The organism is Pseudomonas sp. P129 (assembly GCF_020312195.1).
Taxonomy (GTDB): domain Bacteria; phylum Pseudomonadota; class Gammaproteobacteria; order Pseudomonadales; family Pseudomonadaceae; genus Aquipseudomonas; species Aquipseudomonas fragariae.
Genome location: NZ_JAGPYS010000005.1, coordinates 230,686 through 288,356, shown reverse-complemented (window position 1 = coordinate 288,356; position 57,671 = coordinate 230,686). Strand labels below are relative to the sequence as shown.

47 protein-coding genes, 2 tRNA genes and 1 pseudogene (2 of these 50 only partly in view) are annotated in these 57,671 nt (G+C 59.6%); 13 read left to right on the top strand and 37 right to left on the bottom strand.

What is annotated here, in order from left to right; genetic code table 11:
• From KBY02_RS15035 to KBY02_RS14990, 10 genes are all read right to left on the bottom strand, one after another.
• Positions 1 to 373, bottom strand: the 5' portion of a protein-coding gene (locus KBY02_RS15035) for a WavE lipopolysaccharide synthesis family protein (RefSeq protein WP_225650591.1). The gene continues 671 nt to the left of window position 1, outside the view; the window shows 373 of its 1,044 coding nt (coding positions 1-373); its start codon is at positions 371 to 373; the stop codon falls past the left edge of the window.
• A 54-nt stretch (positions 374 to 427) separates the two neighbouring features.
• A complete protein-coding gene (locus KBY02_RS15030) occupies positions 428 to 1,033 on the bottom strand; it encodes a hypothetical protein (protein ID WP_032657102.1) in 606 nt (201 codons plus the stop codon).
• Positions 1,030 to 2,805 carry a hypothetical protein gene (locus KBY02_RS15025; RefSeq protein ID WP_011266516.1) on the bottom strand — a complete coding sequence of 592 codons (1,776 nt, stop codon included), beginning with the start codon at positions 2,803 to 2,805 and terminating at the stop codon, positions 1,030 to 1,032. The genes KBY02_RS15030 and KBY02_RS15025 overlap by 4 nt, the downstream gene beginning before the upstream one ends.
• Before the next feature lie 2 nt (positions 2,806 to 2,807).
• Positions 2,808 to 3,128: a hypothetical protein gene (locus tag KBY02_RS15020; RefSeq protein ID WP_024638275.1), complete on the bottom strand. Its 321-nt coding sequence runs from the start codon at positions 3,126 to 3,128 to the stop codon at positions 2,808 to 2,810.
• Positions 3,125 to 3,856 (bottom strand): glycosyltransferase family 2 protein, encoded by a 732-nt coding sequence (locus KBY02_RS15015; protein WP_024638276.1) that lies wholly within the window; start codon positions 3,854 to 3,856, stop codon positions 3,125 to 3,127. The genes KBY02_RS15020 and KBY02_RS15015 overlap by 4 nt, the downstream gene beginning before the upstream one ends.
• A complete protein-coding gene (locus KBY02_RS15010; RefSeq protein ID WP_024638277.1) occupies positions 3,853 to 4,491 on the bottom strand; it encodes an HAD family hydrolase in 639 nt (212 codons plus the stop codon). The genes KBY02_RS15015 and KBY02_RS15010 overlap by 4 nt, the downstream gene beginning before the upstream one ends.
• A 7-nt stretch (positions 4,492 to 4,498) precedes the next feature.
• Positions 4,499 to 5,113 carry a hypothetical protein gene (locus KBY02_RS15005; RefSeq protein WP_004407884.1) on the bottom strand — a complete coding sequence of 205 codons (615 nt, stop codon included), beginning with the start codon at positions 5,111 to 5,113 and terminating at the stop codon, positions 4,499 to 4,501.
• 1 nt (position 5,114) lies between these two features.
• Positions 5,115 to 5,876 carry a glycosyltransferase family 2 protein gene (locus KBY02_RS15000; protein WP_225650590.1) on the bottom strand — a complete coding sequence of 254 codons (762 nt, stop codon included), beginning with the start codon at positions 5,874 to 5,876 and terminating at the stop codon, positions 5,115 to 5,117.
• A gap of 66 nt (positions 5,877 to 5,942) precedes the next feature.
• The gene (locus tag KBY02_RS14995) at positions 5,943 to 6,647 is read right to left on the bottom strand and encodes an ABC transporter ATP-binding protein (RefSeq protein ID WP_096135205.1); all 705 of its coding nucleotides are present in this window, start codon (positions 6,645 to 6,647) and stop codon (positions 5,943 to 5,945) included.
• Positions 6,644 to 7,420 (bottom strand): ABC transporter permease, encoded by a 777-nt coding sequence (locus KBY02_RS14990; protein ID WP_024640887.1) that lies wholly within the window; start codon positions 7,418 to 7,420, stop codon positions 6,644 to 6,646. The genes KBY02_RS14995 and KBY02_RS14990 overlap by 4 nt, the downstream gene beginning before the upstream one ends.
• 315 nt (positions 7,421 to 7,735) lie before the next feature.
• Here KBY02_RS14990 and yghU point away from each other — a divergent pair, with 315 nt between their 5' ends.
• The 7 genes and pseudogenes from yghU (at position 7,736) to KBY02_RS14955 (ending at position 14,776) form a co-directional block, all read left to right on the top strand.
• Complete coding sequence (gene yghU / locus KBY02_RS14985; RefSeq protein ID WP_060405963.1) at positions 7,736 to 8,578, top strand: glutathione-dependent disulfide-bond oxidoreductase; 843 nt, start codon at positions 7,736 to 7,738, stop codon at positions 8,576 to 8,578.
• Positions 8,553 to 8,921, top strand: a pseudogene (locus KBY02_RS14980) (DUF1016 N-terminal domain-containing protein); the annotation flags it as partial. The gene yghU and the pseudogene KBY02_RS14980, both read left to right, overlap by 26 nt.
• A gap of 115 nt (positions 8,922 to 9,036) precedes the next feature.
• Positions 9,037 to 10,203 (top strand): cystathionine beta-lyase, encoded by a 1,167-nt coding sequence (gene metC, locus KBY02_RS14975; protein WP_004407878.1) that lies wholly within the window; start codon positions 9,037 to 9,039, stop codon positions 10,201 to 10,203.
• A 102-nt stretch (positions 10,204 to 10,305) separates the two neighbouring features.
• Positions 10,306 to 10,551 (top strand): exodeoxyribonuclease VII small subunit, encoded by a 246-nt coding sequence (locus KBY02_RS14970; RefSeq protein ID WP_002551852.1) that lies wholly within the window; start codon positions 10,306 to 10,308, stop codon positions 10,549 to 10,551.
• A complete protein-coding gene (locus tag KBY02_RS14965; protein ID WP_024640883.1) occupies positions 10,548 to 11,435 on the top strand; it encodes a polyprenyl synthetase family protein in 888 nt (295 codons plus the stop codon). Before KBY02_RS14970 ends, KBY02_RS14965 begins: the two co-directional genes overlap by 4 nt.
• Positions 11,436 to 11,596: 161 nt before the next feature.
• Positions 11,597 to 13,489, top strand: a complete 1,893-nt coding sequence (dxs, locus tag KBY02_RS14960) for a 1-deoxy-D-xylulose-5-phosphate synthase (RefSeq protein ID WP_024638285.1) — start codon at positions 11,597 to 11,599, stop codon at positions 13,487 to 13,489.
• 72 nt (positions 13,490 to 13,561) lie between these two features.
• Positions 13,562 to 14,776, top strand: coding sequence for an AGE family epimerase/isomerase (locus KBY02_RS14955; RefSeq protein WP_024638286.1), 1,215 nt, complete (start codon positions 13,562 to 13,564; stop codon positions 14,774 to 14,776).
• 31 nt (positions 14,777 to 14,807) lie between these two features.
• On the opposite strand, the gene KBY02_RS14950 is transcribed toward KBY02_RS14955, so the two are convergent.
• The 6 genes from KBY02_RS14950 to KBY02_RS14925 form a co-directional block, all read right to left on the bottom strand.
• A complete protein-coding gene (locus tag KBY02_RS14950) occupies positions 14,808 to 15,575 on the bottom strand; it encodes an SDR family oxidoreductase (protein ID WP_058398826.1) in 768 nt (255 codons plus the stop codon).
• Between the two features lie 720 nt (positions 15,576 to 16,295).
• The gene (locus KBY02_RS14945) at positions 16,296 to 17,012 is read right to left on the bottom strand and encodes an ABC transporter ATP-binding protein (protein WP_004407872.1); all 717 of its coding nucleotides are present in this window, start codon (positions 17,010 to 17,012) and stop codon (positions 16,296 to 16,298) included.
• Positions 17,009 to 17,884: an ABC transporter ATP-binding protein gene (locus KBY02_RS14940; protein WP_003431920.1), complete on the bottom strand. Its 876-nt coding sequence runs from the start codon at positions 17,882 to 17,884 to the stop codon at positions 17,009 to 17,011. Before KBY02_RS14940 ends, KBY02_RS14945 begins: the two co-directional genes overlap by 4 nt.
• Complete coding sequence (livM, locus tag KBY02_RS14935) at positions 17,881 to 19,194, bottom strand: high-affinity branched-chain amino acid ABC transporter permease LivM (RefSeq protein WP_225650589.1); 1,314 nt, start codon at positions 19,192 to 19,194, stop codon at positions 17,881 to 17,883. Before livM ends, KBY02_RS14940 begins: the two co-directional genes overlap by 4 nt.
• A 2-nt stretch (positions 19,195 to 19,196) precedes the next feature.
• Positions 19,197 to 20,111 carry an ABC transporter permease subunit gene (locus tag KBY02_RS14930; RefSeq protein ID WP_011266504.1) on the bottom strand — a complete coding sequence of 305 codons (915 nt, stop codon included), beginning with the start codon at positions 20,109 to 20,111 and terminating at the stop codon, positions 19,197 to 19,199.
• Positions 20,112 to 20,272: 161 nt separating this feature from the next.
• Complete coding sequence (locus KBY02_RS14925; protein WP_058398825.1) at positions 20,273 to 21,409, bottom strand: branched-chain amino acid ABC transporter substrate-binding protein; 1,137 nt, start codon at positions 21,407 to 21,409, stop codon at positions 20,273 to 20,275.
• Between the two features lie 499 nt (positions 21,410 to 21,908).
• Here KBY02_RS14925 and KBY02_RS14920 point away from each other — a divergent pair, with 499 nt between their 5' ends.
• From KBY02_RS14920 to nadE, 3 genes are all read left to right on the top strand, one after another.
• A complete protein-coding gene (locus tag KBY02_RS14920; protein ID WP_024641542.1) occupies positions 21,909 to 22,814 on the top strand; it encodes a LysR substrate-binding domain-containing protein in 906 nt (301 codons plus the stop codon).
• 99 nt (positions 22,815 to 22,913) lie between these two features.
• Positions 22,914 to 24,137: a nicotinate phosphoribosyltransferase gene (gene pncB / locus KBY02_RS14915; RefSeq protein ID WP_010427809.1), complete on the top strand. Its 1,224-nt coding sequence runs from the start codon at positions 22,914 to 22,916 to the stop codon at positions 24,135 to 24,137.
• A gap of 26 nt (positions 24,138 to 24,163) precedes the next feature.
• Positions 24,164 to 24,991 (top strand): ammonia-dependent NAD(+) synthetase, encoded by an 828-nt coding sequence (gene nadE, locus KBY02_RS14910; protein WP_225650588.1) that lies wholly within the window; start codon positions 24,164 to 24,166, stop codon positions 24,989 to 24,991.
• A 198-nt stretch (positions 24,992 to 25,189) separates the two neighbouring features.
• Here nadE and azu read toward each other — a convergent pair whose 3' ends face one another.
• The 5 genes from azu to KBY02_RS14885 all read right to left on the bottom strand — a co-directional run bounded on the left by azu (position 25,190) and on the right by KBY02_RS14885 (position 35,362).
• Entirely contained in the window at positions 25,190 to 25,636 is a 447-nt protein-coding gene (gene azu / locus KBY02_RS14905) for an azurin (protein ID WP_057457384.1), read from the bottom strand.
• Positions 25,637 to 25,788: 152 nt separating this feature from the next.
• Positions 25,789 to 26,682: a transglutaminase family protein gene (locus KBY02_RS14900; protein ID WP_096126984.1), complete on the bottom strand. Its 894-nt coding sequence runs from the start codon at positions 26,680 to 26,682 to the stop codon at positions 25,789 to 25,791.
• Entirely contained in the window at positions 26,682 to 29,177 is a 2,496-nt protein-coding gene (locus tag KBY02_RS14895) for a circularly permuted type 2 ATP-grasp protein (RefSeq protein ID WP_096104486.1), read from the bottom strand. Before KBY02_RS14895 ends, KBY02_RS14900 begins: the two co-directional genes overlap by 1 nt.
• An 89-nt stretch (positions 29,178 to 29,266) precedes the next feature.
• On the bottom strand, positions 29,267 to 32,545 hold the full coding sequence (locus KBY02_RS14890; protein ID WP_096135201.1) for a DUF2126 domain-containing protein: 3,279 nt from the start codon (positions 32,543 to 32,545) through the stop codon (positions 29,267 to 29,269).
• Between the two features lie 507 nt (positions 32,546 to 33,052).
• The gene (locus KBY02_RS14885; RefSeq protein ID WP_024638297.1) at positions 33,053 to 35,362 is read right to left on the bottom strand and encodes a YgiQ family radical SAM protein; all 2,310 of its coding nucleotides are present in this window, start codon (positions 35,360 to 35,362) and stop codon (positions 33,053 to 33,055) included.
• A 191-nt stretch (positions 35,363 to 35,553) separates the two neighbouring features.
• Here KBY02_RS14885 and KBY02_RS14880 point away from each other — a divergent pair, with 191 nt between their 5' ends.
• On the top strand, positions 35,554 to 38,424 hold the full coding sequence (locus KBY02_RS14880) for an RHS repeat-associated core domain-containing protein (RefSeq protein ID WP_096104488.1): 2,871 nt from the start codon (positions 35,554 to 35,556) through the stop codon (positions 38,422 to 38,424).
• A gap of 59 nt (positions 38,425 to 38,483) precedes the next feature.
• Here the strand turns inward: KBY02_RS14880 and dnaB are convergent, their stop codons facing one another.
• The 7 genes from dnaB to rnr all read right to left on the bottom strand — a co-directional run bounded on the left by dnaB (position 38,484) and on the right by rnr (position 45,773).
• Positions 38,484 to 39,878 (bottom strand): replicative DNA helicase, encoded by a 1,395-nt coding sequence (dnaB, locus tag KBY02_RS14875; protein ID WP_003317209.1) that lies wholly within the window; start codon positions 39,876 to 39,878, stop codon positions 38,484 to 38,486.
• A gap of 123 nt (positions 39,879 to 40,001) precedes the next feature.
• Positions 40,002 to 40,448 carry a 50S ribosomal protein L9 gene (gene rplI / locus KBY02_RS14870; protein WP_003317208.1) on the bottom strand — a complete coding sequence of 149 codons (447 nt, stop codon included), beginning with the start codon at positions 40,446 to 40,448 and terminating at the stop codon, positions 40,002 to 40,004.
• Positions 40,449 to 40,467: 19 nt separating this feature from the next.
• Entirely contained in the window at positions 40,468 to 41,364 is an 897-nt protein-coding gene (locus tag KBY02_RS14865; protein WP_004407837.1) for a hypothetical protein, read from the bottom strand.
• Positions 41,365 to 41,403: 39 nt separating this feature from the next.
• Entirely contained in the window at positions 41,404 to 41,634 is a 231-nt protein-coding gene (gene rpsR / locus KBY02_RS14860) for a 30S ribosomal protein S18 (RefSeq protein ID WP_002551829.1), read from the bottom strand.
• A 28-nt stretch (positions 41,635 to 41,662) separates the two neighbouring features.
• Positions 41,663 to 42,088: a 30S ribosomal protein S6 gene (rpsF, locus tag KBY02_RS14855; protein WP_002551828.1), complete on the bottom strand. Its 426-nt coding sequence runs from the start codon at positions 42,086 to 42,088 to the stop codon at positions 41,663 to 41,665.
• A gap of 299 nt (positions 42,089 to 42,387) precedes the next feature.
• On the bottom strand, positions 42,388 to 43,143 hold the full coding sequence (gene rlmB / locus KBY02_RS14850) for a 23S rRNA (guanosine(2251)-2'-O)-methyltransferase RlmB (protein WP_003414481.1): 756 nt from the start codon (positions 43,141 to 43,143) through the stop codon (positions 42,388 to 42,390).
• Positions 43,140 to 45,773: a ribonuclease R gene (gene rnr, locus KBY02_RS14845; RefSeq protein ID WP_225650587.1), complete on the bottom strand. Its 2,634-nt coding sequence runs from the start codon at positions 45,771 to 45,773 to the stop codon at positions 43,140 to 43,142. Before rnr ends, rlmB begins: the two co-directional genes overlap by 4 nt.
• Positions 45,774 to 45,997: 224 nt before the next feature.
• Between rnr and KBY02_RS14840 the strand changes: the two genes are divergently transcribed.
• Together KBY02_RS14840 and KBY02_RS14835 are read left to right on the top strand one after the other, a co-directional pair.
• Positions 45,998 to 46,084: transfer RNA gene (locus KBY02_RS14840), tRNA-Leu, on the top strand.
• 160 nt (positions 46,085 to 46,244) lie between these two features.
• Positions 46,245 to 46,331, top strand: a tRNA-Leu gene (locus tag KBY02_RS14835).
• Positions 46,332 to 46,437: 106 nt separating this feature from the next.
• Here the strand turns inward: KBY02_RS14835 and KBY02_RS14830 are convergent.
• The 9 genes from KBY02_RS14830 to mutL all read right to left on the bottom strand — a co-directional run.
• Entirely contained in the window at positions 46,438 to 48,372 is a 1,935-nt protein-coding gene (locus tag KBY02_RS14830; RefSeq protein WP_058822301.1) for a methyl-accepting chemotaxis protein, read from the bottom strand.
• A gap of 171 nt (positions 48,373 to 48,543) precedes the next feature.
• Positions 48,544 to 49,836, bottom strand: coding sequence for an adenylosuccinate synthase (locus KBY02_RS14825; protein WP_003366319.1), 1,293 nt, complete (start codon positions 49,834 to 49,836; stop codon positions 48,544 to 48,546).
• Positions 49,837 to 49,890: 54 nt separating this feature from the next.
• A complete protein-coding gene (locus tag KBY02_RS14820; protein WP_103754809.1) occupies positions 49,891 to 51,078 on the bottom strand; it encodes an ATP phosphoribosyltransferase regulatory subunit in 1,188 nt (395 codons plus the stop codon).
• Between the two features lie 270 nt (positions 51,079 to 51,348).
• Entirely contained in the window at positions 51,349 to 52,218 is an 870-nt protein-coding gene (hflC, locus tag KBY02_RS14815; protein WP_003366315.1) for a protease modulator HflC, read from the bottom strand.
• Positions 52,218 to 53,420 (bottom strand): FtsH protease activity modulator HflK, encoded by a 1,203-nt coding sequence (gene hflK, locus KBY02_RS14810; protein ID WP_011266497.1) that lies wholly within the window; start codon positions 53,418 to 53,420, stop codon positions 52,218 to 52,220. The genes hflC and hflK overlap by 1 nt, the downstream gene beginning before the upstream one ends.
• A 96-nt stretch (positions 53,421 to 53,516) precedes the next feature.
• Entirely contained in the window at positions 53,517 to 54,818 is a 1,302-nt protein-coding gene (gene hflX / locus KBY02_RS14805) for a ribosome rescue GTPase HflX (protein WP_002551820.1), read from the bottom strand.
• A 12-nt stretch (positions 54,819 to 54,830) separates the two neighbouring features.
• The gene (gene hfq / locus KBY02_RS14800; protein WP_002551819.1) at positions 54,831 to 55,091 is read right to left on the bottom strand and encodes an RNA chaperone Hfq; all 261 of its coding nucleotides are present in this window, start codon (positions 55,089 to 55,091) and stop codon (positions 54,831 to 54,833) included.
• A gap of 93 nt (positions 55,092 to 55,184) precedes the next feature.
• Positions 55,185 to 56,156 (bottom strand): tRNA (adenosine(37)-N6)-dimethylallyltransferase MiaA, encoded by a 972-nt coding sequence (gene miaA / locus KBY02_RS14795; RefSeq protein ID WP_011266496.1) that lies wholly within the window; start codon positions 56,154 to 56,156, stop codon positions 55,185 to 55,187.
• A protein-coding gene (gene mutL / locus KBY02_RS14790) for a DNA mismatch repair endonuclease MutL (RefSeq protein WP_011266495.1) crosses the window boundary here: on the bottom strand, positions 56,157 to 57,671 show its 3' portion. It continues 432 nt past the right edge of the window; 1,515 of the gene's 1,947 nt are visible here — the last part of the coding sequence; the start codon falls outside the window, past its right edge; the stop codon is at positions 56,157 to 56,159.

Below are 57,671 nucleotides of genomic sequence, written 5' to 3'. Positions count from 1 at the left end.
TATCATCAGACTGGCCTATGACGGCCAGTGCAGCGCTGGTCAGGTTGTGATCGGCGCGCATTTTCATGACATAGGGTCTTGAAGCGCTCTGAATACCGCATAACGTCGATCGCAGCATGCGATTGATGTTGATCTGATTTCCGGCGTCATCGACGAAGGCACCCGGATCATCCGACATGACGATCTGGTCCGCCTTCACACCGGACGTATCTTCATGACGCCAGGTCGAAACGATGATTTCGGCCTGTGGCAGGTGCGTCCGGATCGACGCGATGCAGGCGAAGATGTTTCGTTTGGAACTCAGGTTGCGATACAGGGGGCCCTGAATAACCACGCTGATTTTTCTGGAATCGACGGCCACAAGATGAGGCATGTGTTTAACCTTGTAATGAGAAGCGCCTGCTACCGACGGCTAGCGGCAGATCGGTCAATGGGATCTTGCAACACGCCGAAAGACGCGCAGAGCAACACGCCGTATTCGACGCAGAATGCCTGCCAGCAATGGAAGACTTATCAGTACTCGCTCAAGACGAGTGACCATCAATAACCTTCTAATCTGAACGGAACGGGCTGAGGCGGTTGTGCTTGCCGGCAAATTGTTGAACGACGCATTGAGGGTTCGCGAATAAATGCCCAGATGCATGGAGGGCACCATGATCACGAGGTTTCGCTTTCGCAGCCTGGCGCTCAGATAGTTGTAACGAGCAATTTTCTGGATGAAGTCCATGCAGGTAGCCGAGTCATGCTGGCCAAAATCAATCAGCACCCAGTCGCTTTCGACTTTATCCATGTGCTGGGCAATTCTGTTCGCCACAATGCCGCTCAGACCATTGTCGTGAAGAAAATCCTCTAGGCTGAACAGGGCGTGTTCCGTCGGTAGATCGCTGACGGGCAGTTCGCTCAGGTTGTAGCGGTCATCAATCACAAGCACGGGAACGGTCTTTCTGTGCTCGTGCTGAATGTGCGCCAGCTGACAGATCAACTGATGACTGGAGGGGCTGGGGCTCAGATGAGAAACGACGAATACCTTCACTTCGCCCCCTGGATGTAGGACTTGAAAGGTGTGGAGTTGTAGACCGCCCTCACGGCAGCCCACAGGCTTTCAAAATAGAAGATTTTCCCGTTATTTCTGTACACACGAATCGCAGAAATCAGAATGCCGGGGAGCGAAAGAAGATTGTGGTGAAAGTAGTCATCCTGCTGGCGGACGAACCAGGTCTGCGTACTGCGTTGACGCAACATATTGCGCACCTCACAGCTTTGCGTGATCAGTGTCTGTTTGGCCAGCACAGGGTCTGTGAGGAAGCGATTGACCAGAAACTCCTGACGGGTTTCTGTCAATTGGTCGAACAGCATGAGCCTCTCGAAGTCGGCGAGAAATTCTCTGACTGCGTCGATATCATTTCTGAAGCTGGACTGCTGGGCCACGCGATCGATCAGTTCGACCCAGGCTCGAACAGAGATGCGATCAAGACCGGTAGGAATGACAACCGCCGATGGATTGGCCAGGTATTTGTCCCCGAACTGTTGCAGTCTGGCCAATGCGGCCTCGGCAGACAGATTGAAAAGAGGTTTCTTTTGAAGCAGGGACACATAGCAAGGCCCGGACACCTCAAGGCGCCCGTTAGCCGATTCGACTGAGCCCTTGCCACCCAGCAGCGCCCGGGAGGTCACCGACTGAGTGATACCAAAGGGATTGATACGGTTTGGAATACCTGCCCGGGATGCGCGTAGTGCATGCTCGATGTCTTCGTATTCCACCCAGTGCAGGGACTCGTCCAGCGGGCAGGCATTCCAGACATCCTTGCGACAAATGTAGAGGCTGCCTGTCGGGTAGCTGGCGTCGCTGTTGTAGCGCATCGGGCTGGCGAAACAGAACCCGGTCCGGTCGACGTCCGGGAATATTGACGGCGCAATGGACTGAGCATTACCGCTGGTGCGGTGCAGCCCCAGCAGACCCTGAGCGACCTCGTCCATGGCCATGCCGTAATCCGAGTAGCGACGCGGGTGCATGCTGATTCGGTTATCGAAGAACATGCTTTGCAAGGTCATCAATGGATAGCGCGGACCAAAGCGGCGGACAACTTCCCCGAAATGTTTTGGCAAAAAAACGCGATCATGCAGGATCACCAGATTGCTGTGTCTGGCCTCCAGCGCGAGACGGTTTTTCTTCTTGCAGATCTGCACAGGCGGGGCAGTGATGTCCTCACCCACGATGCGGACTTTGTCGAAATAGGCGAAGTTACTTCCCGGCGTGCCGCACAGCAGTATCTCCTTGTGCGGGATGTCAATTTCCAGAATGCGCTTCACGACGGCATTGAGAACGGTGGCGTCGCCTGGACCGACAGGGATGCCGAAGGTCCAGCTGTCGAGATCGTCGTTAGATTCCGCAGTCAGCCTGGATACTTTCTTGTAAGTGACCGAGTTGGCCGAACGCGCAATGACCTTGAGCGATCCCGCGAAGTAATCACGATCCAGATAACACTCGATAGGCGTGTCTTCGATGACCGTTATTTTTTCGCCAACATTCAGAAAGTGCGCACCGTCCCACAGCAGCAGGGGTGCCAGCGGTGAATCACTCTGGACACCATAAAAACAGTAGCTACCCGACCCATACAGACACAACGGACGCTGTGCGGCATGCAGTTTCCTGATCACCCGCTCAGGCTTGCGAAACGGATGCGCGCGGAACGAGATGAAGCTGGAACACTCATGGGGCAGCAGTAGCCCTACCGGGAGGCTGCGCAGACTGCCAGCCGCTATGTAACCGAGGCTTGGGTGATGCTGCAGATGGGTCGTTTTCATGGTCAGACGACGTACTTGTCAGCAAGCGCACCCGGCACCTTCACGACAACGGTGGTCGCATCGGTGAGCGCTTCGAACGCCGTGATGTCGCCCGGTTCCAGAACGATGATGTCGCCGGCATGCCAGACCTGATCGCGCATGTTGACCGACCCGGCAATGAGCAAGGTTATTTCGGTGGCGACCTTGTGGTAATGAGCCGCTTCCTTTTCACCTGCCTTGTAGGTCTTGACCCCGACCTCACAGGACTCGGTACTGAAAACTGCAGGTTCGAATCCGCCCACGAACCAGCCTTTGACCATGTCTTCCAGTCTGGCCGTTTTCATCGCATTTCTCCTGCTTCGAAAGCGTGGAGCTGACTGTCGGTTTTCAGTGGCCGGTACTGATTGGGTTCGATCCGGTAGGCGCCGATCCTCTTCTGCAACAGCACCAGCTCATTGAGGGCGGGAGCTATGTAGAAATTGTCGTTGACCCTGGCGTCCTTGCGAATCATCTCCTTGGCCGCCGATACGAACAGCGAGCCGGACTTGAACCAGTACACACCTGCAATGGCGTTTGAGCTGATCGGATTTTTTTCGGCAGCTTCTATAACCCGGCAGTCGCTATCCAGGCGCGCGAATGAATAACGAGGGTGCAGAGAATTGAAGATGACCACTCCGGCATCCTCATGGCTTTGCCGAAACGTGCGCACTACATCCTGCAGCTCGATATCCAGGAAGTCGCTGACACTGAGAATCAGCAATTCGTCATCGTTGTCGATTTCTTCGCTCGCCAGAAGCGCCGTGCACGCCGCGCCCCGGGTGACGTTGTGAACCGCTAGAACACTGGCCGACGGGTGCATCTGCGGGAGCATGCTGCGAAGGTGCAGCCGGGCGATATCGTGGTTCGAGAATGTGCAGATCATCCTGCGCGGCTGAAGTACCGCACAGTTGTCTATCAGTGTATGAATCAGTGGCTTGCCGTTGTATTCGCACAGGTAGTGCGGGTACTCGCCCTCATCGTGCAGCGCCTCTGACTGCCTGCCGGTCAGAAGGATGATATTCAACGCGCTCACAGGACAGCCGCCTTGTCGAAGTTGATCTGTTCGACTTTGCCAAGAATGTTATTGAGGTTTACGTCGCAGGTTTCAGCCACGACCAGAACATGTGCGCCTGAGTCTCTGGCGGCCTTGATGCCATTCTCGTTGTCCTCGACGATGAGGCATTCTTCAGGCCGAAGACCCAGTTGGCTGATGGCCTTGGTATAAATGTCCGGCGCTGGCTTGGCATGCCTGACGTCTTCATTGGAGAGGCGCAGATCGAGGTATTGGTCGAGATCTGCCCTGTTCATCATGACCTCCACGGTGTTGCGGATGGAGTTGGACGCCACTGCCAGCTTGTAACCCAGCGTTTTCAGTGACGACAACGCGTACTGATGCACAAAGGTCGGTTTGCACTGGGCGTAAACGATCTCCATGGTGTACTGCTGCTTCATCTCGTTGATGAAGGCGTGCAAGGCAACCGGCAGGTCGCGTTCGACACTCAGCATGTCGAGTTTGCGCGAGGTGGGCAGACCGTCGTAGGCGGTGAGGTGTTCGTGGCGACTGATGTTGTAACCGAACAGGCTGAGCGCTTTGTTCAGTGCGTCGTAATGCCATTCTTTGGCGTCGATAAGGACACCGTCCATATCGAAAATCACTGCCTTGATCATGATTGCCTCACGTGAAGAAAGTGGCTGCGTCTGCGGGAAGATCAGTGCACAGCGTCAAACGGTCCTGCGACCTGAACTCGAGCAATTGCTGCCACAGGGCGTCATGACCACGCCCGTGCAATTCGGGTGACACCACACAAATTCGCTTGCCCAGGGAAAGAAGATCGCCAATGACCTGGTTGGAGAACCACTCACCCTCAAAACCGTCAAGCCAGACGCCGGCTGCCTGTTCGAGCCAGGCTGGCGACGGCTCAACATCGCTGAGACGGGTGTAAGTGGTGAGGTTGGCGTTGAGGTAACTGCGCATGTCCGGCACCGCCATATCGAAGGTGAACCAGTTGGTATGGCCGTAACGGGCGAAGGTTGCAGCGAGAGCCTGTGCCAGGCCATCCGCCTTGACGTTGATGGCCAGAGGCAGGTTGCGGCCCGCCATGATGTCGAGCAGGCCATCCAGCGTCAGCTCGCCGCCCGCGGGCATGTCGTGGGAAATGACCAGTTGGCCCGCCACATCACGGACATCGGTTTCGGTGCCGAAGCCAAGGTCGAATGATCGATGAAAAGCTTCGGGCAGATTGCGCTCCGGCTTTTGCAGCCAATAGCCGCGATGGCTGATGATCTGCATCTCAGGCCTCTTTTCCCGAGGCTGCCTGCCTGCTCAGCGGCAACGACAGGAACTGGTTGAGGTCTGCCGGGATGCCCAGGCCATACATGCCATGACCTTCTGCACCAATGCTGTAATGAATGACCCTGGCGCCCTGCCCGATGAGCTCGTTGTAAACCGGTGCGACATAGAACTCGCCATTGACGCGAAGATCTTTCGCGACCATCGCCTCGATGGCCGATATCAGTTGACCTGCGCGGCGAAAGTTATAGATGCCGACAGTGGCCTCGTCAGAGATAACCTCTTTTTCCACCACACGGTCGATCAGGCCTGCTGCACCGAAGCCCACGAAAGACCATTTCGGATCGTTGGCTTTCATGGTCATGATCAAACCCTCTGCATCGCTCTCGTTCATTGCCTGCAGATAGGCGTTTATATCCACATCGACGTACTGGTCGCTGTTGGCGATCATCACTTGCTGGCTGTCGTCGAGCAGGTGCCTCGCGGCGTACACCGAGCACGCAGCGCCCCCGGTCAGCCCGCCGAGTTCGACAATCTCGCAGCCGGGCGCCCAGGCCTTCAGTTTTTGCCTCAGCCCATAGCATGCGACCTGTTCCGCCTGACAGATAAAGATGAATCTGTGCGGGCACTCCGGCGTCAGGTTGTCGATCACGACCTTGATCATCGGTACACCATGTACAGGGATCAACGGTTTGGGATCGGTGTAGCCCGCAACCGCAAAGCGACTCCCGGCCCCGGCCATCGGAACGATAATTTGCAACATGGAAATCCCTTTATGAATTGAGTTATTGCTCAGTTGGCAGGACGCAGGGCATCGCGAAGCAGTGAATCAGTAATAACCGTGCTCGGTCATCCGGCCGCGCTCAAGCGTTAAATAACGCTGGCAAAACTTCTTGCCTTCGTCTATTTCGTGGGTAACAAGAATCAAGGCCATCCCGTCATCCTGCATTATTCGAATTCGTTCGTGGCATTTGCGCTTGAACTCTTCGTCACCTACCGCCAGTACTTCGTCAGCCAGTAATGTCTGAGGCTCGACATGAACGGCGACTGAAAAACCCAGCCTCATGTACATGCCAGACGAATAGTTCTTTACCGGTGTATCGATGAAGTTTCCCAACCCGGAAAAATCGACAATTTCATTGAAGCGCGAACGCACTTCCTTGTTACTCAATCCAAACAGACTGGCATTGAGGTAGATATTTTCCTCGCCGGTCAGTTCAGGGTGAAAACCCACCCCTATTTCGATTAGCGGTGCTACCCGGCCCACGCTGGTCAGACGCCCACTGGTCGGCACAAGAATGCGTGAAACCAGTTGCAACAAGGTACTTTTACCTGAACCGTTATGCCCCACCAGTGCAAGCGACTCGCCTTTGTGCAAGGTGAACGATACATCGCTGACTGCCGTGAATGTTTCGGCACGTTCACGATATCGAGCGTCAAACAGCCCGAGAAACTTCTTCTTCAAACCGCCCCTGTTGTGGCGCAGAACAAACTGTTTGGTGAGGTTTTCTGCCTTGATGACGACGCGACTCATAAATACTCCACCACGCTGTCCACCTTCCTGAACATGAACAACCCCACCAGCAGCGACGCGGCGCCCATGAACACGCACAGCAGCAGATCACGGGGCTCTGGAACGACTCCGGCATGCAGAATGCTGGTAAAGCTGTTGAAGTACAGACCTATCGGGTTATAGGCCGCAATGTTGGCGATACCGACGGGCAGCGATGAGCTCACCCATACAATGGGCGTGAGCCAGAACAACAAGGGTAGAAACACGTCGATGAAGTGCTTGGCATCCCGTACGGTGACCTGGATGACACTGAGTGCCAGACCAACGCCCATGATCAACGCCATGAACGCGATCAGCACAATCGGATAAAACAACAGCGCACGCGAAAAGACGCCGCCGAGCACGGCAAATAATGATGCATAGACGAGCATGCAGCCGGCCCAGAAAACAACGATTGCCAGCGCCCCGGAAATGGGTAGCAACAGACGGGGAAACCGCAACTTTCGAATGAGGTTGCCGTTATTGATCAGCCACTCTCCGCTTTGCGAAACAATTTGTGCCAGAAGCATCCAGTGGACGATACCTGTCACCAGGTGCAGCGCAAAGCGGTCCTGACTACTGGGCAGAATATACGTGAACACCGTGTAATACGTGAGCGTGACAACCAGCGGATTGCCCAATGACCAGATAAAGCCCAATGTTGCGCCCATGTAGCGGATTTTTATTTCCTTGATGACAAGATTAATGATCAGGTCGCGCCACTTCATCACGCCAGGGCTGCAAAAAGACGGCATACGGTATCCAGCTATTAATGGGAAAATCAGAGAGAGCAACTTTGACAACCAGGACCATGAATGGATAACCTTATGATCCTCGTGCTGCGAACACATATTCTCTTCTTTTACCTGGCTACAGCTATAGGACGACGCCTTAGTTGCCGTAGGAATATTCCACAAACTCCCAAAGGTAGCGAAATGGGCCACTCGCTGCCTCGCTACACTCGTTCACGATCGCAAGGCACTTCCCAGCCCGTACGTTGATCTATAACGTCTATGGTCCTTTGCAACACGACCGGTCCAGCGAACACCCTTGAACAAGCGAGGCTCCTCATGACCCAAACGTTCTACACCCCGCCGAAGGTCTGGCAGCAGGAAACAAAAGCGGGCGGCACGTTCGCCAGCATCAACCGGCCCGTCGCCGGCCCCACACACGACAAGGCGCTGCCGGTCGGCAAGCACCCGCTGCAGCTTTATTCACTGGCCACCCCCAACGGTGTGAAAGTCACGATCATGCTCGAAGAGCTGCTGGCGCTCGGGCACAGCGGTGCGGAATACGATGCCTGGCTGATCCGTATCTCCGAGGGCGATCAGTTCTCCAGCGGTTTTGTCGAGATCAATCCCAATTCCAAGATCCCGGCATTGCTGGATCGAAGCCATGAAACACCTGTTCGGGTATTCGAGTCCGGCTCTATCCTGCTGTACCTGGCCGAAAAGTTTTCCAGCTTCCTGCCCGCCGACCCGGCAGGCCGAACCGAAACGCTGAACTGGCTGTTCTGGCAGATGGGCGCTGCGCCGTATCTGGGCGGCGGTTTCGGGCATTTCTATGCCTACGCGCCGGAGAAACTCGAATACCCCATCAATCGGTTCGCGATGGAGGCCAAGCGCCAACTCGATGTGCTGAACCGTCGCCTGGGCGAGCACCGCTACCTGGCCGGCGACACCTACACGATTGCCGATATCGCGGTCTGGCCATGGTATGGCGCACTGGTGCAGAACAAGGTGTACTCGGCTGCCGAATTCCTCTCGGTACACGAATACCCGCACCTGATTCGCTGGACAGAAGAAATCGCCGCACGCCCGGCGGTGATCAAAGGCCAGAAGGTCAATCGCACCTGGGGCGAAGAAGTCGATCAGGTTCCGGAGCGGCATCAGGCGTCCGATCTGGATAAATAAGGCACACGTCAAGTCCTTCGCGGACAGAGTCTATCGCGACGATGAGGTAGTGTCAGCGGTGCTGACACAATTGCCTTGGACCCATCACCTGATCATCTTCAGTCAAAGCAAGCGCCCCGAAGAGCGTGAGTTTTATCTGCGTATGGCAATCAGGGAAAAGTGGTCCAGTCGCGAACTTGAGCGCCAATTCAAGAACGCTCTATTCGAGCGCACTGTCACCCAGCCAGCCAAAGCCTCGGCGATGCTCAAGGAAACCCGGCCGGCCGCACTGGATATATTCCGTGATGCCTACATGGTGGAGTTTCTGGAACTGCCACCGGGGCACGCCGAAGCGAAACTGCATGAGTTCTACGCGAGCGCTGTGTTGAACGATCAGTGATACCTGCCAGGCGCACGATGCATTACGCTTGCGGGTACCTGAGCCGCAGCCTGCAAGCCTTTTCCACCCGGAGCCTCCAATGCCGCAAGACAAAGACCCTCGTGCCCACACCGCCCTGTCGCAACGCGGCCGCAGCGCCGGCAGCGGGCCCGGGATTGCGGTCAACCCACCCGTCGTGCGCCTCAGTACGGTGCTGTTCGACAGTCTGGAAAGCTTGCGGCAGGCGGAAATTCGCACCACGGGGCCGGAGCGCTCGTTGACTTACGGCGCCAACGGCAACCCGACTGCGTTTGCCTTGCAGGACCTGATCTCCGAGCTCGAAGGCGCACACGGCACCTGCCTGTACCCGACCGGGCTGGCCGCAGTGGCACAGATGTTTCAATCGTTTCTGCGCCCAGGCGATCATGTCCTGATCACCGAATCGGTCTATGGCCCTGTTCGACGGCTGGCGAAAACCATGCTGACCGCCTTCGACATCCAGTTCGACTTCTACGCGGCCGACGGCAGTAACGTGGAATCGCTGATCAAGGCCAACACCCGGATGATCTATGCCGAGGTGCCCGGCTCGCTGACATTCGACATGTGTGACCTGCCCGCTCTGTCGCAGCTGTGCAAAGCAAGGAATCTGCTGCTGGCTGTGGATAACTCCTGGGGCTCGGGGGTGCTGTACAAGCCGCTGGCGCTGGGCGCGGACATTTCGCTGATGGCCCTGACCAAGTACGTGGCCGGCCATTCCGACGTCATGATGGGCAGCGTCAGCACCACCGAAGCGCATTGGCATACCCTGAAAACCATGAACACCGCCGTGGGCAATACCGTCAGCCCCGACGATGCCTATCTGGTGCTGCGTGGTGCCCGCAGCCTGGCGGCGCGCATGGCCATGCATGAGCGCCATGCGCTGCAGATCGCACAATGGCTGCAGGCCCAGCCTCAGGTTGCCCGCGTGCTCTATCCCGCTTTGCCGGACGATCCAGGCCACGCGATCTGGAAGCGCGATTTCCATGGCTGCAACGGCTTGCTCAGTTTCGAATTCAACACCGCTGACCGGCAGGTGCTGGATCGCTTTACCGGCGCGTTGAAACTGTTCGGCATCGGCTATTCCTGGGGTGGTTTTGAAAGCCTGATCACGGAAGTGGAACAACACGGTCCCGAGCGCGGTGCAGGGCCGATGCTGCGGCTGCAGGTCGGCCTGGAAAGCCCGGAAGACCTGATCGCAGACCTGCGCAACGGATTCGCGGCAGAGTGACCCCGGCAGCCGCTTTAAGAGCGCGGCTCCGTCGCCGCAATTTGCCCAGACGCCATCGCTCTGCTAGTGTCGCGCGGTTTAACCTCTACCGGAAATGCCCTCATGGCCCGCAAGAAAGCTGCACTGGATTTCGAACAGTCACTCGCTGATCTGCAAGCGCTGGTAGAGCGGCTGGAGAATGGCGAGTTGTCGCTGGAAGACTCCCTGACCGCCTTCGAGCAAGGTGTACGCCTGACCCGCGACTGCCAGAGCGCCCTCACCCAGGCCGAGCAGAAGGTTCAGGTGCTGCTGGAGCGCGATGGCGAGCTGAGCGAAGAGCCGTTCGACGATGCGGAACTCCCCGAATGATCGCGAGCTATCAAGCGCAAAGCCAGACTCGCGTCAACGCAGCACTCGACGGGCTGTTCAAGGCTCCGGGCCCTGAGCTCGAACGCCTCTACGAAGCCATGCGCTACAGCGTGATGAATGGCGGCAAGCGCGTGCGCCCGCTGCTCGCGTATGCCGCCTGCGAAGCACTGGGCGGTGTAGCCGAGGATGCCAACGGCGCCGCCTGTGCCGTTGAACTGATTCATGCCTACTCGCTGGTACACGACGATTTGCCGGCAATGGACGACGACGACCTGCGTCGCGGCCAGCCGACCACGCACAAGGCCTTCGATGAAGCCTGCGCGATCCTCGCCGGTGACGGCCTGCAGAGCCTGGCCTTCACGGCCCTACTCGCCCCTCACCTGACGTCACGCGATGCCGAGACGCGTCTGCAGATGGTCACGGCCCTCGCGACTGCGGCCGGACCGGCGGGCATGGTGGGTGGTCAGGCTATCGATCTGGGTTCAGTGGGGCTGAAGCTCGATCAGGCCGCGCTGGAATACATGCATCGCCACAAGACCGGCGCATTGATCGAAGCCAGCGTCCGGCTTGGCGCACTGGCCAGCGGTCACGCCGATCAGCCGCGCCTTGATGCTCTGCAGGTCTACGCGCGTGCAATCGGCCTGGCGTTTCAGGTTCAGGACGACATTCTCGATGTCGAAAGCGATACCGCGACCCTCGGCAAGCGCCAGGGTGCCGACATCGCCCGCGACAAGCCGACCTACCCGGCGCTGCTGGGCCTGGAAGCGGCCAAACACTACGCACTGGAACTGCGTGATCAGGCGCTTCTGGCGCTGAGCCCGTTCGATGCTGCCGCAGAGCCGTTGCGCCAGCTGGCACGCTACATCGTCGAACGTCGCCACTGATCACTGTCACCGGACCGGAAAATCCGCTGAATCAACCACGCTTCATCGTGGTCTCAGTCATTACACATGTCAGTCGGCAGATCATCCGCCGACTCACTTCATGGGCAGCGTACGATGCATAAGGTAAACTGCCGCCTCTTTTACTTATAACGATTCGCCTGATGCCCACGACGTTCAAAGAGATCCCCCGCGAGCGCCCGGTCACGCCGTTGCTCGACCGAGCCGATACCCCGCACGGCCTGCGCCGTCTGGGCGAAGCCGAGCTGGAAACCCTGGCCGATGAACTGCGCCTGGAATTGCTGTATTCCGTTGGCCAGACCGGAGGGCATTTTGGTGCCGGCCTCGGGGTCATCGAGCTGACCATCGCGCTGCATTACGTTTTCGACACCCCGGACGACCGTCTGGTGTGGGACGTGGGTCATCAAGCCTATCCGCACAAGATCCTCACCGGCCGTCGTGCGCGCATGTCCACCCTGCGCCAGAAGGAAGGGGTTGCCGCCTTTCCGCGTCGCAGTGAAAGCGAGTACGACACCTTTGGTGTCGGACACTCCAGCACCTCGATCAGCGCCGCGCTGGGCATGGCGATTGCCTCGCGCCTGCAGGGCAGCGAGCGCAAATCGATTGCCGTGATCGGCGACGGTGCGCTGACTGCCGGTATGGCCTTCGAAGCGCTGAACCACGCGCCGGAAGTGGCCGCCGACATGCTGGTCATTCTCAACGACAACGACATGTCGATCTCGCGCAATGTCGGCGGGCTGTCGAACTACCTGGCCAAGATTCTTTCCAGCCGCACCTACAGCAGCATGCGTGAAGGCAGCAAAAAGGTGCTTTCGCGCCTGCCCGGAGCATGGGAAATCGCGCGGCGCACCGAAGAGTACGCCAAAGGCATGCTGGTCCCGGGCACGCTTTTCGAAGAGCTGGGCTGGAACTACATCGGCCCTATCGACGGCCACGACCTGCCGACCCTGATCGCCACGCTGCGCAACATGCGTGACCTGAAGGGCCCGCAGTTTCTGCATGTGGTGACCAAGAAGGGCAAGGGGTTTGCACCGGCTGAAGTCGATCCGATCGGCTATCACGCCATTACCAAGCTCGAGCCGCTGAATGCGCCTGCCGCGCAGAAAAAGATCAGCGCACCGAAATACTCCGGCGTGTTCGGCCAGTGGATCTGTGACATGGCCGACGCTGACGCACGGTTGGTCGGCATCACGCCTGCAATGAAGGAAGGTTCGGATCTGGTCGCGTTCAGCGAACGCTTCCCCGAGCGTTACTTCGACGTGGCCATCGCCGAACAACACGCAGTGACCCTGGCGGCCGGCATGGCGTGCGAAGGCAGCAAGCCGGTCGTGGCGATCTATTCGACCTTCCTGCAGCGTGGCTACGATCAGCTGATCCACGACGTCGCGGTACAGAACCTCGACGTGCTGTTCGCCATCGACCGCGCCGGACTGGTGGGCGAAGACGGCCCGACTCACGCAGGCAGCTTCGACCTCTCCTACCTGCGCTGCATCCCCGGCATGCTGGTGATGACGCCGAGCGATGAAAACGAACTGCGCAAGTTGCTCAGCACCGGTTATCTGCATACCGGCCCTGCAGCAGTGCGCTACCCACGCGGCACCGGCCCTAACGCGGTGATCGAGGCCGATCTTGAACCGCTCGAGATCGGCAAGGGCGTTGTGCGGCGTCAGGGCCAGGGCGTTGCGATACTGGCGTTCGGCGTGCAACTGGCCGAAGCGCTGGTGGTGGCCGAGAAGCTCGACGCAACGGTGATCGACATGCGTTTCGTCAAACCACTGGACGAAGCCCTGGTCAGCGAAGCTGCCGCCAATCACGAGTTGCTGGTCACACTGGAAGAAAACGCCGTCATGGGCGGTGCCGGTGCTGCGGTCAGCGAGTTTCTGGCACGCGCCAATATCCTCAAGTCGGTATTGCACCTGGGCCTGCCGGATGTCTACGTCGAGCATGCCAAGCCTGCGCAGATGCTCACCGAGTGCGGCCTGGATGCCCAAGGGATCGAAGCCGCGATCAATGAGCGACTGGCGCTGATTGGCTGACTGCCAGAGCTTCCTCACGCGCCTGGCGTGAGGAACGATCATCACCCGCCCTCGTGCAGCAATCCTGATAACATGCTGCGCACCTCGACACTGCCGCGATGCCAGCCGATGCCTCATGTGACCCGCTCCGCCTCCACGCCTGAATTGACCTCGCTGTTCGCCGCCCTGCAGCAGCACTTCATGCAGGTCGTCGTTCCGCTGTGGCAGGGGCCTGGCTGGAACGCACAACTGGCATTGCCCTACGAAGCACTCGACGCCAGTGATCAACCGTTACCGCCGCAACGCTATCGCGCCATGGCCTGTGCGCGTCAGCTGTTTCTGTTTTCCAGCCTCATCGATCACGCGCAAGTGCCGGATGCACGGGCGCGGGCCGGTGAATTGTTCCGTTCCCTGCAACAGCACTTCCACGATGCCGAGCATGGCGGCTGGTTCTACAGCATTGATCCACAAGGCAAGCCGCTGGATCGCCGCAAGGACCTCTACACCCACGCCTTCATTATCTTTGCCTGCGCCCATTACTGGGCGAACGTGCAGGACCCGCTGGCAGAGTCGGTGCTCAACGCAGCGCTCAACGTTGTGGCAGAACGCTTTGCCGACGACGACGGGCTGTACGAGGCGCAGCTCGCTGAGGACTGGTCGGTATTGGGTACCGGACCGTTGCAAAACCCCTTGATGCATCTGGCAGAGGCGTTTCTGGCTGCCCTGTCGGTGCGTGCCGACCCTGCCACGCAGGCGGCACTGGACGCACTGGTTATCCACATGCAGCGCCGTTTCGTCGATACCGCAACCGGCGTGATGCTGGAGAAGCCTCTGGGCGCTGTGGATAACTGGTACGAGCCAGGGCATCAGTTCGAATGGTTCTTTCTGCTGCAATCGTCGCCGGAACTGCACGGGCGCGAGCTGCATGAATCCATGACCCGCGCGTTCGCCTACGCTCAGGCGCAGGGCGTCGATCCACACAGCGGCGCTGTGACGGCGATGCTGGCGCTCGATGGTACGGTACGCGATGCCACCCAGCGTATCTGGGCCCAGGCGGAATACCTGCGGGCCATGGCCCTGCGCCCGGACTGCGAAGCGGCCTTGACCCAGCAGTTGTCGGCCTTCGAGCAGCGCTTTCTGCATGCCAGGGGCTGGAACGAGTGCGTCGAGCCCGATGGCAGGGTCAGCCGCAGCGACATGCCGTCGACCACGCCCTACCACCTGGCGACCTGCTACATCGGCCTGGCAGATTTCGTCGAAAATCGCTTCGTCAGTGCATTCCCGCCGCCAACACCCGCAGACAGCTGATCGGGCCGCAGCTGCGCGGCCCGATCAGCAATCAATCACCGCGGTTGCGATCAATCGCAAAGCCGGCCCAGGTCTGGCTGACAGGCATCAGTTCCAGGCTGTTGATGTTGACGTGCGCGGGTGTGTTCATGATCCAGAAGATGGTGTCGGCGATGTCCTGAGGCTGAATCGGCTCGGCACCTGCGTAGGTGGCGTCGTACTTGGCCTGATCACCGCCGAAACGCACCAGCGAAAACTCGCTCTCGCACAGCCCCGGCTCAAGGTTGGTGACGCGCACGCCGGTGCCGATCAGGTCGTTGCGCAGGTTCAGCGAGAACTGCCCGACAAAGGCCTTGGTGCCACCGTAGACGTTGCCGCCCGGATACGGGTAGTTACCGGCGACCGAACCCAGGTTGACGATGCTCGCGCCGCGACCGTGCGCGATCAGACGCGGCAGCAGCAGACGCGTGGTGTACACCAGACCTTTGACGTTGGTGTCGATCATGGTGTCCCAGTCATCCAGATCGCACTTGGGCGCAGGATCGATTCCCAGCGCCAGACCGGCATTGTTGATCAGCCCGCGAATGCTGCCGAACTCTTCAGGCAAACCTGCGATGGCGCTCTCCATCGCCTTGCGGTCACGTACATCCAGCACCAGCGTATGCACCTTGGTCTGCTTCGACAGCTCGGCGCTCAAGGTATCCAGGCGGTCCTTGCGTCGACCGGTCAGCACCAGCGACCAGCCCGCCTCGGCGAAACGACGGGCACACGCCTCGCCAAAACCGGAAGTGGCGCCCGTGATGAATACAGTGGAAGTCATTTCATTCTCCTGACATGGCGCAAAAACAGCGCTGCCTGTTAATAAGTTTCTGGCAAGGGCAGCAGAATGCCCGTCAGCGGGACATCGATGCAACAACCGAGTGTATTTGTACAAAAAACAACCAACCCGGAGCGGGCCATGCGCTACGGGCCTCACAGGCACTTTTGCCCACCTTATCCACAGTCAGACCCACAATCTCTGGGGGCAAGTCAGGTACGCTGAACATCACGTGTTTCGGGGCCTGCAGCGTATCAGGCGAAGTTTTTTCCTTGACTTTGCCCGAGACCGCCAAGGGGTCGCCAAGCGTCAGAAAACAGTGATGGCCTGTAGCCCAGACCCCATAACGTCCGGGGCAGTCTTTCCAAGGCTTGTTAACAGACTTATCCACAGGCTGTTCGCCTGTAAAGCCTGTATGAACGACCAGCCCGGATGCTGTTGACAAATGCCCCGTCACGTCGGCCGAAAACCTCTGTACGAAATTTGATCATTCTTCTGCAGGCCTTATGCATAAAGGGCTGCAGGTAAATACTCCCAAGTTATTAACAGCCGGTTCCACAGTAAACCTGAACAAGTCAAAACGGTGACAAAACAACCCTTTGCAGCGGTTTTATGTCGCACTTATCAGACGCACCAAAATTGTTTTCCACAATTGCAGACGACCGCGCCCCGGATGTTTGAGCATCCGGGGCGCGCGACGAAAACGGCAGGGTTTTGACGAACTCAGTGCCCGCCCAGATAAGCGTTCCTTACCTCTTCATTTACCAGCAATTCCTGCCCCGTGCCGGACAGGCGAATCTCGCCATTGACCATGACATAGGCCCGGTCGGACAGCTTGAGCGCATGGTTGGCGTTCTGCTCGACCAGAAATATCGTCATGCCCGTGGCTGCCAGTTCACGCAGGGTCGAGAAGATCTGTTTGACGATGATCGGGGCCAGACCCAGGCTTGGCTCATCGAGCAGCAGCAATTTCGGACGACTCATCAGCGCACGGGCGATGGCGAGCATTTGCTGCTCGCCTCCGGACATGGTCATGGCGCGCTGATTGCGGCGCTCCTTGAGCCTGGGGAACAGCTCGAACATGCGCTGCATGTCTTCGGCCGAATGCTTGTCGCCAATCGGAATGGTGCCCATCATCAGGTTTTCTTCGACCGACATGTCGGGAAAGACCCGCCGTCCCTCCGGCGACTGCGCAATGCCGTTGGAGGCGATGTAATGCGAGGACTTCTGGGTGATGTCGGTGCCCTGATAGATGATCTGCCCGCTGGCCGCGCGCGGCTGACCGAAGATCGACATCAGCAGCGTGGACTTGCCCGCGCCGTTGGAGCCGATCAGGCTCACCGTTTCACCCTCATTGATGTGCAGCGAGACTTTCTTCAGGGCCTGAATCGGCCCGTAAAACACATCGATCTCTTTCAGTTCGAGGATCGGCTTGCTCATACCAGCTCCTCTTCATCAGCGCCCAGATACGCAGCGATCACCTTCGGATCATTACGGATCTGTTCCGGCCCGCCCATCGCAATCACGTTGCCATGGTCGAGCACCACAATATCGTCGGAAATCCCCATGACCATGCCCATGTCGTGCTCGATCAGCACAATGGTCATGTCGTGCTCGTCACGCAGCAGGCGGATCATGCCGCTGAGTGCCTCGGTTTCCTGCGGGTTGAGACCGGCAGCCGGCTCATCCAGGCAGATCACCTGCGGCCGCGTGCACATGGCTCGCGCAATCTCCAGACGGCGCTGCTGCCCGTAGGACAACTCGCCAGCCAGACGGTTGGCGCAGTCCACCAGATCGACCACCTCCAGCCAGTAGAACGCGGTGTTCAGCGCATCCTCTTCGGCCTTGCGATAGCCCCTGGTATTCAGGATCCCGCTGATCAGGCTGCGGTTGACCCACATGTGCTGGGCGACCAGCAGGTTTTCGACGACCGACATTTCCTTGAACAGGCGAATGTTCTGGAACGTGCGCGCCAGCCCTGCCCTGTTGACCAGATGGGTGCCGCCGAACATCTTGTAGTACACCCGGCTGAGGAAGCTTTTCGGCGACACGAAGTCGGTCGCCTGGAACGGCTCGCCCAATAGCTTGATCACATTGGTGGTCTTGCCACGAGTGTGCAGTTCGATGCGTCCGCCAGTGGCCTTGTAGAAACCGGTCAGGCAGTTGAAGACCGTGGTCTTGCCCGCACCGTTGGGGCCGATCAGGGCGAAGATCGAATTGCGCCGGACCTTGAGGCTGACGTCGCTGAGGGCCTTGATGCCGCCAAAGTGCATCATCAGGTGCTCGACGGAGAGAATCACTTCAGTGCTCATCGCGCAGCCCTCTCTGTCACCAGCGCGCCCTTGCGCGGTTTTACCCCGGTGCGGCTGATGCGAATCAGGCCGCGTGGTCGCCAGATCATCATCAGCACCATCAGAATCCCGAACAGCAGCACGCGGTATTCGGAGAAGCTGCGCAGCAGTTCAGGCGCAACGGTCAGCACGAACGCGGCGATCACTACACCGACAGTCGAGCCCATGCCGCCCAGCACCACGATCGCCAGAATCAGCGCCGACTCGAAAAAGGTGAATGAGGTCGGGTTGACGAAGCCCTGATAGCTGGCGAAAAACACTCCGGCAAGGCCTGCGGTCGACGCACCGATGGTGAACGCCGACAGCTTGACCAGCACATGATTGAGGCCCATCGAACGACAGGCGATCTCGTCTTCGCGCAAGGCTTCCCAGGCACGCCCGATCGGCATGCGGGTCAGGCGATGCTTGATAAACAGCACCGCCAGCACGACCAGGAACAGCACGGTGTAGATGAAGATGAATTTCAGGTCCGGGTTGTAATCGAAGCCGAAATATTCATGGATCGGCACCCCGCCGTCCTTGGCGCGTCGGCCGAATTCCAGCCCGAGGAAGGTGGGCGCCGGTACCTGCACACCGTTCGGGCCGCCGGTGAACGACAGCCAGTTATTCAACACCAGGCGAATGATCTCGCCGAACCCGAGCGTCACAATGGCCAGATAGTCGCCATGCATGCGCAACACCGGGAAGCCAAGAATGCACCCGGCCAGCGCCGCTGCGATCGCCGCCAGCGGCAAGGCCGACCAGAAGCCCAGGCCCAGATACTGATAGCCCAGCGCCAGACCATAAGCACCGATGGCGTAAAACGCCACGTAGCCAAGATCGAGCAGCCCCGCCAGACCGACCACGATGTTCAGCCCCAGGCCCAGCAGCACGTAGATCAGACCGAGGATGACCACGGTCAGAATGTACTTGTTGGCGAAGATCGGGAACACGATGGCAATCACGATCAGCAGCGGAATGACCCAGTACAGGCTCGATCGATGATCCGGTTTGAGTACATGCACGCCGGAGTCGGAGCTTTCGAAGCTCTGGGAAACACGCAGGCCTCTGGGTGTTTGCAGAAACAGACTGATCAAAAAGCGACCGATCATGACCACGCCCACCAGCCAGGCCACGCGCGTCGGTTGCAGGTTGAAGCTGTAGCCATCGAGCACGATCCCGACAATGGGGCCGAATACGATCAGCGCCAGCAACCCGGCGACTACGGCATCGATCAGACTCTTCTTGATTTCGACAGGTTTGGAAACAGGAACAGCAACAGGAGCGGACATACTTATACCTTCGCCACGAGTGGGCGACCCAGAAGGCCTTGGGGACGGAAAATCAGGATCAGCACCAGCAGGCCGAAACTGAACACGTCTTTGTAATCGGAGTTGATCAGACCGGAGAACTGCGACTCGGCAACCCCCAGGATCAAGCCGCCCAGCATGGCACCCGGCAACGAGCCGATCCCGCCCAGCACGGCGGCAGTAAACGCCTTGATGCCGATGATGAAGCCGGCATAGAAGTCGAACGTGCCGTAATTCATGGTGATCAGCACACCGGCCAGTGCCGCCATGGCAGCGCCGATGATGAACACATAGGAAATGACCCGGTCGGTGTTGATGCCGAGGATCGAGGCCATCTTGCGGTCTTGCTGGGTGGCCCGGCACATGCGGCCCAGCTTGGTGTACTTGATGATGTAGGTCAGCACGCCCATGCCGACGAAGGCGGCAATGAGGATGAAGATCTTGGTGTAGGTGATCTGCACGAAGCCGCTGCCGACCTCGAAGCGCCACGCGCCTTCAAGCAGCGTAGGCACGCCTTGCTGGCGCGCGCCCTGGCTGATCTGTGCATAGTTCTGCAGGATCAGGGAAATGCCGATAGCGCTGATCAGCGGTGCCAGGCGGGTCGAGTTGCGCAGCGGCTTGTACGCCACACGCTCGATGACGAAGCCGTAAACCCCGGTGACCACAATGGTGAACACCAGCGTACCGAGAATCAGGAACGGAAAGGATTCCACGCCGAAGAACGACAGAACCGCGAGGCCGATGGCGGCCAGGTAGGCGGAAATCATGTACACGTCGCCATGGGCGAAGTTGATCATGCCGATGATGCCGTAGACCATCGTATAACCGATGGCGATGAGGCCGTAGACAGACCCGAGAGTGAGTCCGTTGACCATTTGTTGCAGGAAGATTCCATCCATCACGCACGCTCACACAAAAAGGCAGCTCAGCACCCCGCCAGTCACACCCTCGTGAGGCATGACCGACAGGTCCGAAAACGATAAAAGAGATGCAGGCTCGCTCATGGGCGAGCCCATCACCGGGTCAGCACCTGACGCGCAGGACTGACGCGAGGTCTATCTCACTTCTGTTTTTCGAGTTGCTTGTATTTGCCGGCGGCGTCCCACTGGTAAACCACGTAGTCGGAGACTTTCAGGTCACCCTTGGCATCCCAGGCTTTTTCACCCATGACGGTCTTGACCGGGTTGGCCTTGAGCCAGACGGCGGCTGCGTCACCCTTGTTGGACTTGGCGCCATTGAAACCGGCCGCCAGGGCCTGTACCGAAGCGTAAGCGTACAGCGTGTAACCTTCAGGCTCGTAACCGGCCTTGCGGAACTGGTCCACCACAGCCTTGCTGTCCGGCAATGCGCGCGGGTCAGCGCCGAAGGTCATGTACACGCCATCGACGTACTGTGCGCCACCTGCAGTGGTCACCAGCTCGTCGGTCACGACACCATCATCGGACATGAACTTGACGTCCTTGAGGCCTTGCTCGCGCATCTGCCGAACCAGTGGACCGGCTTCCGGGTGCAGACCGCCGAAGTACACGACGTCAGCGCCCACCGAACGAATCTTCGTGACCAGCGCACTGAAATCTTTCTCGCCACGGGTCAGACCCTCTTCGAGGATCGGCTCGACGCCACGCTTGGTCAACTGAGCGGCCGTTGCGTCCGCGAGGCCCTTGCCGTAGGTGTCCTTGTCATTGATAACGGCGACTTTCTTGCCCTTGAGCACGTCGACGATGTAGTCCCCCGCAACGACACCCTGCTGGTCATCGCGACCGCACATGCGGAACATATCTTTCAGACCACGCTCGGTCACTGTCGGGTTGGTCGAGCCGGGCGTAATGGCAATCACGCCTGCTTCGTCATAGATCTCAGACGCCGGGATGGTTGACGACGAGCAGAAGTGCCCGACCACGCCAATCACCTTGTCCTGATCCACCAGGCGGTTGGCAACTGCCACGGCCTGCTTGGGCTCACAAGCGTCATCGCCCGCGACCAGTACGATTTTCTCCCCGTTGACACCCCCTGCCGCATTGATCGCATCGGCTGCTGCCTGCGCGCCCTTCATGTACTGCTGACCAAACGACGCGTTCGCGCCGGTCATTGGGCCCGCTACGCCGATTTTCACGTCCGCCTGTGCAAACGAAGACACGCCCAATGCAGTAGCCACTGCGATTGCCAGAAAATCTTTCCTGTAAAACGTATGCGACATAAGTGGTGCTCCTGAGGGTATTTTTTTAGTTGGCACTTTCATGATCGAACAGATACAGAGTTGCTCAGAGCAAGGCGCGTGCCATCGCTTTTTGGTTGAGGGCGATGTCGTGTTTTTCGTGTCATTCCATCATTCAACGCCGCGCAACAGGGCACCGTGGTTACTTCAGACGCGCAAGGTGCAACCCCGGACGAAAAAAGAGCAACCCACGCGCACTCGAGTAGCAACCAGCACATGCCGGGATGGGCAACCCACCTGTAACAGCACACGTCACCGAATTGCACACGCCCGGTGCGTGAACGCTACGAGACGCACCATTTGAGGCTAGCGGATTAAACGAGACCTGCCGCAGCCATCGTCAGATTCTGAAAAGCGCGTCACGCGACGCCAGTAATAACCTCCCCGCATACACCCGACAAACGACCTTTAAGCGAGATATCATTCCGATTATTCATAATGCTTACGCCAGCCCGCGCGCGCCGCAGACAGAGAAGTCATCATGCTGAACAAACGTCATCTGCCCTCGATAGCCGCATTGCAATGCTTTGAGGCAGTGACCCGGCACCTGAGCTTCACGCGCGCAGCAGAAGAACTCAACCTGACCCAGAGCGCCGTCAGCAAGCAGGTCGCGCAACTCGAAGAGCTGGTTCAGCACCTGCTGTTTCAGCGCGTGCGCCGCCGTCTGCAACTGACGCCAGCCGGGGCGCTGTACCTGGCTGAAGTGCGCAAGATCCTGACCCAGATCGAGATGTCTACCCACTTCCTGCGCTCCTACGGCGGAGAAACCGAGGTGTTGCGCGTCTCCACACCGTCGACATTCGGCGCGCGCTGGCTGGTGCCGCGCCTCAAGGGCTGGCGCTTGCGTCACCCGCACATTCACCTGGACCTTATCAACGAACAGGAATCCGATGACCTGATCAAGGGCCGCTGTGACGTGTCGTTCTATTTTGGCCAGGCGGCCATGCCCGGCGCAGAAAGCGTGAAGCTGTTCGGTGAGGAACTGGTGCCGGTGTGCACCCCCGAAAGCCTGCCGGACGAGCCTCTCGCCGACCCGACCCAACTGAGTGAACTGGTCCTGTTGCAGAATGCCTTCCGCCCCGAAGCCTGGCATGAATGGTTCGAAAGCCAGGGCTATCACACCGACCACAGCTATCACGGGCCGCGCTTTGAAACCTTCTATATGTGCATCCGCGCGGCACAGGTCGGCTGCGGTGTCGCGCTGCTGCCACGCTTTCTGGTCGAGGAGGAACTGGCCGAGGGCAAGCTGGTGATTGCCTGGGATTACGCATTGCCCAGCACTAACAGCGCCTACTACCTGTCCTATCCGGAACATACCGCCGACGTGCCCAAAATCCGGGTTTTTCTACAGTGGATGCTGGAACAGTTGGATCAACCCCCCGCTTAAGGGCGACAATGCACACCCATCCGGCCGTGAGCCTTCCATGGTGACAGACAGGAAGTCACGCGCCCCACTTTATCCGGCTGCTCTGGAGAGCCTGATTCAATGAGCGAGAGCGCCTTTTCCAATCGCATCGTGCAAAGCCTGCTCGATACCGATTTCTACAAGCTGACCATGATGCAGGCCGTCCTGCACAACTACCCGAACGTGGACGTCGAGTGGGAATTCCGTTGCCGCAACGGGGAGGACCTTCGCCCCTACCTGGATGAAATCAAGCACCAGATCGAGCTGTTGTGCGAGCTGTCCCTGAGCCCCGAGCACCTGGCTTTTCTGGAACGCATCACCTTCATCAAACCGGATTTTCTGCGCTTTCTCGGGCTGTTCCGCTTCAATACCCGCTACGTGAAAACCACCATCGAGAATGACGAACTGTGCATTCGCCTGCACGGGCCGTGGCTGCACGTCATCCTGTTTGAAGTGCCGCTGCTGGCCATCGTCAGCGAAGTGCGCAACCGGCATCGCTACCCGGACACCCTGCTCAGCCAGGCGCGGGATCGTCTGTATGACAAGTTCGAATGGTTGACCACGCATGCCACGACGGATGAGCTGGCCGAGCTGAAAGTGGCGGACTTCGGCACGCGCCGGCGGTTTTCCTACCGCGTGCAGGAAGAAATGCTCGGCGTCCTGAAAAACGACTTTCCAGGCCAGTTCGTCGGCACCAGCAATGTGCATCTGGCCCGCCAGCTTGACCTCAAGCCCTTGGGCACCATGGCCCACGAATGGATCATGGCCCATCAGCAGCTGGGACCGCGTCTGATCGACAGTCAGATTGCCGCGCTCGATTGCTGGGTCCGTGAATATCGCGGCCTGCTGGGGATCGCGCTGACCGACTGCATCACCACCGATGCCTTCCTGAACGACTTCGATCTGTACTTCGCCAAGCTGTTCGACGGTTTGCGCCATGATTCGGGCGACCCGGTGAAGTGGGCCGAAAAATGCATCTCGCATTACCAGAAGCTCGGTATCGACCCGATGAGCAAGACCCTGGTGTTTTCCGATGGGCTGAACCTGCCCAAGGCGCTCGATATCTTTCGCGCGTTGCGCGGACGCATCAATGTCAGCTTCGGGATCGGCACCAACCTGACGGCCGACATCCCCGGCATTGCGCCGATGAACATGGTATTGAAAATGACGGCTTGCGCCGGTCAGGCCGTGGCGAAGATCTCTGACGAGCCCGGCAAGACGCAGTGCAAGGACCCGAACTTTGTCGCTTACCTGCGGCATGTGTTCAAGGTGCCGGATTTGCCGAGCCCGGAAAAACCCGCTTGAATTGTCCTATCTACGAGGAGTGAATCATGCACGCCGTACAGCGCCAGATTGCTGAACAGCTCAAGGTCCAGCCACCTTTCGCGGACCAGAACGCGCTGCAGGCCGAGGTCGCCCGCCGCGTCAACTTCATCAAGGAGTGCCTGCAGAACGCACGGCTCAAGACTCTGGTGCTCGGCATCAGCGGCGGAGTCGACTCGCTGACGGCCGGCCTGCTCGCCCAACGCGCGGTCAAGGAACTGCGTGAAAGCACGGGTGACAACGCCTATCGCTTCATCGCCGTGCGCCTGCCTTATATGGTGCAGGCCGATGAGCACGAAGCCCAGGCCTCTGTCGACTTCATCGAGCCGGACGAGCGCCATACCATCAACATCGGCAGCAGCGTCAAGGCCCTGGCCGCTGAGGTGAAGGCCTTCGACGGGCTTCCAGCGACTTCGGTGGATTTCGTGCTCGGCAACACCAAGGCGCGCATGCGCATGGTCGCGCAGTACACCGTCGCCGGCGCTTACCATGGCCTTGTGATCGGCACCGATCACGCGGCCGAAGCGGTGATGGGCTTCTTCACCAAGTTCGGCGACGGCGCATGCGACCTGGCACCGTTGAGCGGCCTGGTGAAAAACCAGGTACGCGCCATCGCCCGCCATTTCGGCGCACCTGAATCGCTGGTCGAGAAAGTGCCGACTGCGGACCTGGAAGACCTGTCACCCGGCAAACCGGACGAAGCTTCGCACGGCGTGACCTACGCCGAGATCGACGCCTTCCTGCACGGCGAACCGGTACGCGAGGAAGCGTTCCGGATCATTTGCGAAACCTACGCCAAGACCCAGCACAAACGCGAGTTGCCGTACGCGCCGTGAGTGATCTGCGCGGCACGGATTTGTGACGCTCATTGCTGGCTATCGTGCCGACGCTCTGCGTCGGCATGCAGTTCTGGACGCTCCGCGTCCGATCCTGAATGTGCGCAGCGGCTCAGATCTGTGACGCAGAGCGTCACGAACGGCATTCCCACGCGGAGCGTGAGGAACGATACTCTCAGACGCTCAAGGGACCTGTCGTTACTTCAGGGTCACAGCGCCTTTCATCATGCTGATGTGCCCGGGGAAGGTGCAGAAGAACTGGTATTCCTGTGCAGGGTCGAGCTTCGACACGTCAAACGTCACCGAGTCCTTTTCGCCAGCGCCGATGACTTTGGTGTGGGCGATGACGCGGCTGTCGTCCGGCTTCAAATAGTCCTTGTCGATGCCCGCGGCCATGCCGTCGGTGACGACTGCCTGGGTGTCGGCCTTTTTGCCCAGCACCCAGTTATGGCCCATGACATTCTTCGGCAGGCTGCCGGAGTGAGTCAGGCTGACGGTGAATTCCTTGCAGCTCTTGTCGATCTCAATGGCTTTGGTGTCGTACATCATTTGATCGGTCGAATCGACTGTGACCGAGCACTCGGCAGCCAGCAATTGACCACTGGCCAGCGACAACAGCGAAATCGCTACAAGCTTGCGAATCATTTGAATCTCCAGGGCAGGACTTGATTAACGTAAAACTGATGTAAGAAGAGAGTGCCCGATCAGCGCCGGGGTTCCAAGGACGTGCGTCAAATCGTCTCTCGGACGCTCGTGACAGAGCGTCCTTTTGAAGAACGATTCACGGGACCCGGTAATTAGCCGCTGACCGGCATCACCGTGACCCGCACCTCCGGATCATGCGTGCCGCCGCCCAGAATCACGCCACGCAACGGTGAGACATCGGAGAAATCGCGCCCCCAGGCCAGGCTGATGTGCTCCAGCGCAGGCTGCACGTTGTTGGTGGGGTCGAAGTCGACCCAGCCCGAGGCCGGACAGAATACCGAGACCCAGGCGTGCGAGGCATCGGCACCGATCAGCCGCGGCTGCCCCGGTGGCGGCTGGGTGAGCAGATAGCCGCTCACATAGCGCGCCGCCAGGCCACGGGAACGCAGACACGCCAGCATCAAATGGGCGAAGTCCTGACACACGCCGCGCCGCCGCTCCAGCACTTCCATCAGCGGCGTGGCGACCTGAGTGGCTTCTTCATCGAAGGTGAATTCCTCGAAAATCTTTTCCATCAAGGCCTGTACGCACAGCAACAACGGGCGGCCCGGCGGGAAACAGACCTGCGAGAACTCGACGAACGAGCGCTTCAGGTGAACGTAGGGGGATTCGAAGCGATAGCGGCAGGCCTCCAGAATGTCCTCGGTCATCGGCTTGGCGCTGTACGTCAGCGCACTGCGGGTCACTTCCCATTCCGGCGACAGATTGAAATCCAGAAACGGCTTCTCCATGACCTCGATACGCAACCGCGCATTGACCTGCAACTCATCGTGCGGACGCTCGAAGGCCAGACGGGTCAGCGGGTTGCCGAACACATCCAGCTCATCACGACGCGTGGTGGGCTCCGGAAGAATCTCCAGCGCCTGCTCGGTGCAACGCTGCCAGGGACTGGTGCGCGGCCACAGGTGCGCCAGTTGCTGGGCCAGCGAGACCGGGCTGTCGTACTTGTAATGCGTGTCATGGAAAATCTGGTAGAAAGCGCTCATCAGACAGACACCGTGCGTTGGCTGACATCATCGACGTGGGCAAAGTGGCGCAACGCCAGGCGATCGGATGCCTGTCCACTGCAATCACCGATGCTCTGCAGCAGGTCCGCCAGCCCGTCGAGCACGGCGTCGATACTGCTCTGGCCAAACAAGGGATTCTCCAGGCTGCCCAGGTCGAACGCGGCAAGACGCTGGGCCAGCACCGCCAGGCTACTGTCGCGTGGCGCATCGAACTCGTCGTTCAGGCGGCGCAACGAGCGCTGCACCAGCTTGAGCTGAAACAGCACCGCATGCGGGTTCTGCTCGTCGAGCAGCAACAGGTCCAGCACCGGAATCAGATGCGGCACCGCCATGTAGCGCGAGCGATAGGTGATGCTGCTGTTACCCAGCTCCAGCAACCACTCCAGTCCGGCCCGCTCGAAAACCACCAGCCCGCGCAAAAACGCCGAGAGACTGGTGCTGAGAAACTTCAGGCGCTCGATCCGTCGCCCGATCATCAGGAAGCTCCAGCCCTCGTCGCGGGTCATGTCATCCATGGCGAAGCCAGACAGGGCCGCCAGCGACATCACCAGACGGTTGAGAAAATCCAGCAGCTCGCCGAAATCCGGCTCTTCGCTTTCCAGGCTCAGGGCCTCGCGCTGCAACTCGACCAGCGCCTGCCAGTTTTCCTTGGATAACTTGCCACGCACTTGCGAGGCCGCCCATTGCAGGCGCTGCAAATTGGCCCGCAGGCTGAACGGCCACTCGTCGCCCATCAGCGCGACAAGCAGGCGATCCTTCAGCTCTTCGCCCTCCTGTGCCTCGGGCAACATGCCCAGGCTCTCGGCCAGCGCGACGGCGGCTTGCAGCGCGAGAGGGTCATCATCGTCGACGTAGCGCGTCAGCATGATGCGCAGCAGGCGCGCACTGTCGTCGCAACGCTCGCAGTAACGGCCAAACCAGAACAGGTTTTCCACCACCCGTGACGGCAGATAGGGGTCGCGACGGATCAGGTCGTAGACACCCAGCTTTCGTTGGCCTTTCCACGGCTCGCCAAGGTGCGAGCGCTCGCCCAGCACCCAGGTGTCCTTGCTTGCCCCGCCACGCTGCATCGAAACCACGTCGGCATCGGCTTCGGCGGCCACTCGGGTCAGGCCGCCCGGCAGCACGCGATAGCCGTCGAGGCTGGCCACGGCATACACACGCATGCCGATGGCGCGCGGCTGCAAACCGGTGCCATCGGCCTGCAGCACCGGAGCATGGGACAACTGCGCCAGCTCCTGCGCGACGTAGGCATAGGGCCGCGACTGCATGCGCTGGGCAAGTGCGAGGCGCTGCTCCTCATTCAGATCACGGCCGAACACCGGCGCAAAGTGCTGCGAGGGGAACGCCGGTTTGATCAACAGATCCGGCAGTTTTTCCAGCGCCTGGGCCAGCACCGGCGGCTCTCCGCACCACCAGGTCGCCACCGAGGGCAGGATCAGATCCTCGCCGAACAGGTATTGACTGATTTTCGGCAAAAAGCCCAATAGCCCAGGCGACTCCAGCACACCACTGCCCAACGCGTTGGCGACCAGTACATTGCCCTGACGCACCGCCTCAAGCAGCCCCGGCACACCCAGCGCAGAATCGGTACGCAATTCCAGAGGGTCGCAGAAGTCATCGTCCAGACGGCGCATGATGGCGTGAACCCGACGCAAGCCGCTGAGGGTTTTCAGGTAGACCGTGGCATCGCGCACCGTCAGATCGCCCCCCTCGACCAGCGGATAGCCCAGTTGCCGCGCCAGGTACAAGTGTTCGAAGTAGCTTTCGTTGAAACGGCCCGACGTCAGCAGAACGATCAGGGGGGCTTCGTTGCTGGTCGGCGCCTGACGGGCCAACGTCTGCTGCAGCGCATCGAAGAAACCCGACAGGTGCCGGACTTGCAGGTCGCGGTAGGTTTCCGGCAAGGCGCGCGCGACGCTCTGGCGGTTTTCCAGCGCATAACCGGCACCCGAAGGCGCCTGGGTACGGTCGGCAGTCACCCACCAGCGCCCGTCCGGGGTACGCGCCAGATCAACGGCGTACATGTGCAGGAACGTGCCTTCCGGAGGCTTCACACCCTGACAGGGCCAGAGAAAGTTGTTGTGGCCAAACACCAGTTCGGCGGGCAACAGGCCATTGGCGATCAGCGTCTGCGGGCCGTAAAGGTCGGCGAGCACTGCGTTGAGCAGCCGCGCACGCTGGGCAATCCCTGCCGCCACGTGCTGCCATTCATCCGCGGCAATGATGTGCGGCAACAGGTCCAGCTCCCACGGGCGATCCGCGCCCTTGGGGTCGGCATAGACGTTGTAGGTGACACCGTTTTCCTGAATCTGCCGGGTCAGCAGGGCCTGGCGCTGGATCAGTTGCGCTGCACTGCTGCGCCGCATGTGCTCGTACAGACGACGCCAGTGCGGGCGAACGGCTCCGTCGGCGTCGAGCATTTCGTGGTAAGTACCCTCGGACAGCGGGTAGTGGTCAAGCAGGTCGGGCATGGAAGGCTCGGCAGGCAACGTAAGGACTTCAGATTAGTGCAGTCAGATGTCACGTCCGTGTGCATCTGACGCACAGAGCCACTGTTTTTTTAATGCAGACGCATATCCAGCGTCATCGGCAGCTCGTCGTTAATGTTGAGCGACGGAACGTCCAGTTTGCCCGGGGTGTGGCCGATGCGGAAGAAACGTGACAGGCGACGGCTTTCCGCTTCGTTGGCGTTGACCGGCAAGGTTTCGTAGTTACGGCCGCCCGGGTGGGCGACATGATACTCGCAGCCACCCAGCGAGCGGTGCATCCAGGTGTCGAGCAGATCGAAAACCAGTGGCGCATGCACGCCGATGGTCGGTTGCAGGCAGTTGGCCGGCTGCCAGGCGCGATAACGCACCCCGGCAACGAACTCGCCGGCCCGCCCGGTCGGCTGCAGAGGCACTGCCACACCGTTACAGGTCAGCACGTAGCGCTGCGGCGGCAGCCCGCTGACATGCACTTGCAGACGCTCCAGCGATGAATCGACGTAACGTACCGCGCCACCAGCCGAACCTTCCTCACCCAGAACATGCCAGGGCTCCAGCGCCTGACGCAGTTCCAGCTCGATACCGTTGACGGCGTAATCGCCCACTTTCGGAAAGCGGAATTCCAGATGTGCAGAGAACCAGTCGGCCTGCACCGGGTAGCCTGCCGCGTTGAGGTCGGCAACCACATCGGCAAAATCCTGCTCGATGAAGTGCGGCAGCATGAAGCGGTCATGCAGTTGCGTGCCCCAGCGCGCCAGTTTCGCGGGGGCGTAGGGTTCACGCCAGAAGCGCGCCACCAGCGCGCGCAGCAACAACTGCTGCGCCAGGCTCATGCGTGCATGCGGCGGCATCTCGAACGCACGCAGCTCCAGCAACCCCAGGCGTCCGGTTGCGCCATCGGGCGAGTAAAGCTTGTCGATGCAGAACTCGGCACGGTGGGTATTGCCGGTGACGTCGATCAGCAGGTTACGCAGCAGTCGGTCCACCACCCACGGCGCAACCTCCTCGCCTGGCTTCGGCATCTGTGCAAAAGCGATTTCCATCTCGTAGAGCGAGTCGTTGCGCGCCTCGTCGATGCGCGGTGCCTGGGACGTCGGGCCGATGAACAGGCCGGAAAACAGGTACGACAGCGAAGGATGGTTGTGCCAGTAGCTGATCAGGCTGCGCAGCAGGTCCGGACGCCTTAGAAACGGCGAGTCCGCCGGCGTGGCGCCGCCCAGGACGAAATGGTTGCCCCCGCCGGTGCCGGTGTGACGGCCATCGATCATGAACTTCTCGGTGGTCAGACGCGTGAGGCGCGCCTGTTCATAGAGAAACTCGGTGCGCTCGACCAGCTCGTCCCAGCTCGCCGAGGGCTGCACGTTGACCTCGATCACGCCAGGGTCCGGGGTGATCCGGAAATTGCACAGCCGCGGATCGCTTGGCGGCTCGTAGCCTTCCAGCAGGATCGGGCACTGCAGTTCTTCTGCCGTCGCTTCGATCACGGCCACCAGCTCAAGGTATTCCTCAAGCTTTTGCAGCGGCGGCATGAACAGGTACAGCCGCCCTTCGCGCGCTTCGGCACACAACGCCGTGCGGGTCAGCCAGTCGGCCGACTCGTCGATCTTCGGCGCGCGCTCGGCGTCCGTGTCTGTGGACTTGAGCGCCGAGGTCAACGAGTCGCTGTCGGCCAGCTCGGGGAAGTCCTGGTTATGGTCGGTCGGGTGAATGAACGGGTATTCCGCCGCCTTGACCCAAGGCTGCGACGCCAGCGGCAATCGATAGCCCAGCGCAGAATCGCCCGGCACCAGACGGCAATGCTCGTCGCGCAGGTACCAGCGGCCACTCTGCCAGCTGTCACCGTCCGCGTTGCGGGCCAGCGGCAGGACCTGACCGATCATCTTGTCCAGCCCCTGGGCAAAGACCTTGCGCAGGCGCGCACGCTCCAGCTCATCGCCCAGCCGCGAGTCTTCGGCCGTGACGTTGACCGGCAACGCGCCTTCGCGCCACAAGTAGTAGAAATTGTCTTCGTAAGCCGGGAACACGAAGCGGGCCGGCAGCTTCAGACGCTCGGCAACGCTGGCCAGAAAACGCCCCGCCAGTTCGCCGGTAGCGCCGTAGTCGCGGGTTTCATCGGCGATCAGTGCATTATTGCGCCACACCGGCTGGCCGTCCTTGCGCCAGAAGCAGTTCAGCGACCAGCGCGGCAACTGCTCACCCGGATACCATTTGCCCTGCCCGAAATGCACGATGCCCAGCGGCGCGTAATGCCCGCGCATGCGCTGGAACAGCTCGGCGGACAGCTCACGCTTGCGCGGCCCCAGCGCGGCGGTGTTCCATTCGGCGCCATCGCGATCGTCGATGGACACGAAGGTCGGCTCGCCGCCCATGGTCAGGCGCACATCGTCGCGCAGCAGATCGGCGTCGATCTGTCGGCCCAGGGCCTGGATGTCCTGCCATTGCGCCTCGGTGTAAGGCTTGGTGACGCGCGGCGCCTCCCAGATACGCTCGACCGACATTTCATGGCTGAATTCGGTTTCGCAGGGCTCGACCAGACCGCTGATCGGTGCTGCAGAGGACGGTTCAGGGCTGCATGCGAGGGGAATGTGCCCTTCACCAGCGAACAGGCCGGAAGTGGCATCCAGCCCGACCCAGCCCGCACCCGGCAGATAGACCTCGCACCAGGCGTGCAGATCGGTGAAGTCGACATCCGTACCCGACGGCCCATCGAGCGCCTCGACATCGGCCTTGAGCTGAATGAGGTAGCCCGACACGAAGCGCGCCGCCATGCCCAGATGACGCAGCAGTTGCACCAGCAGCCAGGCCGAGTCACGGCACGAGCCCGAGGCGTTTTCCAGGGTGAATTCCGGAGTCTGAACGCCCGGTTCCATGCGGATCAGGTAAGCCACGTCCTGACTCAGGCGCTGATTGAGGCCGACTAGAAAGTCGATGGCCGGAATCGGCTCGCGACTGATGCTGTCCAGGTACGCCTGAAATCTCGGGGTCAGCGGCAGTTTTTCGAGGTACGGCGCCAGCTCGCGCTGCTCTTCGCTGGCGTAGGTGAACGGGATGTTCTCGGCGTAGGGCTCGAGGAAGAAGTCGAACGGATTGAACACCGCCATCTCGGCGACCAGATCGACTTCGACGCGGAATTCATCGGTCTTTTCCGGGAAGACCAGACGCGCCAGGTAATTACCTTGAGGGTCCTGCTGCCAGTTGATGAAATGGTTTTCAGGCAGGACTTTCAGCGAATACGACAGCACGCGTGTGCGGCTATGGGCGGCCGGGCGCAGGCGAACGATCTGCGGACCCAGTTCGACCGCGCGGTCGTAGCGATAATGCGTGACATGGTGCAAGGCAATATGAATCGACACGGCGTGCCTCCTGCGAGCCTGAACGGTAATTGAGCCGCGCAAGACTTATGCCATCCGGTCAAAGTCGTGCGCCAACGAGATTGGAACTCCCCGCCTGAACGGGCGCAGCACCAAAATCGTGCCGGCCGAAGCCAGCGGTGCAAGGGTTGCACGCTAATAAGGCAGACAGTGTGGCAGAGGGAATGAGTGGGGGGTGAAGAATTGTGAGCGGCGTGGGTATGTGGCGTTGATGGATAGAGCGGCACGGCGGGAGTGGTGTGACGCGGAGCGTCACGAACGGCATTCCCACGCTGGAGCGTGAGGAACGATGATCTCGACTATCGTGCGACGCTCCGCGTCGACATGCCGTTCTGGACGCTCTGCGTCCGCCTTACTGCCGGTCCCCGGCAGATCGCGAACAAGTTCGCTCCCACGCCCTCCGGGCAGAAGCCCGCTATTCAGCGGCCTTCAGAACCTATGTATGGACACGCAGTTCCGGACGCTCTGCGTCTGCCCTGATACCCCAAGTTAGCGTGGCACCACCGGCTTGCGCTTGGGCGGTTTGGTGCCTTTGCCTTTGGCTGCATCCATGCGCTCCTTGGCGGCCTGCTTGTTGCGCGCCATTGCGGCAGCCTTGGCCTCTTCGCGCTTGTCCCACGGCTTGCTGCCATCGCTTCCGCGCGGCGGCAGGCCGGTGTGCTGGGTCTGGATCAGCGTGGTCTTGGCATTTTTCGCAACCTTGTGGCTGCCCGCCGGCGTCGAGTTCTTGCGGCGCGCACTCTGATAGCTGTCGGTAGCCGGCTGATGCAACGGGATCAGTTGATCCTTGCCCGGCCCGATCAGATCGGCACGGCCCATGCGTTCCAGTGCCTCACGCAGCATCGGCCAGCCTTTCGGATCGTGATAGCGCAGGAAAGCCTTGTGCAGACGACGTTGCGCTTCGCTCTTCACGATGGTGACGGCATCGCTCTTGTAGGTGACCTTGCGCAGCGGGTTCTTGCCCGAGTGGTACATGGCCGTGGCCGTGGCCATCGGCGACGGGTAGAACGCCTGCACCTGGTCCGCACGGAAACCATTGCCCTTGAGCCACAACGCCAGGTTCATCATGTCTTCATCGGTGGTGCCCGGGTGGGCGGCGATGAAGTAAGGAATCAGGTACTGCTCCTTGCCGGCTTCCCTGGTGTACTTCTCGAACATGCGCTTGAACTTGTCATAGCTGCCAATGCCCGGCTTCATCATCTGGTTGAGCGGACCTTCCTCGGTGTGTTCCGGGGCGATCTTCAGGTAACCACCGACGTGGTGCGTGACCAGTTCCTTGACGTACTCCGGCGACTCGACCGCGAGGTCGTAGCGCAGGCCAGAGGCGATCAGGATCTTTTTCACGCCCGGCAAGGCGCGCGCGCTGCGATACAGCTGGATCAGCGACGAGTGATCGGTATTCAGGTTCGGGCAGATACCCGGGAATACGCAGGACGGCTTGCGGCAGGCCGACTCGATCTCCGGGCTTTTGCAGGCGATGCGATACATGTTCGCGGTCGGCCCGCCCAGGTCGGAAATGACCCCGGTAAAGCCCGGCACCTTGTCGCGTATCTCTTCGATTTCGCGAATGATCGATTCTTCGGAGCGGTTCTGAATGATCCGTCCTTCGTGCTCGGTGATCGAGCAGAAGGTGCAGCCACCGAAGCAGCCACGCATGATGTTCACCGAGAAACGAATCATGTCGTAGGCAGGGATCTTTTCCTTGCCGTACGCAGGATGCGGGACGCGCGCGTAAGGCATGCCGAACACGTAGTCCATTTCTTCAGTGGTCATCGGAATGGGCGGCGGATTGAACCAGACGTCAACGTCGCCATGCTTCTGAACCAGCGCGCGAGCGTTGCCCGGGTTGGTTTCGAGATGCAGCACGCGGTTGGCGTGGGCATACAGCACAGCGTCGTTACGGACCTTTTCCACTGAAGGCAGGCGGATGACCGTCTTGTCGCGGGTCATGCGCGGGCTGGCAAGAATCTGCACCACCTTGGCTTCGTTGGGGTCCTCGACGTTGCCCTTTTCCTGCTCGATGGCGCAGGCCTGAGTGTCCTGGGTGTTGACGTACGGGTTGATGATCTTGTCGACCTTGCCCGGACGGTCGATACGCGTGGAATCGACCTCATACCAGCCCTGCGGCGTGTCACGACGAATGAACGCCGTACCGCGCACGTCGGTGATGTCTTCGATCTTGTGGCCGTAGGACAGGCGCTGGGCGACTTCGACAATCGCACGTTCGGCATTGCCGTACAGCAGGATGTCGGCACAGGCGTCGATCAGGATCGAGTTGCGAACCTTGTCCTGCCAGTAGTCATAGTGCGCGATGCGGCGCAGCGAAGCTTCGATGCCACCCAGCACGATAGGCACGTGCTTGTAGGCTTCCTTGCAGCGCTGGCTGTACACCAGACTTGCGCGGTCCGGACGTTTGCCGGCCATGCCGCCCGGGGTATAGGCGTCATCGGAGCGAATTTTCTTGTCCGCGGTATAGCGGTTGATCATCGAGTCCATGTTGCCGGCAGCGACACCGAAAAACAGATTCGGCTCGCCGAGCTTCATGAAGTCGTCTTTGGACTGCCAGTCGGGCTGCGCGATGATCCCGACCCGAAAGCCCTGGGATTCGAGCAGACGACCGATGATCGCCATGCCGAAAGACGGGTGATCCACGTACGCATCACCGGTAACGATGATGATGTCGCAGGAATCCCAGCCAAGCAGATCCATTTCTTCCCGGCTCATGGGCAGGAAAGGTGCTGGTCCGAAACATTCGGCCCAGTACTTGGGATAATCAAATAACGGCTTGGCTGATTGCATGTTCAGGACCTACGTTTGCACGTTGGAAAAATCGCGGGCGCGGAATATAGCACATTTTTTGATCAAGTCCGACGGCAATGGTCGGAATAGCAAGATCATTCGCCCGGCGTGCCTCACTGCTATTTATCACAGTACCGCGACTTATCGAGTCGGAATACCCTGATTCCGCGCTCTGATGGAAATCTACGACCATGCCTGATTCCCTGCACCGACATACACCCACGCTTATGGTGACTGATAGCCGGGGGCTGCCAATCCGCAGTGTGAGTTATTACCGCGGCACACCGGGTGATAGTTCGCAGGCGCGCCCGGAACGCCAGCAGTATGATGCAGCGGCAAGACCCGTCGCCAGATGGGACGCCAGGCTATTCAGGCAATTGACCACCGAGCCATTCACTCGCCCGAACCTGAGCACGGTATTCAGCCTCACCGGCGCGCCCCTGGCGGTAAACAGTGTCGACGCAGGCTGCCGGGTTTCCCTTTATGGCGAGGCGGGTCAGTTGCTGGAACACCATGACGCACGCGGTACCCACTGGACAACCCGCTACGACGAACTGCTGCGCCCCTTGGCGATCAACGAAAAGCCCAGGGGCCAGCCCTGCCGAACATCAGAACGTTTCTCATATGCCGATAGTTCAGAGCTGGCCGCTGCCAACAATGTCTGCGGCCACCTGATTCAGACTTACGACGGATCGGGTAGCGATCTTATCGATGCCTGTGGCGTATCAGGGCAGATTCTCCAGCAGACCCGACGCTTTCTGCAGAAGAACGATCTACCGAACTGGCCTGAAGACGCTCTGCATCAGGATGAGCTGCTGGAGCCCGGCCCTGGTTTCTCAAGCAAAGCACGCTTCAACGCTATGGGCGAGGTACTTGACCAAACCGATGCATCAGGCAATCGTCATACGTCGACCTATGACGTGTCGGGCCAGTTGAAGGCTACCCGCCTGAGGGTGATGAACGGGAGCGATCAGGTACTGCTGCATGGATTGATGTACGACGCGCATGGCCGTATCGAGTCGCAAACAGCCGGTAACGGAGTCATCAGTTGCGCAAGCTTTGATCCTGCTGATGGTCGCATGGGTGAGCTAATCACCTACCGTCCGGGAGTCAAGCAACTGCAGCACCTGCTGTACGACTACGACCCAGTGGGAAATGTAACCAGGATTCGGGACGAGGCACAGCCCGCACGCCACTGTTCAGGCCAGCGCATTGATGCCGTCAATGAATACGAATATGACAGCCTTTACCAGTTAATCAGGGCCAGCGGTCGCGAAACCGCCCTGGCGGGGATTCGCCCTGAATTACCGGAGCTCGCCCGGCTACCAGTGGATGAAAGTCAGCTACTCAATTACACCCAACGTTATTCCTACGACGATGCGGGCAATCTCTTAAAGCTCATTCACAAGGGTGCGCAAGCGTACACACGTCACATGATCGTCGATACCAAAAGCAACCGGGCCTTGCCCTGGAGCGAGGGTAACGCGCCACCAGACTTCGATAAACAATTCGACGCCAATGGCAATCAGCAAGCGCTGGTTGCGGGACGAGCGCTGCACTGGGACTCGGGAAACCGCCTGATCAAGGTGGATGCCGTTACTCGTTCCGAGCAACCAGAAGACGGCGAACACTACGCTTACGACGCTAGCGGCCAGCGCATGCGTAAAACAGCGAAGGCCATGACCCGGACATTCCAGCACCAATGCGACGTGCGCTATTTGCCAGGCCTGGAAATCCGTACAAACAGTGCAACCGGCGAGCGACTGGAAGTCATCACAGTGTACGCCGGACGGACTAACGTGCGCTGCCTGCACTGGCTAGAGGGCAAACCGGATGCGATAGACAACAATCAGCTCCGCTACAGCATCGGTGACCACCTGGGCTCAAGCACACTTGAGCTGGATGCCCAGGCAAAGCTGATCAGCCATGAAGGGTATTACCCGTTCGGAGGGACCGCATGGTGGGCTGCGCGCTCGGCTGTTGAAGCGTCCTATAAAGTCATCCGCTACTCTGGCAAGGAGCGGGACAGCACGGGTCTTTATTACTACGGCGTGAGGTATTACGCGCCTTGGCTGATGCGCTGGATGAGTGCAGACCCGCTAGGCGATGTAGAGGGGCTGAACCTTTACCGAATGACCAGAAACAACCCCGTCAGCAGAGTCGACCCAGAGGGTGGCCAGAGCATTGATTTTGACGGCATGACGCTCATTTCCATAGGCATTACTATTGGGGTAGTCGCTATGGGACTGACCACCTGGGCACTTCTAGCCTACACCTCGTGGACCCGGAAAAACGCCAGACTAAAGGACTATAGGGCTTTTTCTGATAGTGCGGCCAGTGAGTTTGGGCTTGACAGCAATGAGATTAAAGAACTTCACGGCTTCATGAGCAGCGTCAACGCGAGACCCAGGGATATATTTTTTCGGCACGACGACCCGACTGGATCGGTACATGCGTATTACCTCCCCAAATCAGTCCAGCAAGACTTTTTCAAAAAACACAGCAAATCGCCTGAATTCTTAAGCCAGTCAACGAAACTCATCCACATGGAGCTTAGGGCCGCAGAGTATCCTGACCTGTCCCGCCGCGCGAGCAATGTGAGCAATGTGAGCACCTTAAGCAACGTGAGCAACCGGACATCTATTACTGAGACATCAGAACCCACCGTATCTCCTGAAGATAAAAAGCGTTATCGCGACTCTGCAGGAACAAGTACATCCACGCCTGAAGCCCCCAGTCTTAATGCCCCAGTAAAAAAGAAGCGAGCGACAACATTCGCCAAGGTTGCTATCGGCGACTTTTTTAACTCCACAGTGTTCGAGGATGCTAAAAACACATTTGGAGAGGATGAAGTGACATCAGCCGTCACCAAGGCGATCGACAGTTTCAATGAGCGAGGTTTTAACGGCGCCTCAGCACACAAGTTAAGGACAGGAGAAATCTCTCTGGACCTTCTCGGGTTAGGCGGCGCCACAGGCAGAGGCAGAATGCGGTTGCTACTGGCAAAAAACAAAAAAACAGGGCGATTGTATCCAACCCGAATCACGGATACGCACCGATAGATGCTGCCACCGTCTCAGCACGAGCCATGATGAAACGGCAACAGCATCTGGCGGCAAAATCAATCGTCGTCAAAGTTGTAACTGCCCGGTGCCAGATTCTCGAAGCGCGTGTATTTGCCGATGAACGCCAGGCGCGTGGTGCCGATGGGGCCGTTACGCTGCTTGCCGATGATGATCTCGGCAATGCCCTTGTGCTCGGTTTCCGGGTGATACACCTCGTCCCGGTAAACGAACATGATGACGTCGGCATCCTGCTCGATCGCTCCGGATTCCCGGAGGTCGGAGTTGATCGGGCGTTTGTTGGGACGCTGCTCAAGGGAGCGGTTGAGCTGCGACAGGGCAATCACCGGGCAGTTGAATTCCTTGGCCAGTGCTTTCAACGAGCGCGAGATCTCGGAAATCTCGTTGGTACGGTTGTCGCCACTGGAGCCGGGAATCTGCATCAACTGCAGGTAGTCGATCATGATCATGGCGATGTCGCCATGCTCACGCACGATCCGCCGCGTCCGCGCGCGCATTTCGGACGGGCTGATACCGGCCGTGTCGTCGATGAACAGCTTGCGGTCATTGAGCAGATTGACCGCCGATGTCAGACGCGGCCAGTCATCGTCATCAAGCTGGCCGGCCCGCACCTTGGTCTGGTCGATGCGCCCCAGCGAGGACAACATACGCATGATCAGCGATTCGCCTGGCATCTCCAGCGAGTAGACCAGCACCACCTTGTCACTGCGCAGCACCGCGTTCTCGACCAGGTTCATGGCGAAGGTGGTCTTACCCATCGACGGACGTCCGGCGACGATGATCAGGTCGGAGGGTTGCAGTCCGCTGGTCTTTTCATCGAGATCGGTATACCCGGTCGACAGCCCGGTAATGGCGTTGTCGCTGTTGAACAGCGTATCGATACGGTCGATGGCCTTGGTCAGCAGGTCGTTGACGCTGACCGGACCGCCGGTCTTGGGGCGCGCTTCGGCGATCTGGAAGATCTGCCGTTCAGCCTCGTCAAGAATCTCTTCGGCGGTCCGGCCTTCGGGGTTGAACGCACTGTCGGCGATTTCGGTACTGATGCCGATCAACTGCCGAAGCGTGGCCCGGGCCCGGACGATCTGCGCGTAGGCCTTGATGTTGGCGACAGAAGGCGTGTTTTTCGCCAGCTCACTGAGGTAGCCCAGGCCGCCCACTTGCGAGGTCTGCCCTTCCTTGTCCAGCTGTTCAGCCAGGGTGACCACGTCGATCGGGCTGTTCTGGTCGGCCAATCGGGCGATGGCGCGGAATATCAGGCGGTGGTCATGTCGATAGAAATCGCCATCGGAAACTTGATCGAGCACCCGCTCCCAGGCGTTGTTGTCCAGCATCAGACCACCGAGTACAGCCTGTTCGGCCTCAATGGAATGTGGCGGCACCTTCAGGGCGGCGGTTTGCAGATCGTATTGCTCGGGGGCGGAAATATCGTTCATGGCCACTTTAATTCGGGGTTTGCAGAATGGGGATGGCACAAAGACAAAGGGCACGACCTGTAAACAGGATCGTGCCCGATGTTAATCCTCTGGCAGCAATGCCGCCAGACGATTACGTGTTGCTTAAGCAGCCACTACGACAACGCGTACGGTTGCTTCTACGTCGCTGTGCAGGTGCACGGCTACGTCGAATTCACCAACGTTGCGGATAGTGCCGTTCGGCAGACGAACTTCGCTTTTTGCAACTTCAACGCCAGAGGCGGTCAGTGCATCAGCGATGTCGTGGGTGCCGATCGAACCGAACAGCTTGCCTTCGTCACCAGCGGTGGCAGTGATAGTCACTTCCAGCTCAGCCAGTTGGGCTGCGCGAGTTTCGGCAGATGCTTTCTTGTCTGCAGCCAGTTTTTCCAGCTCGGCACGACGCTCTTCAAACGCAGCCACGTTGGCAGCGGTTGCAGCGGTTGCTTTGCCGTAAGGCAGCAGGTAGTTACGACCGTAGCCGGCCTTAACGTTTACTTTGTCGCCCAGGTTGCCCAGGTTGGCGACTTTTTCCAGAAGGATCAGTTGCATGTGGAAATCCTCTTAACTTTTAACCTTCACCGTTCGCAGGACCATTGCCGGAATCTTTCGAGCTCCGGCGACCGCGAAAATCAATCAGGCTGTCGACAATGGCAATTACCACGAGCAACGGATAAATCAGCTGCATGAACACCAGCAGCGTGATGTACATCCCCACCAGCCAGAACCTGGACAGACGCTTTTCAGCGACCAGTCCGTGAATCAGGGCCAGGCCCGCAAAGACCAGCGGTACGCTGCACAGCGGTGTAAGCATCGCTATCTGCGGACCGAAATTCGGCCCCACCAGCATGCACACCACCAGCACCAACGCCGGCACCAGCGGGAGTTTCACAGCGCGAAATTCACGCCCGAAACCACCAGGGTTGTACAACATCGCTTGCCAGTACCGCCCAAGAATCAGGCACAGCACACTGACGATTTGCAGCACAGCCGCTATCAGGCCATTCAGGACGGGTGCAATCAGTGCCCCCAGACGCGCTCGCTCTTCTACGTTCAACTGCTCGTAGAGCCCGGCCAGCATTGTCGGCAGATGTTTCTGCAACTCCTGCGACATTGCTTCCAGAGGTTCGCGAAAAACCGTGCCCAGAATTACTGCATACACCACACCCAACGCCACGCTGACCAGCAGCACGCGGACCCAGGACTCGCTGGCACGCAAAACCATTGCCAAACTCAGTGAACCCGCCAGCACCATGGCTGTACGAGGCTCACCGAAATACCACCAGACCAAAGCCGGCAGCAGAGCCCAGGCCAGGACACCAACGGCATCACTGAACCCGCGTCGCAGGAGCACAAGGCACCCTGCGGCAGCACTCAACCAGAACAACAGCGGCAATGCCGCACATCCAGCCACTACGAGAGTGGCCTGCATACGGCCGCGCATGATGAATTCAGCCAGGGCACGCATGCTTTCTATCCTTTGTTACGTTTTGTCGACTACCTGGTCTCAGCGGCCGTGGCTGTCGGTGTAGGCCAGCAGGGCCAGGAAGCGGGCACGCTTGATAGCGGTGGCCAGCTGACGCTGATAACGTGCTTTGGTACCCGTGATACGGCTTGGAACGATTTTGCCGGTCTCGGATACGTAGGCTTTCAGAGTGTTGAGATCTTTGTAATCGATCTCTTTGACGTCTTCAGCGGTGAAGCGGCAGAATTTACGACGACGGAAGAAACGTGCCATGTAATTGGCTCCTCAAAAGGTCCGTGGATTACTCGTCAGCGTTATCGCTAACGTCGCTGTTGTCGCCGTCATCGCCATCGGCGCTGTCGGAGTGCTCAGGACGGTCACGACGCTCACGGCGCTCACTGCGGTTCTCTTCAGCCTTGAGCATCTCGGACTGGCCGGTTACGGCTTCGTCGCGACGGATGACCAGGTTACGGATCACAGCATCGTTGTAACGGAAGTTGTCTTCCAGCTCGGCCAGAGCCTTGCCAGTGCACTCAACGTTCAGCATCACGTAGTGAGCCTTGTGAACATTGTTGATTGCGTAAGCCAGTTGACGACGGCCCCAATCTTCCAGACGGTGGATTTTGCCGCCGTCTTCTTCGATCAGCTTGGTGTAACGCTCTACCATGCCGCCGACTTGCTCGCTTTGATCCGGGTGGACCAAAAAGATAATTTCGTAATGACGCATGAATGCTCCTTACGGGTTGTAGCCTGCCGCTCAAATAGCGGTCAGACAAGGAGTGAATGACACTGTTGGTCTTGCTCAGGGACAGGCACATGCGCGCCTGCCGTGACAGCAAGGGGCGCAAGTGTAGAGAAGGCAGCTGCAAGCTGCAAGTGGAAAGCTACAAATGGGGAAGGAGCTACAAGCTGCAAGTGGAAAGCTACAAGTAGAAGCAGTCCGCTTGTAGCTTGTAGCTTGTAGCTTGTAGCTTGTAGCTTGTAGCTTGTAGCTTGTAGCTTGAGGCTTGCAGCTTGCAGCTGCTACTAAGCAGGCTTCCGCTTGGCGGATCGCTGGCGTAGCGCTTCGAACAGACACACGCCGGTCGCGACCGACACGTTCAGACTGCTGACACTGCCCGCCATCGGCAGGCGCACCAGATAATCACAATGCTCACGGGTCAGGCGACGCATGCCCTTGCCTTCGGCGCCCATGATAATGATGGTCGGCCCGGTCAGGTCCTGCTGATACAGCTCGACCTCGGCCTCGCCCGCAGTCCCCACCACCCACAATCCGCGCTGCTGCAGTTTTTCCAGCGTACGTGCCAGGTTGGTAACCGCCACCAGCGGAATGACCTCGGCGGCACCGCAGGCGACCTTGCGCACGGCTGGCGTCAGGGTTGCGGATTTGTCCTTGGGTACGATGACCGCCAGCGCACCTGCTGCATCGGCAGTACGCAGGCAAGCGCCGAGGTTGTGCGGATCGGTCACGCCGTCCAGCACCAACAGCAGCGGCGAGCCTTCACTGCGGTCCAGCAGTTCGTCGAGCATGGCCTCGCCCCAGACCTGACTCGGGCTCACATCAGCAACAACGCCCTGATGCACGCCCTCGACCCAGGCATCCATTTCGCGGCGCTCGGCCTGCCCGATGGTCACGCGATTCTCGGCTGCCAGCGCCACCAACGTCTGGACGCGAGGGTCGTTACGACCCTCGGCCAGCCAGATGTGCTTGACGCGTTTCGGATGATGACGAAGTAACGCTTCTACGGCGTGAACGCCGTAGATTTTTTCCAGCTGACTCATGACTTGGCCTTGGGTTTACGAGCGCCACTGCTTTTCGCAGCTGGCGCGGAGCCCGTTTTTGACGAGCCTTTACGGTGTTTGCTGGCCGGTTTGCCCGATGAAGGCGCAGAGCCCGACCTGTCAGACTTTCCCGACGATGCCTTGCTACCACCCTTCGCGTCTGCCAGAAGCGCTTTTTTCAGCTCGCGGCTTTTACGCACTTCTGCGTTTTTCGCCGCGGCATCGCTCGGGCGATACGCTTCGGGGCTGCTTTCCTTGGTCGAAGCGCTACGACGCCCGGACTTGGCCGGCGCCTTGTCCTTTTCAGCCGTGGTTGTGGCAGCAGGTGCCGCGGTGTCATTACCACGACGCTTGCGCGCCGTCGGCTTCGCAGCCGCTGCCGCTTCGGAGATCTCGAAATCGATCTTGCGCTCGTCCAGATCGACGCGCATGACCCGCACTTCAACGGTGTCGCCCAGGCGGAAGTTACGCCCGGTACGCTCGCCGGCAAGGCGGTGGTGCAGCGGATCGAAGTGGTAGTAGTCACCCGGCAAGGCGGTCACGTGGACCAGGCCTTCGACATAGATATCGGTGAGCTCGACGAACAGACCAAAGCCGGTTACAGCGGTGATCACGCCCGGGAACGACTCGCCGACGCGATCCTTCATGTATTCGCACTTGAGCCAGTTGACTACGTCGCGCGTAGCCTCGTCGGCACGGCGCTCGCTCATCGAGCATTGTTCGCCCAACTGGTCGAGCAGCGCATCGTCGTACGGGTAAATGCGCGCCTTCGGAATCGTCGCAGCACCGGCACGACGAACGTGCGGCGTATCCTGCTTGGAGCGAATGACGCTGCGGATCGCGCGATGAGTCAGCAGGTCCGGATAACGACGGATCGGCGACGTGAAGTGCGTATACGCTTCGTAATTCAGACCGAAGTGACCGTTGTTGTCCGAGCTGTAGACCGCTTGACTCAACGAACGCAGCATCACGGTCTGGATCAGGTGGTAGTCGGGACGGTCGCGAACGGTTTCGAGCAGCGCCTGATAATCCTTCGGTGTCGGACCTTCCTTGCCCTTGTGCAGCGTCAGACCCAGCTCACCGAGGAATGCGCGCAGTTTTTCCAGGCGCTCTGGCGGCGGACCGTCGTGGACGCGGTACAACGCAGGAATTTCATGCTTCTTCAGGAACTGCGCGGTGGCCACGTTGGCGGCCAGCATGCATTCCTCGATCAACTTGTGGGCATCATTACGGGTGGTCGGACGGATTTCGGCAATCTTGCGCTCGGAACCGAAGATGATCCGGGTTTCCTGGGTTTCGAAATCGATCGCACCACGAACATGGCGCGCGCCCAGCAATACCTTGTACATCGCATAAAGCTGTTTGAGGTGCGGCACCACATCGCCGTACTCGCCACGCAGGCTCTTGGCTTCAGCGGTTTTCGGCTGTTCCAGAATCGTGCTGACCTTGTTGTAGGTCAGGCGAGCGTGGGAGTGGATGATGCCTTCGTAGAACACGTAGTCAGTCATCTCGCCGGTCTTGGAGATGGTCATCTCGCAAACCATGGCCAGACGATCGACGTTCGGGTTCAGCGAGCACAGGCCGTTGGACAATTGCTCAGGCAGCATGGGCACGACGCGCTCGGGGAAATACACCGAGTTGCCGCGCACCTGGGATTCGGCATCCAGCGCCGAGCCGATCTTCACGTAGCTCGATACGTCGGCAATCGCCACGTAGAGCTTCCAGCCGCCGGAGAACAAACGCAGTTTGCCCGGTTTGGCTTCGCAATAGACCGCATCGTCGAAGTCGCGAGCGTCTTCGCCGTCGATGGTCACGAACGGCAGATGGCGCAGATCGACGCGGTGTTCCTTGTCCTTCTCTTCGACTTCCGGCTTGAGCTTGGCAGCCTCTTTGAGTACGGCCTCGGGCCACACGTGCGGAATGTCGTAGGTACGTAGCGCGACATCGATCTCCATGCCGGGCGCCATGTAGTTGCCCACCACTTCGATCACATCGCCCTGCGGCTGGAATCGCGGTGTCGGCCAATGGGTGATTTTCACCTCGACGAACTGGCCGATCTTGGCGCCGTTGTTACGACCCGGCGTTACCAGCACTTCCTGCTGGATTTTCGGGTTGTCGGGTACGACAAAACCAATGCCGCTTTCTTCGAAATAGCGACCCACTATGCTTTCGTGAGCACGCGAGATCACTTCGACGATCACGCCTTCGCGGCGGCCGCGACGGTCAAGGCCGGAAACACGCGCCAGCGCCCGGTCACCGTCGAACACCAGGCGCATTTGCGCCGGGCTCATGAACAGGTCGTCGGAGCCGTCGTCCGGCACCAGAAAGCCGAAGCCATCACGATGCCCGGAGATGCGACCGAGGATCAGGTCAAGCTTGTCTACCGGTGCGTAAGTGCCGCGACGGGTGTAGATCAACTGGGCGTCACGCTCCATCGCCCGAAGGCGGCGGCGCAGAGCCTCGAATTGATCTTCGGTGGTCAGGCCGAACTCTTCGACCAGTTGCTCGCGACTGGCCGGCGAACCGCGCTCGGCAAGGTGCTGCAAGATCAGCTCGCGGCTGGGAATAGGGTTTTCGTATTTTTCCGCTTCACGAGCGGCCTCGGGATCGAGGGACTGCCAATCGGCCATTAGATAGTTTTCACCTTGTATATATAGGGGTTAGTTTGGCATAGACCTCATGAAACGGGAAATTTCACGCTCAATCCACTGGACAAAAAGCCTCCTGGACCCCGCTGAAACACCCGAAACACGCCGCCCGCGATTTTTTTCGGGTTTTTTCACTGCCGGGCTTTACAGCCTAAAAGGCGCTCCGTATAGTGCGCGCCATCGACAGGTTGATGCCTGTTGATACTGCCCAGATGGTGAAATTGGTAGACACGCCAGCTTCAGGTGCTGGTGACCGCAAGGTCGTGGAAGTTCGAGTCTTCTTCTGGGCACCAATTCAGGCAACAGACTACAACAGTCTCAAGCCTCACAAAAACCCGCGAAAGCGGGTTTTTGCATTTTCAGGGTTTGATTATTAAATCAAAACAGGGGTTTACAGAGTAAAACGATCGCCGTATAGTGCGCCCCATCAACGGCGTACGCGCTGCTGATGCTGCCCAGATGGTGAAATTGGTAGACACGCCAGCTTCAGGTGCTGGTGACCGCAAGGTCGTGGAAGTTCGAGTCTTCTTCTGGGCACCAATTCAAAAAAACCGAGCCAATGGCTCGGTTTTTTGCGTTTGGCACTCGAAAAGCCCTCCCTCCTGCAGACAGTGCAGCACCACACTTGCAGCGCTGCACCTAGCGCTCATGCCCGAAACTGCCCCAGGCTCGCCTTCAACTGTGCAGCCAGTCCATCGAGCACTTTGCCGCTGGCGGTCGTCTCCACCACAGCCTTCGCAGCACGCTCGGCCTGAGCATGGATCACCTCTACCCGACCACGCACCGCCTGGGCACCTTCAGCCTGATGAACGGCCGCCTTGGTCGCCAGACCAATGGCCGCATGCACCTGCTCCACGGATGCCTGCACCGTCTGCTGGCGCTTGGCGCTGTCGCGCAATACCTCCAGCCCCTCCTTGGCCTGACGCCCGGCGATGCCGATGGCAGCGACCGCCTCTTTCGCGCCGCGCTGCAAGGCCACGATGTGTTCCTGAATATCGCCCGTCGAGCTTTGAGTCTTGCTGGCCAGCGCCCGCACCTCATCGGCCACCACGGCAAAGCCCCTGCCCGTCTCCCCTGCACGGGCCGCTTCGATAGCTGCGTTCAGCGCCAGCAGGTTGGTTTGTTCGGCAATACCATGAATGACTTCCAGCACCACCTCGATCTGCTGACTTTGCTGCGCCAGACGCTCGATGACTTGCGCACCGGTCTCGACCTGCCCGGCCAACGCTTCGATCAGCCCGCCAACCTGACTGGACGTGCGGGTGTTTTCGTCGGTCGCCTGCTTGATGTCGATAACCTGACGCAAAGCCGCCTGCATCGCGTGGCTTTCCGACTGCGCCTCGTCGGCCATCTGCTCCAGCGCTTTGAGGCTGGCCGCTACTTCGTCCCGCTGCAATTCGGCCGCCGCATCGGCGCCGGCGTTACGCTCGCTCATGACACCGATTTCCTGCCCGGTGCGCTGCGCCACTTCGCCTGCCTCGCGGACGATAGGTTGCAGCTTGTCGATGAAGCGGTTGACCGCGGCCGACATATCACCAATCTCGTCATTACTGTCCAGCTTGACGCGCTTGGTCAGATCACCCTCACCCGCCGCCAGGTCATTGAGTGCCGCGATCAGCAGATGCAGCTTGCTGACAACCCGACGTCCGAGCACCACCGCCAGTAACAGCAAGACACACAGGCCGACCAGCGCCAGACCCATGCCGATTCTCCAGCGCAGTGTTTCGGCAGCTTCCTGAACCGCAACACGCGTGTTGGCGGTCATCGCCACCCCTGCCGCCTGAGCCGACTGCAGACGCGTGCGCAAGGCGGTCGAGCTGTCTTTCGAGGCACTGGCAAGGCTGTCGGACACTAACTGTTCACCACTGGTGATCAGGGTCGCGAAACGCTTGTCCAGGGCGGCAAGATTCTCTTCGACCGTTGCCGTGGATACACCCATGCGCACCTTGCCGATCTCCACACCGTTAGGGCTGATGGACGCTTCAACGTAATACACAGAAGGATCGTTTTTCGCCGCATTGAGGACCTTGTCCATCGCCCGCTCGCCTTCGCCCTTGGCCAGCAAGGCCTTGACCAGCGGATTGTCGCGGTTCATGTAACGCGTAAGGTGCTCGCCTGCGGCGTCGTCATAAACCACGAACAGTACATTGGGATTGCGCTGGGCACGGCGTGCGAATTCGGAAAGCGTTGGTGTGTCGTTGTCCCACATGGCGCGTGGAGCGACGGCGGCGAGCAGTTCAGCCATGTCGGTCGCGGACTCGCGAAGGTCTTTCTCCAGCGTGGCACGCAGTTGAGCCTGCTCGTCCTTCAGACGGGTAGAGAGCCCGACACTCAGGCGCTGACGAGTGCTGGCTGACAACGCATCGAGGCTCGACGTCACTTCGCTACTCGCCGACTCCAGCTCTGAGGAAAGATGTTGCGAATCTACCCCGAGACGACTGGCGAGATCAGCCTCAAGCGCGGTGACCGTGCTCCGGGTAAGCGCAACCGCCACCACGACCTGCACCAAAAGAGCGATGCCCAGCGCGATGAAGACCGGGCGCAGCAAACGACTTTGCAACAGAGATAAGACAGCAGACACAGGAGAATCCCTCCACCCTCAGCGCCATTAAAATGATGGCACTTTTCTGTCATCTTTGTAGCAAGCGCCGTGCCGTGACACAAGTCTCACTTTTGTGCGCTTCCCTGCCCTCGGCGCGAAAATAAAAAAGGGCCGCACAGGCGACCCTTTTTGGCACAGCCCGGTGACGTATCAGCCGAACGGATGACGCAGCACGATGGTTTCGTTGCGGTCAGGACCGGTCGAAATGATGTCGATAGGCGCACCCACCAGCTCTTCGACACGCTTGATGTAAGCACGAGCGGCAGCAGGCAGCTCTTCGAGGGTCTTGGCACCCAGCGTGGATTCGCTCCAGCCTGGCATCTGCTCGTAGACCGGACGCAGACCCAGATAGCTGTCAGCGTCGGTAGGCGCGTCAATGACTGCACCCTCTTCGTTCTCGTAGCCCACGCAGATGTTGATGGTTTCCAGACCGTCGAGCACGTCCAGCTTGGTCAGGCACAGGCCCGAGATGCTGTTGATTTCGATGGCGCGACGCAGGATGACCGCATCGAACCAGCCACAACGGCGTGCACGACCGGTGGTGGCACCGAACTCATGACCACGCTTGGCCAGGAACGCACCGACGTCGTCGAACAGTTCTGTCGGGAACGGACCCGAACCCACGCGTGTGGTGTAAGCCTTGGTGATGCCCAGGATGTAATCCAGGTACATCGGACCAAAACCGGAGCCGGTGGCAATGCCGCCCGCCGTGGTGTTGGAGCTGGTGACGTACGGGTAAGTACCGTGGTCGATGTCCAGCAGCGAACCCTGGGCGCCTTCGAACATGATGTCCTTGCCGTCGCGACGCATCTCATGCAGCGCAGCGGTGACGTCGAGCATCAGCGGCTTGAGCATGTCAGCGTATTCCATGCACTCGTCGAGCGTCTTCTGGAAGTCGATGGCAGGCTCTTTGTAGTAATTGACCAGCACGAAGTTGTGATAGTCGAGCAGCTCGCCCAGCTTGGCGGCGAAACGCTCGCGATGGAACAGGTCACCGATGCGCAGACCGCGACGTGCGACCTTGTCTTCGTAGGCCGGGCCGATACCACGACCGGTGGTGCCGATCTTGAACTCGCCGCGGGCTTTTTCACGCGCCTGATCGAGTGCCACGTGGTACGACAGGATCAGCGGGCAGGACGGGCTGATGCGCAGACGCTCGCGCACCGGAATGCCTTTCTCTTCCAGCTTGACGATTTCGCGCAGGAGCGCGTCGGGAGCAACCACCACACCGTTACCGATCAGGCACTGCACGCCTTCGCGCAGCACACCGGACGGAATCAGGTGCAAAACGGTTTTCTCACCGTCGATCACCAGCGTGTGGCCCGCGTTGTGGCCACCCTGATAGCGAACTACGGCGGTAGCATGTTCGGTCAGCAGATCAACGATCTTGCCTTTGCCCTCATCACCCCATTGAGTGCCCAGGACTACGACATTCTTACCCATAACACTTGTCCTCATTCACGCAAACTTGGTGCCGGCGGCGGCCGGCAGGAATACTCAAGAAGCCAGCGGCATTACCTGCCAGTGCTCGCCATGCTGAATCAATTGCCGGTCACAGTCGGCTTCACGCGCGGCGCTCGCCTGCTGCCCAGGCAAGGCCTGAACCACACGCTGACCTTCACTGCGCAACTGGCAAACCATCTGCCAGAGTGCCGCATCCGTACTGTCCGGCACCCAGATGCCACCAGACGGTAAGACGATTTCTGCTTGCCCCAGGGTTACCAGGGTTTTCAGGTCGGTGGAAAAGCCGGTCGCCGGACGGGCGCGACCGAAGTCGGCACCGATGTCATCGTAACGACCGCCCTGAGCGATCGACTGGCCCACGCCCGGTACGAATACCGCAAACACCACACCAGTGTGGTAGTGGTAGCCGCGCAGCTCGCCGAGGTCAAAGTACAGCGGCAACTGCGGGAAACGCGCAGCCAGACGCTCGGCGATCGACAGCAGGTCATCCAGCGCGGCCAGCACCGGCGCCGGTGCGCCGGCCAGACGATCACGCGCGGCGTCCAGCACATCACGACCACCGCACAGATCAACCAGAGCGCGCAGCATTGTTGCCAGCTCTGGCGGCAGATCAGCGGTGAGGGCAATCACCTCATCAATGGCCTTGCGCTGCAGCGCATCGAACAGTTGCTGCTCGACTTCACCCGACAGGCCGGCGGCACGCGCCAGACCGCGATAGATACCGACATGCCCGAGGTCCATATGCACATCCGGCACATCGGCCAGTTGCAGCATGGCCAGCATCAGGCTGATGACTTCGACGTCGCTGCTCGGGCTCGCATCGCCGTACAACTCGGCACCCAGTTGTATAGGGCTGCGCGAGGACGACAGCGCGCGCGGCTGGGCGTGCAGAACGCTGCCCGCGTAGCACAGACGGCTCGGGCCTTCACGTTTCAGGGTGTGAGCATCGATGCGTGCAACCTGCGGCGTGATGTCGGCGCGAAAGCCCATCTGCCGGCCCGATTGCGGGTCGATAACCTTGAAGGTGCGCAGATCCAGATCCGAACCCGCGCCAGTCAGCAGGGACTCGAGATACTCGATATGCGGGGTGACGACAAACTCATAGCCCCAGCTCTGAAACAGATCCAACACCTGACGGCGCGCTACTTCAATGCGCGCCGCTTCCGGTGGCAGTACTTCTTCGATGCCATCTGGTAGCAGCCAGCGGTCGACCGTTGCCATTACGCCATTCCCCTGTGATCCAGGCGGCCAGCCTACAGGCCGACCTTGAGTGAAGCAGAAAGTGATGCGCCGTATGACGGGCACGACAAATGCCCGAGACAGGCCTTGCAGACCACTTTCCTCGAAAAATCTTGCCGCGTTCCGATTCAGATACGGCCAATCAATCGTGCAGACGCAAAAAAGCCGGGAATTTCCCGGCTGCCGCATGATACACACGTTTCACCGTACGTTCACCCCACCGGGCGGTTTTGCCGCCCGGCGGATGATTAATTACGGCTTGGCTTTTTCCATGTAGCGAAAAAATTCGCTGTTCGGATCAAGCACCATCACGTCGCTCTTGTTCGCAAAGCTTTCGCGGTAGGCACGCAGGCTGCGATAGAACGCGTAGAACTCCTGGTCCTGACCATACGCCTTGGAATAGATCGCGGCAGCCTGGGCATCACCATCACCACGCGCTTCTTCTGACTCGCGATAGGCTTCGGCCAGCAGCACACGACGCTGACGATCGGCGTCGGCACGGATGCCTTCAGCCAGCTCGTTACCCTTGGCACGGTGCTCGCGCGCTTCACGCTCACGCTCGGTGCTCATACGTTCGAAAACGCTGCGATTCACTTCCTTCGGCAGATCGATGGCCTTGACCCGGACATCGACGACTTCGATACCCAGCTCTTTCTCGGCCATGCGGTTCAGCGAACCGGTGATATCCGCCATCAGCGCGTCTCGCTCACCCGACACGACTTCGTGCAGGGTGCGCTTACCGAACTGGTCACGCAGGCCGGATTCCAGACGACGCGAAAGACGCTCGTCGGCGATCTGCTTGAGGCCGGAAGTCGCGGTGTAGAAACGCTCCGCATCCTTCACACGCCACTTGGCGTAGGCATCGACCATGACCGCTTTCTTTTCCAGTGTCAGGAAGCGCTGGGTCGGTGCATCGAGGGTTAGCAAACGACCGTCGAACTTGCGCACCTGGTTCACGTAAGGAACCTTCACATGCAGACCCGGCTGAACGTCAGCCTGGACCACACGACCGAATTGCAGCAGAACAGCGCGTTCGGTCTGGGACACTATGTAGAAGCTGTTCCAGGCAATGACCGCCAGTACCACGCCGACAATAAGGGTGATCAGTGATTTGTTACTCATCAGCGAGTCTCCCTGGTACGTACTTCACCACGCTGCTGAGCCTCAGTCGCCCGGGCGGCGGCAGCAGCGGCAGCATCATTGGCTGACTGCGATGGCGTACCTGAATTGGAGCCATTGCCGGTACCGCTGCGGCTGCTTTCGATCATCTTGTCGAGCGGCAGGTAAAGCAGGTTGTTCTGCCCCTTGTCGCCGGTCACGAGCACCTTGCTGGTGTTGCTGAAGACTTCCTGCATGGTGTCCAGATACAGACGCTGGCGGGTGACTTCAGGTGCCTTGCGGTACTCGGCAACCAGTTTGGTAAAGCGATCCGCCTCACCCTTGGCGCGCGAAACCACTTCATCGCGATAACCGTTGGCATCTTCAAGAATACGCTGAGCCTGACCACGGGCTTCCGGGATCACACCATTGGCGTAGCTTTCAGCCTGGTTACGTGCACGCTGCTCGTCTTCACGGGCGCGAATCACGTCATCAAAGGCTTCCTGCACTTCACGCGGCGCGGCGGCGCTCTGCACGTTCACCTGGGTCACGGTGATACCGGTGCGGTAGGTATCGAGGAAGCGTTGCAGACGCTCCTTGATTTCGCTGGCCATCAGTTCGCGGCCTTCAGTCAGCACCTGATCCATCGCCGTGGAACCCACGACATGACGCAACGCACTTTCAGTCGCGTGCTGCAGGCTGATTTCAGGCTGATCGACGTTCAGCACGAACGCCTGAAGATCGCTGATCTTGTACTGCACGGTCAGCGGCACTTCGACGATGTTCTCGTCTTCGGTGAGCATCTGGCCCTGCTTGCTGTAGGCGCGCTCGCGAGTCACGTTCTCCATGTACTTGCGATCGAACGGCGGGAAGTAGATGTTAAGGCCCGGGCCCACGGTCTCGTGGTACTGACCAAAACGCAGCACGACAGCCTGCTCTTGCTCGTCGACCACATAGATAGCGCTGTAAAGCCAGAAAGCGACGAGTACGACAAGCCCGATGCCGAGCAGACCGAAGCCACCGCCCTTGCCTGAACCGCCACCACTGCCACTGCTGCCGCCATCGCTGCCGCGTTTGTTACCGCCGCCGAACAACCCCTTCAGGCTTTCCTGCAGCTTACGGAAGGCCTCGTCGAGATCAGGTGGTCCCTTGCGGTCGCCGCCACGGCGTTTGCCACCCCAGGGATCTTGATTATTCGAGTTGCCACCCGGCTCATTCCAAGCCATAGCGCTCTCCATCTGATAAAGCAAAGACGCGCCCGCGGCGCGCCGACCAATGCTACAGAATGCTCGGGAAAGCCGTACAACGGCTTTCTCGTGCTTTTATTGCAAAGTGTGTTGCTCGATGAACTCCAGCGGCTGCAATCCTTCGCGACTCACCAGTCGATTGAGTTCAACGCGCGGCAGTCGTACGGCCAGCACGCTGGCACCTTCCTCGTCATGCGTTTCGCTCTGCACCGCACCCAGTTCAAAGAACTGGGCACGCAGCCGGGCAAGACTTTGAGGCAGAAGCAGCGTGCCGACAAACAGATCGTCGCCGAGCAATTCGGCGATAGCCTGTTTGAGCAGATCAAGCCCTCGACCATCACGGGCAGACACCCAGACACGCTGCGGTTTGCCGTCGGCATCGCGCTGTATCTGAGGCTCTACGCCTTCAAGCAGATCGAGTTTGTTATAGACCTCGAGGATCGGCAAGCCCTCGGCTCCGATCTCGCCGAGCACCGCCATCACCTGCTCGATCTGCGACATGCGATCCGGCTCGTGGGAGTCGATCACATGCAGCAGCAAATCGGAGTTGCTCGATTCTTCAAGCGTCGCGCGAAAGGCCTCGACCAGCTTGTGCGGCAGGTGGCGAATAAAGCCCACGGTATCGGCCAGCACGATAGGACCCAGGTCATCGAGCTGCAGACGACGCAAGGTCGGATCGAGCGTGGCGAACAGTTGGTCTGCCGCAAACACATCCGAATCGGTTACCGAGTTGAACAGGGTGGATTTGCCGGCATTGGTATACCCCACCAGTGAAACCGATGGAATATCCGCGCGACGACGCCCGCGACGGGCCTGATCACGCTGGCTGCGAACCTTCTCCAGCCGTCCCTTGATCTGCCGCAGGCGAACCCGCAATAGACGTCGGTCGGTTTCAAGCTGGGTTTCACCCGGACCGCGCAGGCCGATACCACCTTTCTGTCGCTCAAGGTGGGTCCAGCCACGGACCAGACGGGTACTCATGTGTTCAAGCTGGGCCAGTTCGACCTGAAGCTTGCCCTCGTGAGTACGCGCCCGCTGCGCAAAGATATCGAGAATCAGACCGGTACGATCAAGCACACGACACTCGAAAACGCGTTCGAGGTTGCGTTCCTGACTGGGCGTGAGGGTGTGATTGAAGATGACCAGATCGGCCTGCTCGGCCTTGACCTGATCGCGAAGCTCCTCGACCTTGCCAGAGCCGATCAGATACTTGGCCGAAGGCCGATGACGCGGCACGTTGATAAACGCAACGGTATCGGCACCGGCCGAGATGGCCAATTCCTGAAACTCCTGCGGATCTTCGCGCGCCTCAGGGTCCTGACCATCCAGATGAACGAGAATTGCACGTTCACCACCACTGTGGCGCTCAAAGAACAAGGCAGACTCCTATCAGGCGTTACCTGGCTCGGCGTCCGCGCCGTCAGCGTCTGTAGCGCTTGGCAGGCGGATCGGACGAACCGGTACGACGGTGGAAATGGCGTGTTTGTAGACCATCTGGCTGACCGTGTTCTTCAGCAAAATGACGAACTGGTCGAAAGACTCGATCGTACCCTGCAGCTTGATACCGTTGACCAGATAGATCGATACCCCGACCTTCTCTTTACGCAAGGTATTCAGGTAAGGGTCTTGTAGCGAATGCCCTTTTGACATGTGCCGCACTCCTTTAAGGATCAATAAAATAATAAATCGAATTCGATTTGCTTGACCGACCACCCCCCAAGGATAGACGGCTATTGCAGGGACTCAGCTCAATATGGAGACCGATCCCAGGTATTTCAAGGCGCGCGACAGATTGTCGCTGGCCAGGCTGTCCAGCCAGTGCAGGTCGTCCCAGCTACGTAGCCAGGTGAACTGCCTTTTGGCCAGCTGGCGCGTCGCAATGATGCCGCGCTCCTGCATTTCATCCCGTGTCAGTTTCCCATCCAGGTGATCCCAGACCTGGCGATAACCGACGGCTCTTATCGATGGCAACCCCGAATGCAGGTCACCTCTTGAGCGCAATGCCAGTACTTCGTCCAGAAACCCCTGATCCAGCATTTGCTCGAAACGTAGCGCGATGCGTTGGTGCAGCACCTTGCGATCAGCCGGAGCAATGGCAAGGTTCGCGACAGTATAGGGCAATTGCTGGCGCCCTGATGCGGCTGCTTCGGTACTTTGCGCAGTTTGTTGCTCGCGATGTGCCGTCATGCTCATTCCGCTGACGCGATACACCTCAAGCGCCCTGATCAGCCGTTGCGGATCGTTGGGGTGAATACGTGCCGCCGAAACGGGATCGACCACCGCCAACTGATCGTGCAATGCCTGCCAGCCGAAGGCCTGTGCATCCGCCTCAAGCTGCGCCCTGACCTGTGCATCGGCCGCCGGCATATCCGCCAGCCCGTCCAATAGAGCCTTGAAATACAACATAGTGCCGCCGACCAGCAAAGGAATATTTCCGCGTGCGGTAATTTCCGCCATGGCCGCCAGAGCGTCACTGCGAAAATCGGCTGCGGAGTAGCTTTGCGCCGGGTCGAGAATGTCGATCAGACGGTGAGGATGCTCAGCCAGCTGCGTCTTCGACGGCTTGGCGGTGCCGATGTCCATGCCGCGATAGACCAGCGCAGAATCGACGCTGATCAACTCGCAGGGCAGCACTTTGGTCAGCTCTATCGCAAGGTCGGTCTTGCCTGCAGCGGTAGGCCCCATGAGAAAGATGGCCGGAGGTAAAGCGTTCATTCATTGACCGCGCAGGAATAATTTATCCAGGTCATTGAGACCCATCTGGGTCCAGGTAGGACGACCGTGGTTGCATTGCCCGCTGCGCTCGGTGTTTTCCATGTCACGCAGCAGGCCGTTCATTTCCGGGATGGCCAGACGCCGATTGGCACGAATCGCGCCGTGACAGGCCATGGTGCCGAGCAGCTCGTTCATGTGCGCCTGCACCCGGTCGCTGGTGCCGTATTCCATGAGGTCGGCCAGCACATCGCTGACCAGCCGGTTGGCCTCGGCCTGCTTGAGCAACGCAGGGATCTGGCGGATCGCCAGGGTTTCCGGGCCGAGCCGCTGCAGTTCGAAGCCCAGGCGCTGGAAGGTCGCAAGGTGTTCTTCGGCGCAGTCCGCTTCACGCTGGCTAACCGCGATGGACTCGGGCACCAGCAATGGCTGGCCGCTCAGGCCTTCGTTGGCCATGGCTATTTTAAGGCGCTCGTACATGATCCGCTCGTGAGCGGCATGCATGTCCACCAGCACCAGGCCGTGAGCATTTTCAGCAAGAATGTAGATACCTTTGAGCTGCGCCAGCGCATAACCCAGCGGCGGAATATCACCGGGCGATTCAGGCAGCGACGCGGACGCGGCACTGGGCAGCGGTGCGAAGAATTCCCGGTAGGCACTTTGCGCTTCGGCGACCGGCACGCCAGCGGTGGGCCGAGGCGTGTATTGATACTGATAACCGCTGCCAGCGCCGCCACCGGCAGCAGGCCGGGCAAAAGGCTCGCCCTGGGGCTGCTCCAGCACATTGTTGGCCAGACGCATTTCACCCTGCGGCCCGAATTCGCCCGCTTCAGGCCCGCTCGGGCGCGCCTCGGCGACAACCGGCACGCTGCCACCCAACTGATTTTCAGGGCGCACATCGCCCAGCGCACGGTAGAGGGTGCCATATAGAAAGTCATGCACCATGCGCCCGTCGCGGAAGCGCACTTCATGCTTGGTCGGGTGAACGTTTACGTCCACAGCAGCCGGGTCGACCTCGAAGAACAGCACGAAAGTCGGGTGACGGCCATTGAACAGCACGTCGCGATACGCCTGACGCACCGCGTGGGCGACCAGCTTGTCGCGCACTGCCCGGCCATTCACGAAGAAATATTGCAGGTCGGCCTGGCTGCGCGAGAAGGTCGGCAGCCCGACCCAGCCCCACAAATGCAGGCCGTTGCGCTCGATCTCGATGGGCAGCGCCTGCTCCAGAAAGCCCGGCCCGCAGATTGCCGAGACACGTCGCGCTCTGGCGGTGTCGTCATGCGCCTCATGCAGGCTCAGCACGGTCTTGCCGTTGTGCCGCAGATGGAAGGCCACGTCGAAACGCGCCAGCGCCATGCGCTTGATGACTTCCTGCAAATGATCGAATTCGGTTTTTTCGGCTTTCAGAAACTTGCGCCGGGCGGGCGTATTGAAGAACAGGTCGCGTACTTCAACGGAGGTGCCTACCGGATGCGCGGCCGGCTGCACGCGTGGCGCCATGTCACGACCTTCGGT

Coding starts and splice junctions, on each gene's coding strand:
- rplI (WP_003317208.1), bottom strand. CDS start 40,448: ATGCAACTGATCCTTCTGGAAAAAGTCGCCAACCTGGGCAACCTGGGC.
- KBY02_RS14900 (WP_096126984.1), bottom strand. CDS start 26,682: ATGAGCGCTTTCTACCAGATTTTCCATGACACGCATTACAAGTACGAC.
- KBY02_RS14955 (WP_024638286.1), top strand. CDS start 13,562: ATGCTGCGCACCTCGACACTGCCGCGATGCCAGCCGATGCCTCATGTG.
- KBY02_RS14865 (WP_004407837.1), bottom strand. CDS start 41,364: ATGCGTGCCCTGGCTGAATTCATCATGCGCGGCCGTATGCAGGCCACT.
- livM (WP_225650589.1), bottom strand. CDS start 19,194: ATGTCCGCTCCTGTTGCTGTTCCTGTTTCCAAACCTGTCGAAATCAAG.
- KBY02_RS14945 (WP_004407872.1), bottom strand. CDS start 17,012: ATGAGCAAGCCGATCCTCGAACTGAAAGAGATCGATGTGTTTTACGGG.
- KBY02_RS14965 (WP_024640883.1), top strand. CDS start 10,548: ATGATCGCGAGCTATCAAGCGCAAAGCCAGACTCGCGTCAACGCAGCA.
- KBY02_RS14930 (WP_011266504.1), bottom strand. CDS start 20,111: ATGGATGGAATCTTCCTGCAACAAATGGTCAACGGACTCACTCTCGGG.
- KBY02_RS15025 (WP_011266516.1), bottom strand. CDS start 2,805: ATGAAAACGACCCATCTGCAGCATCACCCAAGCCTCGGTTACATAGCG.
- rpsR (WP_002551829.1), bottom strand. CDS start 41,634: ATGGCACGTTTCTTCCGTCGTCGTAAATTCTGCCGCTTCACCGCTGAA.
- KBY02_RS14880 (WP_096104488.1), top strand. CDS start 35,554: ATGCCTGATTCCCTGCACCGACATACACCCACGCTTATGGTGACTGAT.
- dxs (WP_024638285.1), top strand. CDS start 11,597: ATGCCCACGACGTTCAAAGAGATCCCCCGCGAGCGCCCGGTCACGCCG.
- KBY02_RS15020 (WP_024638275.1), bottom strand. CDS start 3,128: ATGAAAACGGCCAGACTGGAAGACATGGTCAAAGGCTGGTTCGTGGGC.
- nadE (WP_225650588.1), top strand. CDS start 24,164: ATGCACGCCGTACAGCGCCAGATTGCTGAACAGCTCAAGGTCCAGCCA.
- KBY02_RS14820 (WP_103754809.1), bottom strand. CDS start 51,078: ATGGCAACGGTCGACCGCTGGCTGCTACCAGATGGCATCGAAGAAGTA.
- azu (WP_057457384.1), bottom strand. CDS start 25,636: ATGATTCGCAAGCTTGTAGCGATTTCGCTGTTGTCGCTGGCCAGTGGT.
- rnr (WP_225650587.1), bottom strand. CDS start 45,773: ATGGCCGATTGGCAGTCCCTCGATCCCGAGGCCGCTCGTGAAGCGGAA.
- KBY02_RS15010 (WP_024638277.1), bottom strand. CDS start 4,491: ATGATCAAGGCAGTGATTTTCGATATGGACGGTGTCCTTATCGACGCC.
- metC (WP_004407878.1), top strand. CDS start 9,037: ATGCCGCAAGACAAAGACCCTCGTGCCCACACCGCCCTGTCGCAACGC.
- KBY02_RS14920 (WP_024641542.1), top strand. CDS start 21,909: ATGCTGAACAAACGTCATCTGCCCTCGATAGCCGCATTGCAATGCTTT.
- KBY02_RS14825 (WP_003366319.1), bottom strand. CDS start 49,836: ATGGGTAAGAATGTCGTAGTCCTGGGCACTCAATGGGGTGATGAGGGC.
- rpsF (WP_002551828.1), bottom strand. CDS start 42,088: ATGCGTCATTACGAAATTATCTTTTTGGTCCACCCGGATCAAAGCGAG.
- KBY02_RS14970 (WP_002551852.1), top strand. CDS start 10,306: ATGGCCCGCAAGAAAGCTGCACTGGATTTCGAACAGTCACTCGCTGAT.
- rlmB (WP_003414481.1), bottom strand. CDS start 43,143: ATGAGTCAGCTGGAAAAAATCTACGGCGTTCACGCCGTAGAAGCGTTA.
- KBY02_RS15005 (WP_004407884.1), bottom strand. CDS start 5,113: ATGCAGATCATCAGCCATCGCGGCTATTGGCTGCAAAAGCCGGAGCGC.
- miaA (WP_011266496.1), bottom strand. CDS start 56,156: ATGAACGCTTTACCTCCGGCCATCTTTCTCATGGGGCCTACCGCTGCA.
- KBY02_RS14895 (WP_096104486.1), bottom strand. CDS start 29,177: ATGCCCGACCTGCTTGACCACTACCCGCTGTCCGAGGGTACTTACCAC.
- KBY02_RS14925 (WP_058398825.1), bottom strand. CDS start 21,409: ATGTCGCATACGTTTTACAGGAAAGATTTTCTGGCAATCGCAGTGGCT.
- KBY02_RS14940 (WP_003431920.1), bottom strand. CDS start 17,884: ATGAGCACTGAAGTGATTCTCTCCGTCGAGCACCTGATGATGCACTTT.
- KBY02_RS14995 (WP_096135205.1), bottom strand. CDS start 6,647: ATGAGTCGCGTCGTCATCAAGGCAGAAAACCTCACCAAACAGTTTGTT.
- KBY02_RS14885 (WP_024638297.1), bottom strand. CDS start 35,362: ATGCAATCAGCCAAGCCGTTATTTGATTATCCCAAGTACTGGGCCGAA.
- hfq (WP_002551819.1), bottom strand. CDS start 55,091: ATGTCAAAAGGGCATTCGCTACAAGACCCTTACCTGAATACCTTGCGT.
- KBY02_RS14950 (WP_058398826.1), bottom strand. CDS start 15,575: ATGACTTCCACTGTATTCATCACGGGCGCCACTTCCGGTTTTGGCGAG.
- hflK (WP_011266497.1), bottom strand. CDS start 53,420: ATGGCTTGGAATGAGCCGGGTGGCAACTCGAATAATCAAGATCCCTGG.
- hflC (WP_003366315.1), bottom strand. CDS start 52,218: ATGAGTAACAAATCACTGATCACCCTTATTGTCGGCGTGGTACTGGCG.
- yghU (WP_060405963.1), top strand. CDS start 7,736: ATGACCCAAACGTTCTACACCCCGCCGAAGGTCTGGCAGCAGGAAACA.
- KBY02_RS15000 (WP_225650590.1), bottom strand. CDS start 5,876: ATGTTGCAAATTATCGTTCCGATGGCCGGGGCCGGGAGTCGCTTTGCG.
- pncB (WP_010427809.1), top strand. CDS start 22,914: ATGAGCGAGAGCGCCTTTTCCAATCGCATCGTGCAAAGCCTGCTCGAT.
- KBY02_RS14990 (WP_024640887.1), bottom strand. CDS start 7,420: ATGCCGTCTTTTTGCAGCCCTGGCGTGATGAAGTGGCGCGACCTGATC.
- dnaB (WP_003317209.1), bottom strand. CDS start 39,878: ATGAACGATATTTCCGCCCCCGAGCAATACGATCTGCAAACCGCCGCC.